This is a genomic window from Streptomyces sp. NPDC005281 (assembly GCF_040607495.1).
Taxonomy (GTDB): Bacteria; Actinomycetota; Actinomycetes; order Streptomycetales; family Streptomycetaceae; genus Streptomyces.
The window spans coordinates 55,573-101,321 of sequence record NZ_JBEXGX010000030.1; the positions used below are offsets into that span (position 1 = coordinate 55,573).

At 69.9% G+C, this 45,749-nt stretch carries 41 protein-coding genes (1 of these 41 running past the window's edge); 25 read left to right on the forward strand and 16 right to left on the reverse strand.

The window, feature by feature from the left end:
- From ABZV42_RS32955 to ABZV42_RS32985, 7 genes are all read left to right on the forward strand, one after another.
- Window positions 1-2,561, forward strand: partial view of an AMP-binding protein gene (locus ABZV42_RS32955; protein ID WP_356055083.1) — the 3' portion only. Its footprint begins 538 nt before the window's first position; only the last 2,561 of its 3,099 coding nucleotides appear in the window; its start codon lies beyond the left edge, outside the window; the stop codon is at window positions 2,559-2,561.
- A complete protein-coding gene (locus ABZV42_RS32960; protein WP_356055085.1) occupies window positions 2,554-6,495 on the forward strand; it encodes an amino acid adenylation domain-containing protein in 3,942 nt (1,313 codons plus the stop codon). The genes ABZV42_RS32955 and ABZV42_RS32960 overlap by 8 nt, the downstream gene beginning before the upstream one ends.
- Complete coding sequence (locus ABZV42_RS32965) at window positions 6,492-6,740, forward strand: acyl carrier protein (RefSeq protein ID WP_355986164.1); 249 nt, start codon at window positions 6,492-6,494, stop codon at window positions 6,738-6,740. The genes ABZV42_RS32960 and ABZV42_RS32965 overlap by 4 nt, the downstream gene beginning before the upstream one ends.
- A 7-nt stretch (window positions 6,741-6,747) precedes the next feature.
- Window positions 6,748-7,881, forward strand: coding sequence for an acyl-CoA dehydrogenase family protein (locus tag ABZV42_RS32970; RefSeq protein WP_356055087.1), 1,134 nt, complete (start codon window positions 6,748-6,750; stop codon window positions 7,879-7,881).
- Between the two features lie 63 nt (window positions 7,882-7,944).
- The gene (locus ABZV42_RS32975) at window positions 7,945-8,709 is read left to right on the forward strand and encodes a TauD/TfdA family dioxygenase (RefSeq protein WP_356055089.1); all 765 of its coding nucleotides are present in this window, start codon (window positions 7,945-7,947) and stop codon (window positions 8,707-8,709) included.
- A gap of 310 nt (window positions 8,710-9,019) precedes the next feature.
- On the forward strand, window positions 9,020-10,231 hold the full coding sequence (locus ABZV42_RS32980; protein WP_356055091.1) for an alcohol dehydrogenase catalytic domain-containing protein: 1,212 nt from the start codon (window positions 9,020-9,022) through the stop codon (window positions 10,229-10,231).
- Between the two features lie 93 nt (window positions 10,232-10,324).
- Window positions 10,325-10,537, forward strand: a complete 213-nt coding sequence (locus ABZV42_RS32985) for a DUF4287 domain-containing protein (RefSeq protein WP_356055093.1) — start codon at window positions 10,325-10,327, stop codon at window positions 10,535-10,537.
- 131 nt (window positions 10,538-10,668) lie between these two features.
- On the opposite strand, the gene ABZV42_RS32990 is transcribed toward ABZV42_RS32985, so the two are convergent.
- Together ABZV42_RS32990 and ABZV42_RS32995 are read right to left on the reverse strand one after the other, a co-directional pair.
- The gene (locus ABZV42_RS32990) at window positions 10,669-11,100 is read right to left on the reverse strand and encodes a tautomerase family protein (RefSeq protein WP_355986151.1); all 432 of its coding nucleotides are present in this window, start codon (window positions 11,098-11,100) and stop codon (window positions 10,669-10,671) included.
- Window positions 11,101-11,173: 73 nt separating this feature from the next.
- Window positions 11,174-11,803, reverse strand: a complete 630-nt coding sequence (locus ABZV42_RS32995; RefSeq protein ID WP_356055095.1) for a carboxymuconolactone decarboxylase family protein — start codon at window positions 11,801-11,803, stop codon at window positions 11,174-11,176.
- Window positions 11,804-11,896: 93 nt separating this feature from the next.
- Between ABZV42_RS32995 and ABZV42_RS33000 the strand changes: the two genes are divergently transcribed.
- Together ABZV42_RS33000 and ABZV42_RS33005 are read left to right on the forward strand one after the other, a co-directional pair.
- Entirely contained in the window at window positions 11,897-12,814 is a 918-nt protein-coding gene (locus ABZV42_RS33000) for a LysR family transcriptional regulator (protein WP_355986146.1), read from the forward strand.
- 236 nt (window positions 12,815-13,050) lie between these two features.
- The gene (locus ABZV42_RS33005; protein ID WP_355986144.1) at window positions 13,051-13,827 is read left to right on the forward strand and encodes a polysaccharide deacetylase family protein; all 777 of its coding nucleotides are present in this window, start codon (window positions 13,051-13,053) and stop codon (window positions 13,825-13,827) included.
- 326 nt (window positions 13,828-14,153) lie between these two features.
- Here ABZV42_RS33005 and ABZV42_RS33010 read toward each other — a convergent pair whose 3' ends face one another.
- The 3 genes from ABZV42_RS33010 to ABZV42_RS33020 all read right to left on the reverse strand — a co-directional run bounded on the left by ABZV42_RS33010 (window position 14,154) and on the right by ABZV42_RS33020 (window position 17,742).
- A complete protein-coding gene (locus ABZV42_RS33010; RefSeq protein ID WP_356055097.1) occupies window positions 14,154-14,858 on the reverse strand; it encodes a hypothetical protein in 705 nt (234 codons plus the stop codon).
- Between the two features lie 505 nt (window positions 14,859-15,363).
- Window positions 15,364-16,023, reverse strand: coding sequence for a fasciclin domain-containing protein (locus ABZV42_RS33015; RefSeq protein WP_356055099.1), 660 nt, complete (start codon window positions 16,021-16,023; stop codon window positions 15,364-15,366).
- Window positions 16,024-16,110: 87 nt separating this feature from the next.
- A complete protein-coding gene (locus tag ABZV42_RS33020) occupies window positions 16,111-17,742 on the reverse strand; it encodes a sulfite oxidase (RefSeq protein WP_355986137.1) in 1,632 nt (543 codons plus the stop codon).
- Window positions 17,743-18,125: 383 nt separating this feature from the next.
- On the opposite strand from ABZV42_RS33020, the gene ABZV42_RS33025 reads away from it, so the two are divergent.
- Window positions 18,126-18,776 carry a GAP family protein gene (locus ABZV42_RS33025; RefSeq protein WP_355986134.1) on the forward strand — a complete coding sequence of 217 codons (651 nt, stop codon included), beginning with the start codon at window positions 18,126-18,128 and terminating at the stop codon, window positions 18,774-18,776.
- Between the two features lie 182 nt (window positions 18,777-18,958).
- Here the strand turns inward: ABZV42_RS33025 and ABZV42_RS33030 are convergent, their stop codons facing one another.
- Complete coding sequence (locus tag ABZV42_RS33030) at window positions 18,959-20,371, reverse strand: FAD-dependent oxidoreductase (protein ID WP_356055101.1); 1,413 nt, start codon at window positions 20,369-20,371, stop codon at window positions 18,959-18,961.
- A 335-nt stretch (window positions 20,372-20,706) separates the two neighbouring features.
- On the opposite strand from ABZV42_RS33030, the gene ABZV42_RS33035 reads away from it, so the two are divergent.
- On the forward strand, window positions 20,707-21,081 hold the full coding sequence (locus ABZV42_RS33035; protein WP_355986131.1) for a metalloregulator ArsR/SmtB family transcription factor: 375 nt from the start codon (window positions 20,707-20,709) through the stop codon (window positions 21,079-21,081).
- A gap of 23 nt (window positions 21,082-21,104) precedes the next feature.
- Window positions 21,105-21,617: an N-acetyltransferase family protein gene (locus tag ABZV42_RS33040; RefSeq protein ID WP_356055103.1), complete on the forward strand. Its 513-nt coding sequence runs from the start codon at window positions 21,105-21,107 to the stop codon at window positions 21,615-21,617.
- A gap of 73 nt (window positions 21,618-21,690) precedes the next feature.
- Here ABZV42_RS33040 and ABZV42_RS33045 read toward each other — a convergent pair whose 3' ends face one another.
- Both ABZV42_RS33045 and ABZV42_RS33050 read right to left on the reverse strand, forming a co-directional pair.
- Window positions 21,691-22,479, reverse strand: coding sequence for an aquaporin (locus tag ABZV42_RS33045; protein ID WP_355986125.1), 789 nt, complete (start codon window positions 22,477-22,479; stop codon window positions 21,691-21,693).
- A 37-nt stretch (window positions 22,480-22,516) separates the two neighbouring features.
- Window positions 22,517-22,825 carry a metalloregulator ArsR/SmtB family transcription factor gene (locus ABZV42_RS33050; protein WP_355986123.1) on the reverse strand — a complete coding sequence of 103 codons (309 nt, stop codon included), beginning with the start codon at window positions 22,823-22,825 and terminating at the stop codon, window positions 22,517-22,519.
- A gap of 107 nt (window positions 22,826-22,932) precedes the next feature.
- Here ABZV42_RS33050 and ABZV42_RS33055 point away from each other — a divergent pair, with 107 nt between their 5' ends.
- Window positions 22,933-23,349, forward strand: a complete 417-nt coding sequence (locus tag ABZV42_RS33055; RefSeq protein ID WP_356055105.1) for an arsenate reductase ArsC — start codon at window positions 22,933-22,935, stop codon at window positions 23,347-23,349.
- A 125-nt stretch (window positions 23,350-23,474) separates the two neighbouring features.
- Here the strand turns inward: ABZV42_RS33055 and ABZV42_RS33060 are convergent, their stop codons facing one another.
- The gene (locus tag ABZV42_RS33060; RefSeq protein WP_356055108.1) at window positions 23,475-23,816 is read right to left on the reverse strand and encodes a DUF1801 domain-containing protein; all 342 of its coding nucleotides are present in this window, start codon (window positions 23,814-23,816) and stop codon (window positions 23,475-23,477) included.
- A gap of 118 nt (window positions 23,817-23,934) precedes the next feature.
- Here ABZV42_RS33060 and ABZV42_RS33065 point away from each other — a divergent pair, with 118 nt between their 5' ends.
- The 4 genes from ABZV42_RS33065 (at window position 23,935) to ABZV42_RS33080 (ending at window position 28,784) form a co-directional block, all read left to right on the forward strand.
- The gene (locus ABZV42_RS33065) at window positions 23,935-24,537 is read left to right on the forward strand and encodes a TetR/AcrR family transcriptional regulator (protein ID WP_355986114.1); all 603 of its coding nucleotides are present in this window, start codon (window positions 23,935-23,937) and stop codon (window positions 24,535-24,537) included.
- A gap of 139 nt (window positions 24,538-24,676) precedes the next feature.
- A complete protein-coding gene (locus tag ABZV42_RS33070; protein ID WP_355986112.1) occupies window positions 24,677-25,600 on the forward strand; it encodes a TauD/TfdA family dioxygenase in 924 nt (307 codons plus the stop codon).
- A 38-nt stretch (window positions 25,601-25,638) separates the two neighbouring features.
- Window positions 25,639-26,997 (forward strand): MFS transporter, encoded by a 1,359-nt coding sequence (locus tag ABZV42_RS33075; protein ID WP_356055110.1) that lies wholly within the window; start codon window positions 25,639-25,641, stop codon window positions 26,995-26,997.
- 80 nt (window positions 26,998-27,077) lie between these two features.
- Window positions 27,078-28,784 (forward strand): aldehyde dehydrogenase family protein, encoded by a 1,707-nt coding sequence (locus ABZV42_RS33080; protein ID WP_356055112.1) that lies wholly within the window; start codon window positions 27,078-27,080, stop codon window positions 28,782-28,784.
- 60 nt (window positions 28,785-28,844) lie between these two features.
- Here the strand turns inward: ABZV42_RS33080 and ABZV42_RS33085 are convergent, their stop codons facing one another.
- Complete coding sequence (locus ABZV42_RS33085) at window positions 28,845-29,177, reverse strand: ANTAR domain-containing protein (protein ID WP_355986104.1); 333 nt, start codon at window positions 29,175-29,177, stop codon at window positions 28,845-28,847.
- A gap of 746 nt (window positions 29,178-29,923) precedes the next feature.
- Between ABZV42_RS33085 and ABZV42_RS33090 the strand changes: the two genes are divergently transcribed.
- From ABZV42_RS33090 to ABZV42_RS33100, 3 genes are all read left to right on the forward strand, one after another.
- The gene (locus tag ABZV42_RS33090; protein ID WP_356055114.1) at window positions 29,924-30,157 is read left to right on the forward strand and encodes an FAD-dependent oxidoreductase; all 234 of its coding nucleotides are present in this window, start codon (window positions 29,924-29,926) and stop codon (window positions 30,155-30,157) included.
- Window positions 30,158-30,317: 160 nt separating this feature from the next.
- Entirely contained in the window at window positions 30,318-30,845 is a 528-nt protein-coding gene (locus ABZV42_RS33095; RefSeq protein WP_355986100.1) for a peptidylprolyl isomerase, read from the forward strand.
- A gap of 117 nt (window positions 30,846-30,962) precedes the next feature.
- On the forward strand, window positions 30,963-31,808 hold the full coding sequence (locus tag ABZV42_RS33100; protein WP_356055116.1) for an oxidoreductase: 846 nt from the start codon (window positions 30,963-30,965) through the stop codon (window positions 31,806-31,808).
- A gap of 61 nt (window positions 31,809-31,869) precedes the next feature.
- Here the strand turns inward: ABZV42_RS33100 and ABZV42_RS33105 are convergent, their stop codons facing one another.
- Window positions 31,870-32,529 carry an MSMEG_1061 family FMN-dependent PPOX-type flavoprotein gene (locus ABZV42_RS33105; protein WP_356055118.1) on the reverse strand — a complete coding sequence of 220 codons (660 nt, stop codon included), beginning with the start codon at window positions 32,527-32,529 and terminating at the stop codon, window positions 31,870-31,872.
- Window positions 32,530-32,667: 138 nt separating this feature from the next.
- The gene (locus ABZV42_RS33110) at window positions 32,668-33,186 is read right to left on the reverse strand and encodes a helix-turn-helix domain-containing protein (protein ID WP_356055120.1); all 519 of its coding nucleotides are present in this window, start codon (window positions 33,184-33,186) and stop codon (window positions 32,668-32,670) included.
- Window positions 33,187-33,281: 95 nt separating this feature from the next.
- On the opposite strand from ABZV42_RS33110, the gene ABZV42_RS33115 reads away from it, so the two are divergent.
- A complete protein-coding gene (locus ABZV42_RS33115) occupies window positions 33,282-34,532 on the forward strand; it encodes an MFS transporter (RefSeq protein ID WP_356055122.1) in 1,251 nt (416 codons plus the stop codon).
- Between the two features lie 325 nt (window positions 34,533-34,857).
- Here the strand turns inward: ABZV42_RS33115 and dacB are convergent, their stop codons facing one another.
- The gene (gene dacB / locus ABZV42_RS33120) at window positions 34,858-36,450 is read right to left on the reverse strand and encodes a D-alanyl-D-alanine carboxypeptidase/D-alanyl-D-alanine-endopeptidase (protein ID WP_356055124.1); all 1,593 of its coding nucleotides are present in this window, start codon (window positions 36,448-36,450) and stop codon (window positions 34,858-34,860) included.
- Between the two features lie 511 nt (window positions 36,451-36,961).
- On the opposite strand from dacB, the gene ABZV42_RS33125 reads away from it, so the two are divergent.
- Both ABZV42_RS33125 and ABZV42_RS33130 read left to right on the forward strand, forming a co-directional pair.
- Window positions 36,962-38,722: an MOSC and FAD-binding oxidoreductase domain-containing protein gene (locus ABZV42_RS33125; RefSeq protein WP_356055126.1), complete on the forward strand. Its 1,761-nt coding sequence runs from the start codon at window positions 36,962-36,964 to the stop codon at window positions 38,720-38,722.
- Between the two features lie 210 nt (window positions 38,723-38,932).
- Entirely contained in the window at window positions 38,933-41,590 is a 2,658-nt protein-coding gene (locus ABZV42_RS33130; RefSeq protein WP_356055128.1) for a LuxR C-terminal-related transcriptional regulator, read from the forward strand.
- Window positions 41,591-41,629: 39 nt separating this feature from the next.
- Here the strand turns inward: ABZV42_RS33130 and ABZV42_RS33135 are convergent, their stop codons facing one another.
- Window positions 41,630-42,112, reverse strand: a complete 483-nt coding sequence (locus ABZV42_RS33135; RefSeq protein WP_355986080.1) for a VOC family protein — start codon at window positions 42,110-42,112, stop codon at window positions 41,630-41,632.
- Window positions 42,113-42,579: 467 nt separating this feature from the next.
- On the opposite strand from ABZV42_RS33135, the gene ABZV42_RS33140 reads away from it, so the two are divergent.
- Together ABZV42_RS33140 and ABZV42_RS33145 are read left to right on the forward strand one after the other, a co-directional pair.
- Complete coding sequence (locus ABZV42_RS33140) at window positions 42,580-44,157, forward strand: MFS transporter (RefSeq protein WP_356055130.1); 1,578 nt, start codon at window positions 42,580-42,582, stop codon at window positions 44,155-44,157.
- A 63-nt stretch (window positions 44,158-44,220) separates the two neighbouring features.
- Window positions 44,221-44,631: a winged helix-turn-helix transcriptional regulator gene (locus ABZV42_RS33145; protein ID WP_356055132.1), complete on the forward strand. Its 411-nt coding sequence runs from the start codon at window positions 44,221-44,223 to the stop codon at window positions 44,629-44,631.
- A 168-nt stretch (window positions 44,632-44,799) separates the two neighbouring features.
- Here ABZV42_RS33145 and ABZV42_RS33150 read toward each other — a convergent pair whose 3' ends face one another.
- Both ABZV42_RS33150 and ABZV42_RS33155 read right to left on the reverse strand, forming a co-directional pair.
- Window positions 44,800-45,417, reverse strand: a complete 618-nt coding sequence (locus ABZV42_RS33150; RefSeq protein ID WP_355986072.1) for a DUF6461 domain-containing protein — start codon at window positions 45,415-45,417, stop codon at window positions 44,800-44,802.
- A gap of 189 nt (window positions 45,418-45,606) precedes the next feature.
- Window positions 45,607-45,749, reverse strand: a 143-nt coding sequence (locus ABZV42_RS33155) for a transposase (RefSeq protein ID WP_356055142.1), incomplete at its 5' end; no start/stop codon positions are given.

Below are 45,749 nucleotides of genomic sequence, written 5' to 3' on the forward strand. Positions count from 1 at the left end.
GGCTGGACCTCTTCCTGGACTGGTTCCACGACGAGTTCAAGCTCTCCCCCGCGGACCGGTGCGCCGCCCTCACCCGCGTCAACTTCGACCCCTCGCTGCGGGAGGTGCTCGGTGTGCTCGGCGCGGGGGGTGTGCTGTCGCTGCCGCCCGTCGACGCTCAGCTCGACCTGCCGGCACTGGCCGCCCACCTGGCCGACAGTGCCCCGACGACCGTGTTCCTCGTCCCGTCCATCGCGACCCGGCTGGCCGAGGAACCACGCCTGACGGCGGCAGGACTGCCGGGGCTGCGGCTGATCTTCTTCGCCGGAGAGGTCCTCGGCCGAAGGGTGGTCGAGCAGTGGACCGCCCTCGCACCCGACGCCGAGATCGTCAACCTGTACGGCCAGACCGAGGCGACGCTCGCGCAGCTGTACCGGCGTGACGTCCAGCGCCACGACCACGATGACGCGCGGTCCATCCCCGTGGGAGTGCCCCGCGTCGGCGTCGAAACAGCCCTGCGCGACCTGGACGACACCGGAGTCGGAGAGGTGCTCATCACCTCGCGGGCCCCGGCACTGGGCATCCTGGACGCCCCAGCCGGCGACCACCACCGGACGACCGCGTTTCCTGTCCCCCTGCCCACCGGCGATCTCGGCCACCGGGCGGACGACGGCGCCCTGGTGATCGTCGGCCGGAGCGGCAACGACATCAAGTTCGGCGGCCGGCGCGTCTCCTTCCAGCCCCTGATCGACGACATCGAGGCGCTGCCCGGAGTCCGCCGCTGCGTGGTCGTCGAACACGGCGGTCCGCAGCTCTTCCTCGCCACCACGCGAGGCGAGAGTCCCGACGAGGAAACCTTGCGGAGCACGATCCACGGCCTGGGACGCCAGCGGGGGCTGCCGCGGTTCGCCCTGCACCTGCGGGTGGACCTGCCGATGCTGCGCAGCGGAAAGGCCGACCGCCGGGCCCTGCTCGCGTCCCTTGACCCGCTCCCCGTCCCGCCCTCCACCGATTCCACCCCTGGCTCCACCGGGCAGGACGTCGAGCGGCATCTGCGCGCCCTGCTGGACGTCGACGACGACACCTGCGGCCTGGTCGACGCCGGCGTCTCATCGCTGGAGATGCTCGCGGCGATGGCGCGCGTCCACCGCGTCCACGGGGTGCGGCTGACCGTCGCCGAGGCCTTCGCCCTGCGCGATGTTCCGTCCCTGGCCCGCGAGATCGATCGCAGGCGCCGCCCGTCCCTCGCCGGGACAACCGAGGTAGCCGAGACCCCCCGCCCGGCCGCGTCGCCGACGCCGACGCCGACGCCGGACCGTGCTACGCCGCCGGACCGCTGTCCGCTCTCGTCCCGTCAGCTGGCGTACCTGTGGATCTGCATGTCGGACGGCAACGCCGACTGGTGCAACATCTCCCGCGAGATCCCCCTCTCGCGGCGCTTGTCCGAGACGGCGCTCACCGAGGCGCTCCGGTCACTGCTCGCACGACATGACGTGCTGGGGATGGCGCTCACCGCCGACTGGCGCGAACAGACCTGGACCGAGCCGGCCCAACTCGTCTGCCCGGTCCGGGTGGTGGACACCGACGCCGAACCGGATTCCGAGGCGTTCCGCGACACCGTACAAATCACGCGTACCGCGCTGGTGTCCGAACTGATCGACCCCGAGACGGCACCCCCGCTCCGGGCCGTGCTCGTCCAGGGGCGCACCGGAAGCTCGATCCTCCTGGTGGCACACCACCTGTTCGTGGACGGCCTGGGCCTGGACACGCTGGCGGGCGAACTGCGAGCCGTGCTGTCCGGCCGGACCCCGGGCCCCGTCGCGGACCCGGATCACACCGGCTACCGGGCGTTCTGCCGCGCGACGCAGAGAAAGCGGGAACCGGGCGCGGCGGCCGCCTACTGGCGGGACCTGCTGGACGGTGTCACCCAGGTCGAACTGCCCGAAGCGGACGGGCCGGAGGGCCCGCACGGCGAACTGGTCTCGCTGCCCCTGGGCACCGTGTGCACGCGCCAGGTCCACGCGCTCGCCCAGGAGTCGGGCGTCTCCGCGTTCACCGTCGTCCTGGCCGCCTTCGAGCGGGCCGTCGCCGCCACCTTCGGGCTGGACCGTCCACCCGTCGTCGTGATGAGTCAGAACCGCGGCGAGAGCGACGGCGGTGTCGTCGGCAACTTCACCACCAGCCTGATCGTCCGCGGACCGGGAGCACCGTTGCTGCGGGACAACGTCGCCGCCATGGCACGCCGGCTGGCCGACGGCACGACGTACGGCGACTGGGAGTTCGACCAGCGGATCGCCGACCTGGGGCTGGCCGCCACCGACCACTTTCCGCTCTCCACTGTCCTGTTCAACCAGCGGCCGATGCCGCGGAACCTGCGAGCCCGCGACCTCGGCGCGTGGAGCCCGAGGTCCCTGGGCCGCGCGCTGCGCTACCAACTCCAGGGGGAGCTTCAGATGTCCGGGCCGGAGATGGTCATGACGTACTACTACCGCAAGGGAATCTCCGGCACCGACGTGATCGGCGGTGTGCACCGCGCGCTGCTGCGGACGATCCGCACGGGCCGGGAGGCGACCCATGACTGACCAGCTCGGCACGACCACCGTGCGGGCCCCTCGCGCCCCGCACCCACCGGACCTCGTGCTCGGACCGCTCCAGCGCGCCTATCTGGTCGGCGACCAGGACGGGCTCGAACTGCGCGGCCCCGCCCGGTACTACGTCGCCTGCGAGCTGCCGGTGTCCGCGGTGGACTCCGTCCAACAGCGCCTGGACCGCCTGGTACGGGACAACCCGGTCCTTCGCACCGGCGTCGGGGACGACCTGACACCGACGCCGGCCCCCGGGGAGGCGATCGTCCCGGTCACCGTGCTGGAGGCCACCCAGTCCAGCTTCGACGCCCTCGACAGCGGTGTGCGCGAGGAGTTCCGCTCGGACTCCCTCACCTTCGAGGCGTGGCCCCAGCTGCGGGTCACCGTGGTGCGCTCGCCGCGACGGGCGCGCATCCACCTCGTCTACGCCCTCTGGCTCATGGACGCCGCCTCGCTCGCCCGGTTCCTGGAAGGGCTCGCCCACGACACCGACGGCGTCACAACCGACCCCGAGCCGGCCCCGACGGCCGGACGGCGGCGGGAGCGCGACGAACGGTACTGGCGCGAGGTGGCGCCGACCCTGCCGGAGACCGCGGAGGCACCGCTGCGGCCCGACTGGCGGCACGCGGGCCGGGCCGTGACACACCGGATGCTGCACCTCGACTCGCGCACGGCACAGGCGATCACCCGGCAGGCCAACCGGCACGGCCTGACCCTGCCGATGGTCTTCCTCACCGTGTACGGGACCCTCCTCGGCGCCCTGGGCGGCGGCCGCCCGCACACCCTCACCCTTGTCCTCTCCCCGCAGGACCCGCGCACCGGCACCCGGCAGCTCGGCAACCGCGGCATCCCGCTGCCGGTAGGGATGCCGGCCCCCGAGGGCCGCGACTTCGTCTCGCTCGCGCGGGAAGTCCAGGGCAGCGTCCTGGAACTGTCGCTGCACTCCTCGCTCAGCGGCCCCGAGATCGCCCGCCTGGCCGACCCGACAGCCGACCGGCGCCGTCTGCTGCACCCTTTCGCGTTCACCGCGACCGAGACCGACACACCCCGCGAGGCGGCGCACGGTCTGCGGCGGGACTGGGAAACCGTCCAACTGCGCGTGCCGCAGGTCCTGTTGGACCACCAGGTCATCGTGGACGGCGACGGCACCATCCGCCTGGGATTCGACGGGCGCACCGACGCGTTCGACGACGGCTTCCTGGACGACTTCGTCGAGCAGTACGCCCACGCGGTCGACCGGCTGGCGGCCGACGGCACCGACTGGACCAGCCCGGGCAGGCGTACCCTCCCCGCCGCCGACAGCGCGGACCGGAGCAACCGAGACGTGCGCACACTGACCGCCACCGACGCCTCGGACCGAACCCGCCCTGACAGACGCACGCTCACCGCCACCGACGCCTCGGACCGGAGCAGCCCAGACAGGCGCACACTCACCGCCACCGACGCCGCCGGCCCCGCGCGGCCCAAGGGTGCGACGCTCCAGCAGCGGGTCCTGGCAACCGTCGAACGGACGCCCGACGCTTTGGCGGTCCGGGACGGCGAGGGGACCCTGACCTACACGGCTCTGGCCGACGCCGCCGCCGAGGTCGCGCAGCGGCTGGTGGGCGCGGGCGCGCAGGTCGGCGACCACGTCGCGATCCATCTCCCGCGAGGCCGGGGCCAGGTCGTCGCCATCCTCGGCGCGCTGCTCGCCGGCTGCGTGTACATCCCGCTCGACGGGGGCCTGCCCCATGGACGGCTCGACCGGATCACCCGTCAGTCCGGGCTCCGCTTCGCCGTGGTCACGGACGAGCGGAACACCGTCGACGCCTGGCGTCGACGCGACGTACGGACGATCGCCGTACCGACGACGGCCCCCGGGCGAGGGCGACTGCCGGCGCGCGAGGCACCCGACGTGGCCTACGTCATCTTCACGTCCGGATCGACGGGCGAACCCAAGGGTGTGGTCATCCGCCACGACGCGGTGCTCAACACCATCGACGCGGTCAACGACCTGCTGCGACTCGGGCCGTCCGACAGCGTGCTGTCGGTGTCCTCGATCGGCTTCGACCTCTCCGTGTACGACATCTTCGGTCCGCTGCTCGTCGGCGCCGCGGTGGTGATCCCGCCCGAGGACTGCGCGCGTACTCCGTCGGCCTGGACGAGGATCGTCACGGAACACTCGGTGACGATCTGGAACTCGGCTCCGGCACTGGCCGCCCTGCTCGCCGAGGAGGGCGGCGCTCTTCCCTCGATCCGCTCCTACCTGCTCAGCGGAGACTGGATCCCGCTGCACCTGCCCACCGCCCTGGAGCGGCTGTCGGCCGGGGCGGAGGTGATCAGTCTGGGTGGTGCGACCGAGGGCTCGATCTGGTCGATCCACCACCGGATCACCCCGGCCGACCGCACCGGCCGTTCGATCCCGTATGGAAGGCCGCTGGCCGGCCAGGACATCCTGGTACTGAACGCCCAACGCGACGAGTGCCCCGACTGGCACATCGGCGAGATCCACATCGCGGGCCACGGTGTCGCCGACGGATACCTCAACGACCCGCGACGAACCGCACAGGCGTTCGCCGACGACCCGGAACACGGCTGGATCTACCGAACCGGCGACCGCGGCCGCCGCGGCCCGGACGGGGTCGTCGAGATACTCGGCCGCATCGACACCCAGGTCAAGGTGAACGGCTACCGGGTCGAACTGGGTGAGATCGAGGCACTGCTCGACGCCCTGCCCCATGTGCGCCGCAGCGCCGCATGCGTCCCGCAGGACGGCGGCGGTGTCCTCGCCTGCGTCACCCTGTCCGCCGATGCCCCGGCCGACTGGCCCGAACGCGGCATCGCCGCGCTGCGCGACCAACTGCCCGCGTACATGGTCCCCTACGCGCTGGTCGACCTCGATGAGATCCCCCTGACCGCCAACGGGAAGGTCGACCACCGCCGGCTGCGCACCGCGGCGACGCCGCCCCCGGCGCCGACAGCAGCCGCGACGCCGCCCGACCGGGGACCGCACGCCCAGGAGGTCACAGCCTGCTGGACCGAACTGCTGGGTAGGACCCCCGACGGAGCTGAGGGATTCTTCGACTCCGGCGGCAGCTCTCTCGACGCGATCCGACTGCTGTCGATGCTGCGCGGCAGATACGGCTACGACATCCCGTTCGGACGCTTCCTGTCCGACCCGACGGTGACCGGCCTGGCGCAGCTGTGCAGCGCCGGACGCGGGTCGGCGAGCGAGGCGGTGTGGAGCTTCGCCCCACGCCCGGTGGCGCGTCCGCGCGGCAGAGTGATCTTCTTTCCGCCCGTCGGCGGGGGCGTCGCCTGCTACGCCGGCCTGATCCGCGGCCTGCCGGCCGACCTCGACGTCCATGTCCTGGGCTTCGATCGGCCCTTCGACGTGGCCGGCGGCACGCCCCACACCCTGGCCGCCCAGGCGGACCTCTGCCTGAACCACCTGAAGACACGGATCGACGACCCCGACGTGCCGTGCGCCCTGGTCGGCTGGTCGTTCGGCGGCGCGCTCGCCGCGGAGGCCGCGCGGACCGCACCGTACCCCCTCACCAGGGTCGTCCTCCTCGACACTCCCGTGTCGACGGAGGCCCGCCACTGCGAGGGCCGGGAGGTGGTGATGGTGACCGAGTTCGTCGATGACATCCGGCGGGCGGGCGGAGTGGTGATCTCGGCGGAGGCTGTCCGTACCGAGCCTGCACTGCACCGCAGATTCGAGGTGTACCGCCAGAACATTCTGCTGCTGCGCGACTGGCAGCCGAGTCCCGTACCGGTTCCGGTCGTCCAGTTCCGGGCGGGCGAACAGCCGGCCGAACCGAACCCGGACGCCTGGCGGGAATGGGCCCCGAAGCTGCGCACCCTGGCGCTGACCGGCGGGCATTTCGACGTGTTCCAGGAGCGGAACCTACGGCACGTACAGGACGAGATCGAGGACGGGTTGCGGTGAACGAATCAACGGTGCTCAGCACGATCGCCGGCCAACTACGGGTTCAGGGATACGACATCGGCCCCGACGAGTACGACGCGGACCTCATCGGGGCGGGCCTCAACTCGGTGAACATGATCCGGCTGTTGTCACGCCTGGAGGACGAGTTCGACGTCGACTTCCCCGTCGCCCGGCTCTTCACCGAGCCGGTGAGCGTCGCACGCCTGGCCGCTGAGGTCATCTCGCAGTGCCCGGCCGGGAGGTGAAGCGGCCATGAGAACGACCGGAACCTCACCGCTCGTGCAACAGGCCCACAGCATCGCCGAGTTGGCGGGGCAGCGGGCCGAGAAGGCCGAGGCCGCCCGCACGCCGGACCCGGATGTCGTCGACGCGCTCGTCGCCGCCGGGGCCGCGCGTCACTTCGTACCGATATCGCTCGGCGGTTCCGGCGGAACATTCGCGGAACTGAAGCAGGCTGCGGTCGTCATCGGCGCCCGGTGCCCGGCGACCGCCTGGTGCGCGGTCGTGGCCGCACTGATGACCCGCACCGCGAACCACCTTCCGCCCGCGGGCCAGCGGAAGCTCTGGGCGGGCGGCCAGGACACGCTCATCGCGGGCGGCGTGATGCCCAGGGGTGTCGCGGCCGCGGTGGAGGGCGGCTGGTCGCTCTCGGGATCCTGGCCGGCGGTGTCCTCCTCGGAGCGGGCCGACTGGATTCTCCTGTCGGCCACTGTGCGCGCTACGGACGGGCCCGAACAGCGGATCTTCCTCGTGCCCGCCACCGACGCCCGCGTCGACCGCACCTGGGACGCCGTCGGGATGCAGGCGACCGGCAGCCACACGGTGGCGGTGGAGCAGGTCTTCGTCCCGGACACGATGGCGTTCCCCGCCAGCGCCCTCACCGAGCTGGAGACGCCACCAGCAGGCCCCGACGGCCGCGCGGTACCCCTGCCGGCCGTGAACACGTTCCTGTTCGCTCTGCCGATGCTCGGTGCCGCACGCGGCGCACTGCGGTACTGGAAGGAGCTGACCGGGGCGAGACTGCAAGGGCGCCCCGGTGCGTACGACCCGGTGCTCGCACACTACGCCGACGTCTTCGCACGCAGTTCCAGCGAGATCGACGCGGCCGAACTGCTCCTGGACCGCATCGCCCACGTCATCGACACCGCTTCGGCCGTCACCCGCGCGGACGTTGCGCGCAACCAGCGGGACTGCGCCTTCGCGGCCGAACTGCTGCTCCGCGCGGTGGACCGACTCATGGGGGCTTCCGGTACCAGCGGGCACAGCACGGGCTCCGCTCTGCAACGACTGTGGCGCGACATCCACACCGCGGGCTCGCACGCGACGCTCCAGTTCGGCCCGGCGGCCGCCCAGTACACCCGAACGGAACTGACGTACACCAACTAGGGCTTGCCGCAACACATCTGATGTGCAGTCACCAATCACTAGTCAGCAGAAGAGACAGAACCCATGGATGTCACCACTGACATGCGAGACTCGGCCGCCGACGCCCGCTGCGGCCGCAGCGCGTCCACAACGTACCTGGAGAAACTGGAGCGCCACGGCTTCGTCGTCCTGGAACCCGAAGGCCCGGATCCGATGTCCCTGGAGGACATCATGGCCCCGCTCGGCGAGGCGGCGTCCTACGGTTTTGGAACGCAACTCATCCAGAAGCAGCGGCCCGGAACCGACAACTCGCAGTTCCGCACCGGCGCCATACCGATGCACACGGACGCCCTCCTGAACGCCAACAGGGTCAGCTACATCGGCCTGGAGTGCCTCGAAGCGCCGGACGAGGGCGGCCAGACGCTGATCGCCGGCAGCCGCGCGTTCTTCGCGACGGCTCCCGCCGCCCTGGTGGACACGCTGCGCGGCATCCGGATCGAGTACTGGTCCAGGGTCTCGGGCTTCTACGTGGAACGACCCGACGGCAACCCGGTCGTGCCGCCGGTGCAGCAGGACCCGGTCACCGGCGGCGACGCACTCTGGGTCGGACTCGACTATCCCGAGGACCCCGAGCGCAACTACGGCGCGGCGGTGGTCGGTTACACCAGGACGCAGAGCCTCGAGCTCTTCGCCGCGCTCGACCGGTCGCTGAACCGGCCCGAGGTGACGTACGCGCACCGGTGGCGGCCCGGCCAGGTCCTGGTCATGGACAACCGGCGCGTCCTGCACGCACGCACCGCCTATGCCCCCGAATGCCCACGCAAACTGCGCCGCATCTCGGTCAGCTGACCTACCAGGCCTCGCCCGGCGCATTGTGTCGGACGAAGGCAAAGGTCAGCCGGCACCTGTCACCCCGGTGAGGATTTCAGTCGGGGTGAAACTCCACCCGCCGAAACACGGCCCGCTCGAGTTGACCCCGACCACAGTCGGAAGCGTGTGAAGACGATGTTGCAGCGGCTCAGGAGATCGACTGTCGACCCCGCTCGCACTGAATGCGCATGACTCATCACGATGAGTTCCCGCTTTTGCCTTGCGAGAGCTGAGCCGTGGTGGCAGGCGGCCGTCGGCCTGCACAGCGCCGGAGGGAGGCGCATCCTGAATGATGAAGGACGACGAGTTACGTGTTGCGTCGACGATGCCGCGCCTCTCGCGTTACGTGTTGCGCCGACGATGCCGCGCCTCCCTGAAGAGGCAGCAGCGCGCTCGCCCCGCTGGGCCCGGCAATTATGCGGCATGCGTACCGGGCAAGAGGCGCGCTGCGCTCGGGGGGACACCGATTCTCTCAACCAGGAATAGGGCGGCTGCAATGACAACCTACAAGGTCATCGAGGTCATCCCTGACGGTTCACTGCGGTCGGCCGAACGGGAACTGGCCGAGCCCACTGCGGGACAGGTGCGCATCCGGGTGGAGGCGTGCGGGGTCTGTCACAGCGACAGCTTCACCGTGCAGCCGCACGACCCCGCGCAGGGCTCTCCGGTTCCAGGGCACGAAATCGTGGGGGTCATCGACGCGCTGGGGCCCGGGGTGGAGGGCTGGTCGATCGGGCAACGCGTCGGGGTCGGGTTCCTTGGGGGGCACTGTGGTGTGTGCCAGTCGTGCCGGATGGGGAATTTCGTCGCATGCACCAACCAGCCGCAGACCGGCGCGGGTGTCGACGGTGGTTACGCGGAAGTCGTCTACGCGAGGGCGACCGGTCTGGTCGCGATTCCGGACGAACTGCCGTCCGCTGAGGCCGCGCCGCTCCTGTGCGCGGGGTTCACGACGTTCAACGCGCTCCTCAAGGCAGACACCAAGGCCGGCGACCTCGTGGGTATCCAGGGCATCGGAGGCCTTGGGCACCTGGGTATCCAATACGCGGCCAAGATGGGCCTTCAGGTCGTCGCAATTGCACGCGGCGCCGCAAAGGAGAAGCTGGCCAGCCAGCTCGGCGCGCAGCATTACATCGATTCGAGTGAGACCGATCCCGGCGAGGAACTCAACAAGCTCGGCGGGGCACAGGTCGTCATCGCAACGGCCGCCGCGGGCGACATCTCACCCCTCCTCAACGGTCTTGCCAGCGGTGGACGACTCGTGGTCGTGGGAGCGTCCGACCAACCGGTCAAGGTCACGCCGATACAGCTCGTATTCGGCGACGTCCGGATCATGGGGTCCCTCACCGGAAGCGCCGTCCAGAACGAGAACAACCTCCGATTCGCCACGGACCAAGGAGTCCGGGCGATGATCGAGACCCGGCCGCTGAGCGAGGCGGCCGAGGCGTACGAGCGGATGTTCAGCGGAGACGCCCGCTTCCGCATGGTGCTCACCATGTGACCGCACGGTCTATCAGATCCCTTGATCGGTGACGTTGCGTGGAGGGCGCACGGAGCAGGCTCCAGTGTCAGTGGCGGGTGACAAACTGCGGCTATGACCGAAACTGCGAAGGGCCCTGCCAGCTACTTTCCGTCGATCGAGAAGAAGTACGGCCGACCGATAGCCGAGTGGAAGGACCTCATCCGCAGGTCGCCGCTGACCAAGCACATGGAGCTGGTCGGCTGGCTCATGGCGGAGCACGGTCTGGGACACGGCCACGCCAATGCCCTCGTTGCCCACACCCTCGCGGAGACGAACGGACGATAGAAACAGCTCTCGTTGCGGCTGTTGCCGCAGTTCTTCCCCGTCGGACGGTCGGTGATCTCGCCCCCCAGCACTCACGCAGTGCGGACCGATTCGAGCTCGCGCAGGACGTGGGCGGGGCGGCCGACGCCGACTCAGCGCCTGGCCTCAGTGTGAGCGACGGTGTCGTTCATGCGCTCGTCGTAGCCGGTGGTGGGGTTCACGACGCGGCCGGCGGCCCACCAGTTCTCGTTGGCTGTTTCGATGATCGTCATCAAGATGTCCTCTTCAGGGACGTCGGCGAACAGCCGGAGGTTGTTGACGATCCCCTGGAACAGTTCGGCCTTCTGCTCGGCGGTGCGGTGGTTGAACGACATCTGGATGAACATGGCGCGCTCGCTCCGGCGCAGGCCGAACACGACCGGCTGCATATGGAAGTTGTCGGGCGAGACCTCGTGGAAGACATGGAACTGGTCGTCCTGGGGGACCTTCAGCACGTCGACCATGGCCTTGTGAATGCCCAGGGACACATTCCGGCGGTGCTCCGGGCTGGTCCCCTGGCGCAGGTAGATGTTGATCAGAGGCATGATTTTTGGCCTTCCTTTTTCGTTCCCGGTTCTTTTCGGTGTTGACCGCCAGTGACGCCTGGCCCGTCGTCACTCAGGAGGCAGACGCCTCGGTGTGTTCAGGGGACGGAGCCGGTACCTGGAAACAGGCCAGCAGGGCCGAGGTGTTGAGGTACTGACCGACGAGGTTGACCAAGGCGATGAGAGTGTTCGTGCCGAACGCCGCTACTGCCTCGGCGTAGAGGCCGTCCGGCACGCGATGGTCGCGGACCAGCGCGACGGCCAGACGGTAGGCGAGATCGGCGTCGGGGCGCAGACCGCTGGGAGCCTCACCATGGAGCAGAGATGCGATGGCCGGGCCGGGCAGGCCGGCCTTCTCGGCGGCTGCGGTGTGGGCGTACAGCGCGTACTCGGCCCGCCAGTGCGCGGCCACGGTGAGGATGACCACCTCTCGTACATCCGCCGGAATGCCCGCCCGGGTCAGCGCCTGGGCCCACTCCAGCAGAGGCCGGGCGATGTGCGGAGTGTGCAGCAGGACGTTGAACGGGCCGATGAACCGCCCGTCGGGCAGGGCGACCGTGTAGCCCGCCTCTTCCGCGCCGCGTACCCGCGTGGCCCGCAGGCCGTCGCGCAGCGCGCATTGTGCTTCATCGAGGGCGTCAGGAGGAAGCAGGGGCAACCGGCCGCCCAGTCCTGAACTTCCTTTGGTGGGGCGCTCGTTCATGCCCTCCACGCTAGGAACGCGGAGGGCATTCCGCCAGCGAATGTTCGGCACAATGGATATGCCGATTACTCATGGATACCTCGTGGAGACGTGATGGAGATGACGCTGGTCGGGCTGCGGGTGCTGCGCGAGGTTGCGGAGCGGGGGACGTTCACGGCCGCGGCAGACGCGCTCGGGTACACGCAGTCGGCCGTCTCCCGGCAGATGGCCGCGTTGGAACAGGCGACCGGCGTCCGGCTCTTCGACCGCCATGCCGGCGGTGTCCGGCTGACCGGATCAGGCCGTGCGCTACTGCGGAACGCCGTCGTCGCCCTGGACGCCCTGGAGGCTGCCGACCGGGAGTTGCGCGGAGCGGAGGAGGTCGAGAGGGGCCGCGTCCGGCTCGGCTTCTTCCCCACCGCCGGAGCGGTGATCGTGCCCCAGGCCCTGGCGACGCTGCGCCATGAGCACCCGCGCCTACAGGTGACGACGCGTGAGGGGACCACTCCCTCGCTGGTACGCGCGCTGCGCGCCGGCACCCTGGATCTCGCGCTCCTCTCCTCCAGGCCACCGCACCGCTCCCCCGACACGGACGATCCGCCCCTGAGTGTCGAGCCGCTGCTGGAAGTGCACTTGGCCGTGGCGGTGCCGGAAGGCAGCCCATTCGCCGAACGGGGCAGCGTCAGCGTCGAGGAGATCGCGCGCGAGCCGTGGATCGCCAGTCCCGGCACCGCGAACGAGCCCCTGCTCGGCGTCTGGCCCGGTCTGCCCGGGCGGCCCACGGTTCGTCACGTCGCCCGCGACTGGCTGACCAAGCTCCACCTGGTCGCGGCCGGCGCCGGCATCACCACGGCCACGCCGACGCTGCTGCCCGTCGTCCCGCCAGGCGTACGCTTCGTGCCCGTCGAAGGGGTCGCGGAAGAGGTACGACGCGTCAGTCTGGTGCGCGTGCCGGGTCCCCTCACGGCACCCGCGCAGGCACTGGCACACGCCCTGCGCCGGCAAGCCGCCGACCGAGCGGCCGTCGGCTGACAGGGCCGACCGCTGCTGCTGAGGCCGCCGCCAGGCGGGCCACCTCGGCTTCCGCCGTTGCCCGGCGCGAGGCACGCCGGCACCAGCGTCGGCGGCCGAGCACGTCGGAGAGGCGCTGGGGCGGATCGCAGCCCACGTGGCGCCGCAGCTCACTTGAAACGCGCTGCACGCACGTGTCCCGCCTCACTATCGAGGCCGCCGGGCAACCCTTCCGGCGCTGAAATCTTCTCCTTGAGATGAAGATCCTGAAGAGGCGGCCTCGCCTGCTCATACTCCTGACCCTGGCCGTGGTGGCGGCCGTGACGGTGACCGTCGGCATGGTCATCCAGGCGAACAAGATGGAGACGCACTCCCCGCGCGAGGTACGTGACCGGACCGCGTCTGGGGCACGCTTACCGTCGGGGCAGGCGGACTGCCGCAAGGACAAGTGCATCGCGCTCACCTTCGACGGTAACCCGGGCGAACCCACCGACCGGCTGATGGACCTCCTGAAGGAGTACAAGGCGCCGTCGACGTTCTTCCTCGAGGGCCGGCGCATCCACGAGTTCCCGGATGTGGTGCGGCGGATCGCCAAGGACGGCCACGAGATCGGGGACCACACCTGGACGCACGCGGTGCTGACCGATGTCTCTGATGCGCAGATCCGCGACGAGCTGCGCCGCACGGCACGGGCCATCTCTGGCATCACTGGCAGCGAGCCGACGCTGATGCGCCCGCCCCAGGGCCGCACCGACGACCGCGTCTCCAGGGTGTCGAAAGAACTGGGGATGGCGCAGGTGCTGTGGACGGTGACCGCGAAGGACTACGAGACGGACGACACCGCGCTGATCACCGAGCGCGTGCTCGACGGCGCCGGCCGCGACGGGATCATCCTGCTCCACCCGCTGCACAAGGGCACCGTGCCGGCCATGCCTTCCATCCTGAAGGCGCTCAGCAAGCAGGGCTACACCTTCGTGACCGTCTCCCAACTGCTCGCTCCGGCCAAGGCCGAGCCCGGCAAGATCTACAAGTGACTGACGACGCGCGAGCGTCCGCCTCTTGGGCCCCTCGCCACCACGGAAGAGGCTGCCACCGGTTCCGCCGTACTCCGGTGACTCGTTCGGCATCCCATTCCAGCGAACTCCCTTGATCTCGTGGACAGTAGGCGGCTCAGGCATCCAGGGCCCACAGTTCCGGCGAATCGCTCCATGGCAGACGATCACCTGCCAGCGATCACGCCACCGACCAGCACGAGCACCACCGCGATCGGCCACACCAGCCCTGTGACCAGCGACTTCAGGATGAAACGATCTCAATGTACGCGGACGATGTCGGACCGGTCGGAAGTTGGACGCCGTGCTCAGGCGGAGGGCTGGGCGGTATTGCCGATGGCCTCTGGCGGCATGCCACCCCACTGGGGCGAGGGGGATGGAGCGGGTGTGGTGATGGGTTCCCCCTTGGCCCAGTCGCGGTACTTCACGGAGAAGGGATCGGAGGCGAACCGGGACGGGTTGTCCGATGTGCCGTGGCGGAGAGGGATGGTCATCTCCAGCGACACAGGCTGGTAATTGGCGCTGGTGATGAGGGTGAAGGTGAGTCCTTCGCCTGGGCTCGCCTTGGCGTAGGGGCGGTAGAAGAAGGCTCCGGTCGGGTCGGATGCCAGGGTCGCGAGGGAGACTCGGCCAGTGATCACCCGCCCGGTATGATCAGTGTCGCGGTAGTGATCGGCGTGCACGATCAACGCTGCGAGGTGTTCCGGCGATGCCAGCCACCGAGTCTGCAGGGCGTTGCTGACGTCGAGGTTGTCCGTCGCGGCGCCGGCATTGCCGATGTCGGTGGTCGGCCCGTAGGTGGCATTGCGGATGTCGAGAGAGCTGTCGGGGGTCACCCAGGCGTGGTTTCCGATCACCACGACGTCCGGGGGAAACCAGGGGTCTTCGCCGGGCTCGTAAAGGACATGGGTCGCGGCGGCCTTGGTACCGCCGGAGGACATGTCGATGCGGCCTTGACCATGGAATTCGGCGGGATCGCTCAGATTGCGTGCGTCGATGTCGAAGGCGGTCACGGACCGCTTGACCATGGCGTCGGTGACGGCGCGTGCGTCCTGCTGCTGAGGGGTCAGGGTTGGCGAGGCGGTTGTTCCACCAGCGCCCGGAGCCGGTGGCGTTGGCGAGGAAGAACTGCCCTGCGCATCAGGAGCGCCCGGCGCGCATCCGGCCGCTGTGATGGCTACGGCCGCAAGGCCGATCCACAACCCTCGTGTACGCACGCGGTTCCCCCGTTGTCCCATGCTCCAACCGCCTGCCTGCGGACGGGCAATGGCGTCGATGTGCGGTCGGGGTGTGAATCTATAGCCCACATCCCCTGTCGGGGTAGGTATAGCTAAATATGCGTCGCGACATGGGCGAAATTGAACTTATCTCTCCGGATTCATCGCTCGGCCACCCCGAACTCTCCTGATCCAGACGGGTGTCACTGTCCTCCGGCCCGCGGAGCCGAGGGACGCACACCGCCGGAATCGCCTGGGTCAAGGCGACCGGGCAAGGCGTGCGTCCCTGGTCCGCTGTATGTCAGCTCTTGGGCATGAGGACGGTGTCGATGATGTAGACGTTGGCGTTGGCGGTCTTGACGTTGCCGCAGACAACCTTGGCGGAGTCGTTGACCGTGTAGGACTCGCCCGAGCCGGAGGTCATCAGCTTCGACTTCTCCAGCGTGTCGAAGGAGCCGTTCTCCAGGTCCTTCGGGGTGAGCTTCTGGCCGACGACGTGGTAGGTGAGGATCTTCGTCAGCTGCGCCTTGTCGTTGAGGACCTTGTCCAGGGTGGCCTTCGGGATCTTCGCGAAGGCGTCGTTGGTCGGCGCGAACACGGTGATGTTCTGCGCGTTGTTGAGGGTGTCGACCAGGCCCGCCTTCTTCACCGCCGCCACGAGGGTGGAGAGGGCCGGGTTGTTGGAGGCGGCGGTGGCAACCGGGTCCTTGGCCATGCCGTCGAAGGAGCCGGAGCCGTTCTTCGGCACGGAGGAACAGGCCGGACCGAACGGCCGGTCCATGCTGCTCGCGCTGCTGCCCGCCCCCATGTCGTCACTGCTGCTCGCCGCCGGAGCCGCTGCCTTGCTCGACGAGTCGGAGTTGGCCGAGTCGCTGCTGCCGTTGGAGCAGGCGGCCAGGGCCAGGGGCAGTACGGCGGCGACGGTGAGAAGGCCGGCGGTGCGACGCGTACGGGTGTTCATCATGTTCTCCTGTTGGAAGGTGCAGCGGGTGCGCTGCGTTCGGGGTGTTACGGGAAAGCGGTCCGGAAAGGGCACGGGGCCCGGTGGTCAGTCGACGGTCACGGCGACGGAGTGCCGCCCGCTGGCGCCGTCGGGGATGGTGCGGGTGCGCCGGTCGGTCTGGACGGTGCCGGTCCGGTCGGTGGCACGCACGGTGAGGGTGTGGCTGCCTCTGGTGGCCTGCCAGGGAATCGACCACTGGCGCCATGTGTCGCGGGTGTCCTCGGCTGCCAACTGGGCTTTCTGCCAAGGACCGTCGTCGACACTGACCTCGACGCTGTCGATGCCCCGGTGCTGGGCCCAGGCGACCCCGGCGATCATCACCGAACCGGCCTTGGGCCGCGCGAACGGCTTGGGAGTGTCGATACGCGACTCGGTCTTGATCGGGGCCTTGCGGGCCCAGCCGCGCTTGACCCAGTAGGGGTCGTAGGAGTCGAAGGTGGTCAGCTCGATGTCCTCGATCCACTTGCAGGCCGAGACGAAGCCGTACAGGCCGGGGACCACCATCCGCACCGGAAAGCCGTGTTCGAAGGGAAGCGGCTCGCCGTTCATGCCGAGAGCGAGCATGGCGTCGCGGCCGTCCATGAGGTCCTCGACCGGGCTGCCGATCGTCATGCCGTCCACCGAGCGGGACACCAACTGGTCCGCCGGGCCTCCCCGGGAGGGAGGCTTCACCCCGCACTCGGCCAGAAGGTCGGCCAGCCGCACGCCGATCCAGCGGGCGTTGCCCACATAGGGACCGCCGACCTCGTTGGAGACGCAGGTCAGGGTGATGTCCCGCTCGATCAGCTCCCTGCGCAGCAGGTCGTCGAAGGAGTAGGCGGCCGGGCGGCGTACACCCTTGCCGTGGATCCGTAGCCGCCAGGTGGTGGCGTCCACCTTGGGCACCACCAGCGCGGTGTCCACCCGGTAGAAATCCTTGTTCGGGGTGACGAAGGGGCTGATGTCGGCGACACGCAGTGCGGCCCTCTTGGGAACCGGCCGCGCCGGTGACGCGGGCCTCGGCAGCACGACGTTCTTGCGTGAGGCGATCGCGTCCTTGCCACGCGAGGCGTTCAGCGACCGGCCGACCGCGCCCACCACGACAGAGGCCGCGGCGGCGGATGCGGCGGCCAGGACGAATCCCCGCCGGTCCCACCCTTCGGGCGCGGGCGCATCGTCTCCCGCTTGCCCGGTCACGGCCCCGCCAGCCGGCGCCGGTGGCCGACTCACCGCGGTCAGGCGGCTCACCAGTACGTACAGAAGCAGAGCCCCGGCAATGGTTCCCACGACGGAGGGCAGTGCGTCGGTGAGGCTGGTGGAGTCGGGGCGGCTGACGGCAGCCGCCGCCCCGACGACCCCGAAGAGAAGGACCCCGGCGGCTCCGACCCGCCTAAAGCGCACCGCCAGCACACCCAGCGCCAGAGCGAGCACGGACAGCACGGCGAGGATGCCGAGTTGCAGTACGAGCTTGTCGTTGGTGCCGAAGTGGCGGATCGCCCAGTCCTTGACCGGAGCGGGCGTCGCGTCGATGGACGCGCCGCCCACCGCGATGACCGGACTGGACTGCGGACGCACCGCCGCGGCGACCAGTTCGGCCACCGCCAGCGCTGCGAAACCGGCCAGCGCCCCACTCAGTGCGCCCAGCGCCAGACGCGACCAATTCGGCCGCGCTCTCTGGTCCTTCTCCTCGTCCCTCACGCTGGGAATCCGGTTCCGGGCACCGCGCGGATTGGTCCCGGACCTGATCGAGTGAAAAGAGATCTCCCACCAATCCGCCACGCGTTCGGCTACGGATCAAAACTGCGCTTTGCATGCCTCAGGCCGACACGGCCCCCTTCACCGCACGATTCCTCATCCTGCAACCGGCTTCGACTCCCTGCATCCGCCGAGAAAAGAGAACGAGTACCGCCTTTTCTCCGGGACAGAAAGCTTTGGCACACAAACAAACGGGCGCGCATCACTTCGAAAGGAAGGAGACCGAAATCAAGGTGGCGCGGTCACAGGTCATATCCGCGAACAGCGTTGTGTGATGGTCTGTCCGTAGCGGGGATCGTGAAGCGTTCCATTGAGGAGGGTGGCCTGTGGGCATCGTGATCGGTGAGGTGACAGCGTTCGCGCTGGGCATCGCGCTGTCGCCGTTCCCCGTCGTTCCGGCGGTCCTCCTGCTCTTCACCCAGCGGCCCAGGACAACCGCGGGCGCCTTCCTCGCCGGATGGGCGAGCGGAATCGTCATCGTCACGGCCGCGCTTTCCGCGCTGGCCGCCGCCATCGAGGTGAGCGAGGAGACACCGGCCTGGGCGTCCTGGACGAAGGCCGGGCTCGGCGTGATCCTTCTCCTGGCCGCCGTACGGCAGTGGCGCTCCGGAACCAAGGGCGCCCCGGCATGGATGCAGGCCCTGACCGACTCCACACCGGCCAAGGCCCTGCGGCTGGGACTGCTGCTGTCGGCTGCCAACCCGAAGGTCCTTCTGCTGTCCGCAGCAGCCGGGTTGACCATCGGTGCCGCCGAACTCGGTCCCGGGGGCTCTGCCACCGCACTGCTGGTTTTCACGGCGATCGCGTCATCCACCGTTGCACTCCCGCTGCTCCTGCACCTCGTCGCGGGAGATCGCATCCTGGCCCCGTTGGAGCGGGCGCGGACCTGGCTGGAGACCCACAACGCGAGAGTCACGGCCGTCGTGCTGGCCGCGATCGGCGTCCTCCTGGTCATCGAGGGCTCCGCCGGTCTCTGACCGTCGGGCGATGGGGCCCGACGGTCCTGCGTGTACGCACGTGGGCGGACCGAAACCGGTCGCCTCATCGTTACGGGGTCCACCTCACCGTCATGCGGCGTGCCACCTGTCGGCCGGCCGCAGGCCAACGCGGACAGCGGACAGGCGTGTCGAGGCTGGTCACGATGGCGTGTCGAGGCTGGTCACGCTCCGCAGCAGCCGCCCGCGGACACGTCCGCGACGGCCGTAGTGGTGACGACGGGGACAGCGGCCGGGGTCGTGAGCTGGACCGGTCGGGGCGCCGGGGTGCAGCAGCCCCCGCCGGTCTGATCCGCCCCGGGAGTGTCGAAGAGTCCGGCGCCGCCGCACACCCCGGTCTCGGGGAGGGTGAGTTCGACGTTGTCGGCGGCCTGAAAATCGCCGGCGACGGCTGCGGCGACGGAACGGACCTGCTCGTAGCCGGTCATCGCAAGGAAGGTGGGGGCGCGGCCGTACGACTTCATGCCGACCAGGTAGATGCCCTGTTCGGGGTGGGCCAGTTCGCGGTGGCCGTGGGGGTGCACGGTTCCGCAGGAGTGCTGGTTGGGGTCGATCAGCGGAGCGAGGGCAAGGGGCGCCTGGAGGCGTTCATCGAGGCCGAGGCGGATCTCGGACAGGAATGACAGGTCGGGGCGGAAGCCGGTCAGCACGATCACCTCGTCCACCGGGTCGAGGCGGCGGCCGTCTTCGGCCAGCAGGACCAGGCGACCATCGCTGTCACGCTCGACCGACTCGATGCGGAAGCCGGTGACCGCGTCCGCGTGGCCCTCGTCGAGCGCGGTCCTGGCCGCGAGGCCGAGCGCGCCGCGGGCCGGGAGCCGGTCGGCTTGACCGCCGCCGAACGTGGAGTCGGAGAGAGGGCGGCGCAGGAGCCACAACGCCTTGGTTCCCGCCCCGTCGTCAGCCCTGGCCAGGTCGGCGAGAAAAGCGAGTGCGGTGAAGGCCGAGGCTCCGGTGCCGACGACGGCCGTACGCCTGCCGATGAAGCGGGCGCGGACGGCGGCGTTCTCGAGGTCGGGGACGCGGTAGGTGATCCTCTCGGCCGCTGTGCGCTCGCCGAGGGCGGGCAGTCCGTCGGCGCCCGCCGGACCGGGCGTGGTCCAGGTGCCGGAGGCGTCGATGACCGCTCGGGCGAACAGGCGCTCTTCGCGGCCGTCGGTGTGCTGCACGTGGACGACGAAGGGCTGTCGCTCGCGGTCGGCGTCGACGATCCGGTCACGTCCCGCGCGGGAGACGCCGGTGACGAGGGCATCGGTGCGGACGCGGTCGCCGAGGGTGTCGGCGAGGGGCTGGAGGTAGAGGTCGACCCAGTCCGCGCCGCTGGGGTAGGTGGAGGGGTCGGGCCGGATCCAGCCGGTGGGGGCCAGGAGCTTCTCGGCGGCCGGGTCGACGACCTCGCTCCAGGTGGAGAACAGCCTCACGTGCGCCCACTCGCGTACGGCGGCCCCGGCGACCGGGCCGGCTTCCAGGACCAGCGGCTCGATGCCTCGTTCCAGCAGGTGTGCGGCGGCGGCCAGGCCGACAGGACCTGCCCCGATCACGACGACGGGCAGGCCGGTGGTGTCGCGGGCGTTCACGATCGACTCCTATTGTTTCGACGTTCGTCGATGGCTTGCGCCGTAACAATGACACCTGTATCGACGGTCGTCAACATAGATGGGTCTCGAAGCAGCAATGGGCAGTGGACGCTCGCCCGACGCCCTGCACAGACATCGCCGCAGGCGCGGCCACGGGCATTACCGCAGGCATCGCCGCGGACAGCGGCGGTCGGAGTGCTCCAGCTACGCGCACGCCGCTGCCGCGACGTCGGAGCCGCGTCCGGTGACGGCAGACGGCAGGGCGGCAGGGCGGCAGGGCGGCAGGGCGGCAGGGAGCTTTACTCGCCTGCTTCGACATGTGTCAACATAGATGTATGTCGAATGCGAAGGTGCTGCCTCTCCTCGAAGCGGACGGCCGGAACGTCGTGCCGTGCTGTGCGCCGCTGACCGAGCGCCCGATGGGCGCCGAGGAGGCCGAGACCGCCGCGCGGATGTTCAAGGCGCTGGGCGACCCGGTACGGCTGCGGTTGTTCTCCGCCGTGGCCTCCCACGAGGGCGGCGAAGCGTGCGTGTGCGACATCTCCGACGTCGGCGTCTCCCAGCCGACCGTCTCCCACCACCTGAAGAAGCTCAAGGAGGCCGGCCTGCTCACCTCCGAGCGGCGCGGGACCTGGGTCTACTACCGCGTCGAGCCGTCCGGCCTGGCGGCGATGGCCAAGCTGTTGACCATGACGCCGTCCGCGGTCTGATGACACCGCCGGGAGGGGCAGTCATGGGGAGCGGGTCCTCGAACGCGGCGGTGGTCGTGCCGCTGACCCCGGAGCACGCCGAGCAGGTCCTGGCCATCTACCAGGCAGGAATCGACGAAGGCAACGCCACCTTCGAGACGCTCGCCCCGACCTGGGAGGCCTTCGATGCGGCGAAGCTGCCCGGACACCGCTTCGCCGCTCAGGACGCCGACGGCACGGTGCTGGGCTGGGTGGCCGTGAGCGGCGTCTCCGACCGGTGCGCGTACGCGGGTGTGGTCGAGCACTCCGTCTACGTACAGCCGGCGGCCCGCGGCCGAGGGGTTGCCACCACGCTGCTGAAGGCACTCATCGAGTCCACCGAGGCGGCCGGGATCTGGACCATCCAATCCGGCATCTTCCCCGAGAACCCCGCCAGTATCGCGCTGCACGAGCGGGCCGGGTTCCGCGTGATCGGCACACGTGAGGGCATCGGCCGCCACCACGGTCGCTGGCGGGACGTGGTCCTTGTCGAACGCCGCAGTCGTACGGTGGTCTGACGCGCACGATGCTTCGGCCCGGCGGCAAGCCCGACCCGTCCACCGCCGGTCACCATCACCTACAACGTGCGCGTCACTCGCTCGCAGGGTCTTCGGCTGTCGGACCCGGAGCCGGAGTGAAGACGAGTGTCACCAGCGCGAGCCCGACCACGGCGCCGATCAGCTGCATGCCGATGAACCCTGCCACCGAGCCGGGCGCGATGCCCGCGAACGTATCGGTGAAGGTCCGGCCGATCGTCACCGCCGGGTTCGCGAAGGACGTGGAGGACGTGAACCAGTACGCGGCGCCGATGTAGGCAGCGACGGCCACGGGGGCCGAGCGCGACTGGCCGGTGCGGGCCAGACCGAAGATCAGCAGGATCAGGCCGGCCGTCGCGACGACTTCGCCCAGCAGCAGGTGCCCGGCCGAGCGGTCGTGGGTGGACCATTCCACCAGCGGCTTGCCGAACATCGCGTCCGCCAGGACCGCTCCGGCGATCGCACCCGCGATCTGCGCCGGGACATACGCGGCGGCCTCGCGGATCGTCACGCCCGGGCCACCGCGGCGGCCCGTCCACCACTCGGCCAGTGTGACCACCGGGTTGAAGTGCGCACCGGAGACAGGGCCGAGCAGGAGGATCAGCACGCCGAGACCAAGAACGGTGGCCAGGGAATTGGCCAGCAGCTGCACACCGACGTCCTTGCTGAGCTCCGTGGCCTGGATGCCGGAGCCGACCACGATCGCGACGAGGGAGGCGGTACCGACCAGTTCGGCGGCCGCCCGGGCCGGCAATGGCCTGCGCGGCGGGAGGGCACCCGGGGCGGGCTGCGGCTCAGCGGCAGGTGTCACCGGCTGCGCGGCGGACTCGTGCGTGACGGTCAACTGGACTCCTTGGTGCGGTCGCCGGGACGGCGACGGGTCAGGGGCACGACCGCTTCCTGCCGGCGGCACCTCGGGCGGACTCGGCCAGGTCGGCGAACTGGCTCGCGAGCGAGGCGAGGACGTCCGCGCGCAGCTTGTAGTAGGTGAACCGGCCGCACGGCTCGGTCTCCACGACCCCGGCTTCCCGCAGCACCTTCAGATGGTTGGAAAGGTTGGTCTGCCGAGCACCCGTCTCCTCCACCAAGTGGGTGGTGCACAGCGTCTCTTCGGCGAGCAGGGTCACGATCCGGAGCCTGAGCGGGTCGGCCAGAACGCGGATCAGATCAGTGTCGGCTGACGTCAGCATGCACTGATACTGTCATATCAGTGGTGACTGACACCACTGGGCGCTGATGCGTGATGCGTGCGTCCTCCTACGCCGCCATGCGGGCGCGAGACCAAGAGAGACCTCCGATGGCCGACAAGCCCTCCGTGCTGTTCGTCTGTGTCCACAACGCCGGCCGTTCCCAGATGGCCGCCGCGTGGCTGAACCACCTCGCCGGGGACCGCGTCGAGGTCCGTTCCGCCGGTTCCGACCCGGGCGACCGGGTCAACCCCGCCGCCGTCGCGGCCATGGCCGAGGTCGGCATCGACATCTCCGCCCGGACCCCGAAGATCCTCACCGTGGACGCGGTCCAAGCATCCGACGTCTGCGTCACGATGGGCTGCGGCGACACCTGCCCCGTCTTCCCCGGCAAGCGCTACCTCGACTGGCAGCTCGAAGACCCGGCCGGCCAGGGCGTCGACGCCGTACGGCCCATCCGCGACGAGATCAAGCTGCTGGTGGAGGGCCTCATCAACGAGATCGCCCCAACACCTCGGACGCGGTAGCCACTTGGTCTTCGCCCTGGCTCTGTGGTTCATCACCTCGTACCGCTTGTCGCCGCGGTACGTCCAGTCCGCGTCGCCCCGCCCCGCGCCGCGCCGCGCCTGAATGAACGTCCTTTGCGGGGCGGTCAGTTCTCCAGCGAGGCGCGAATGAGCTCGCTCAACTCGTCGTCAGTGATGTCCGCCGCATCCCGGGAGCGCAGCTGGATGGTTCCCTTCCCTTTGATGAGGTTCGGGTGGCGGGAGGCGAAGGCGGCACCCCGGTCCCGGTCCCACCCGTAGATCGAGATCCCGTGCTGCCAGACCCCCACATGCAGTTTGCGGTCGCCGACCCGGTAGGTCGGCATCCCATAGGACAGCACCAGGCCGGCCTCGGGGTACGCCCCCAGAATCAGCCGATGCAGCCGGTCGAACAAGGGGCGGTGTTCGGATGCGATGCCGTCGAGGTAGGTCTGCACTCCAGCGTTCATACGACCCATTCTGGTCGCGCATCATCCTCGGCATCCGCAACCGGCCGACGCTCAACCGGGTTCCCGTACGTCCCGGATCTGTGCCGGGCGCGCGCAGCCGGGCTCGTATCCTCGGTCCATGGTCGGCATGCGGACAGAGAAGACCGAGCGCGGTCCGGGGCGCCCGCGGGACGAGCGGGTGGCGAGCGCCGTCCTGAACGCCGTCGTGGAGCTGGTGACGGCGGACGGGATCGGCGCCGTCACCATGGACGCCGTCGCGGCGCGTGCCAAGGTGAGCAAACCGGCCATCTACCGGCGCTGGCCCACGAAGCAGGCCATGATCATCGCGGCGGCCGAGACGCGTATCGGCGAGCTCTCGGTCCCGGACCTGGGCGATGTGCGGGCGGAGTTGCGCGAGGTGCTCACCGCTCGGCTGGCGGCTTACCGGCGTCCAGGGACGGACCGGCTGATGACCGAGCTGATCGGCGCGGCCGCGGAGGCCGGGGGTACGCGCGGGGTGTACGCCGAGTTCGCCGAGCGGATCATGGGAGAGACGCGGACCATCCTCGAACGTGGGATCGCCCGCGGCGAGGTCCGGACGGACGTCGACATCCGGTCCGCGGCCACTCTGGTCGCCGCTCCGCTGGTCTACCGTCTGCTGGCGGAGCGCGAGTTGCCCGACACGCGCCTGGTCGACGACCTGGTCGATCTCCTGGTCCGCGCGCTCGGCACTCAGGCCTGACCCCAGGGGCCTGGACCCGGCACGCCTGACCGCGCCTCCCGCACCCGGGCAAAGATTGTTGCCACCAGCCTCTTGCCCCCGCCCACGCGAATATCGATACTTCCGGTAACGATTTTCCGGTGCGACCGTGGAGGACCACATGGACACCGTTCCGAACGCCAGCCGCTGCATTGTCGAGAAGCCGCTGTTCCACGCGGGCCGACGAGTGCTGGAGCGCACCGCGCCGGGTGCGCCGACGACGCGGTACCGTCTCCTGGACCTCGCGCCCATGACCCCGCACATCGGTGCCGAGATCAGCGGCGTGGACCTGTCGCAGCCGATCGGCGAGGAACTCGCCGAGGAGCTCAAGCAGGCTCTGCTGGAGTGGAAGGTGATCTTCTTCCGTGACCAGCACGGCCTCGACACGAAGTCCCACATCGCACTCTCCGCGGTCTGGGGCGAGCCGGAGCCGAACCCGTTCTTCCCGAAGGGTGACACCGTCGGCGTCTCCCGACTGGCCAAGGACGCGATGGCCGCCGGCAGCGAGAACATCTGGCACAGCGACCACTCCTTCATGGCCGCGCCCGCGACGGGCTCCGTCCTGCGCGCGATCGAGGTCCCGCCCGCGGGCGGCGACACGATGTGGGCCGACATGGGCGCCGCGTACGACAACCTGAGCGACGCGATGAAGCACCGTATCGAAGGTCTCACCGCGGTGCACGACTTCGAGCCCAGCTGGGGCGCGTTCATGACGCCTGAACAGACCGCCGCGATGCGCGAGCGCCTCCCGCGGGTCGAGCACCCGGTGGTCGTGCGGCACCCGCGTACGGGACGCAAGACCCTCTACGTCAACGAGCCCTTCACTTCCCGCATCGTGGGCCTGCCCGAGGACGAGAGCCGGGAACTGCTCCACGAACTCGGCCTACAGGCCCGGATCCCCGAGCTCCAGGTCCGTTTCCGCTGGCAGGCGGACTCGGTCGCGATCTGGGACAACATCGCCACCCAGCACTACGCGATCAACGACTACTTCCCGCAGCGGCGCGTGATGGAGCGCGTCGCGATCGCCGGCGTCCCGCTCGCCTGAGCCCCGCTTCCAGCCTTCCGAACCCCTGCGGAGCCCCCGTGACCGACACCGACGTCGTACCCCTCAGATCTGCCGGGCCGCCGGCGCCCGACCTCCGGCACACGCGCCGCGCGTGGACCGTCACCACGCTGCTTGTGGTCTTCATGATGGTCAACTTCGCCGACAAGTGCGTCCTCGGACTCGCCGCCGATCCGATCCGCCACGACCTCGGCCTGTCCGCGACCGAGTTCGGACTGGCGAACAGCGCCTTCTTCCTGCTGTTCTCCCTCTGCGGTGGCGCGGTGGGCCTGCTGTCCGACCGGGTACGGCCGCGCCGGCTGCTGCTGACCATGGCCCTGGTGTGGTCGGTGGCCCAGCTGCCGATGGCCCTGGGCGGCGGGCTGGCCGTCCTGGTGATCTCACGGATCGTGCTGGGCGCGGCGGAGGGCCCGGCTTTCCCCGTCGCCCAGCACAGCGCGCTGTCGTGGTTCCCCGACGAACGCCGGAACCTGCCCGGCGCCCTGGTCACCGTCGGCACCACGCTGGGGGTCGTGGTCGCGGCCCCCGGGCTGACCTGGGTGATCCATCATCACGGCTGGCGCTCGGCCTTCGGCGTGGTCGCAGCGGCGGGCGCGTTGTGGGCGGCGGCATGGGTCCTCTTCGGCCGTGAGGGACGGTACGCGAGCGCCGCGCCGGGCACGGCCGAACCCACCGGGGCTCTCGCCCGGCGCCTTTCGCGGGAGGCGACTTCGGCGAGGCGGGCGGCCGACGGCGGGGCCCCGGCAGACGTCCCCTACCGCCGCATCCTCGGCACCCGTACCTGGATCAGTGTCACGGTCGCCTACTTCAGCACCTACTGGTGCGTCGCCCTGACACTCGTGTGGCTGCCCTCCTACCTGCACGACGGCCTGGGTTACGCGACGACCACCACGGCGAGCCTGATCGCCCTGCTCTGGACGGTCAACGGCGTGGCCATGCTCGGGCAGGCGGGGCTGAGCGGCTGGTTGCTGCGGCGCGGCGTGAGCAGCCGGTGGGCCCGGGCCCGTGTCGGCGGCATCACCCTGGTCGTCTCGGCCGTGGCCTGCCTGCTCCTGCCCTCGGCTCCGCGCGGACCGGTCACTGTGTCGCTGCTTGTGCTCGGCTTCGGTATCTGCGGGGTGATGGCCGGCGTCGCGGTCACCACCGTCGCCGAAATCGTCCCCGAAGGGCGCCGCGGCGGAGCGCTGGGCCTGATGAACGCGGTGGTGACCACGGCGGGGCTGATCGCTCCGGCCCTGACCGGCTTCATGGTCGACGCCCAGGGCGCGGCCGGCTACCAGCACGCGGTGCTCCTGGCGGGTGCGCTGCTCCTCGTCGGAGGTCTGGCCGCCATCATCCTCGTCGACCCCGCGCGTGACGCGCGCCACCTGAACGCGTAACGTCTTCGCGCCACCCCACCACCGCCCGACCACCGCCGCCACACCCCGCCCTGCCCCGCCCCGCCCCGTCAAGGAGTGACGTGAACAGCACCACGCTCGACACCCCCGCCCTGGACAGTGCAGTGAGCGAACTGCGCCTGCGCGCCGCGTCCTGGACCGCCACTTCGCTCAACGAACGCATAGCGCTGCTGGAACGGCTCATGCCGCGGATCCTCGACAGTGCCGAAGAGTTGGCCGCCGCGGGCGCCCAGGCGAAGGGGTACGCGTTCGACTCCTCCTGGGCCGCCGAGGACTGGGCCGGCGGACCCTGGGCCCTGGCCCAGAACACCGGCGCCCTCCTGCACGTGTTGCGCCGCATCGCCGCGGGCAAGGACCCCGTCGCGGCCACCGCCGTACGCAGCGAGGACGGGCGAACCGTCGTCGACGTCTTCCCCGTCACCGGCTGGGACCGCCTCCTGCTCAGTGGCTACCACGCCGAGGTGAGGATGCGTGAGGGCAGCACACCCGCGCAGGTCCTGGCCGACGCCGCGGGCGAGTACCGGGGTTCCGCGGGCCGCCCCGGTGTCGCGCTGGTGCTCGGCGCGGGCAATGTCGCCGCGATCACCGCCCTCGACATCCTCCACAAGCTCTATGCCGAGGGCCAGGTCGTCGTCGCCAAGATGAACCCGGTCAACGCGTACCTGCGGCCCCACTTCGAGAAGATTTTCGCCGAGTTCGTCGAGGGCGGCTGGGTCCGGTTCGTCGACGGCGGCGCCGCGGAAGGCGCCTATCTCACGACCCACGACGGCGTGGACTCCATCCACGTGACCGGCAGCGACCGGACCCACGACGCCATCCTGTGGGGCACCGACGAGCGGGCCGAGCAGCGGCGCCGGGACGACACCCCGCTCATCGACAAGCCGTTCACCAGCGAGCTGGGCGGGGTCAGCCCCTGCATCGTGGTGCCGGGCCGGTGGAGCGGGGCCGACTACCGGTTCCAGGCCGAGCACATCGTCACCAGCAAGATGAACAACTCCGGCCACAACTGCATCGGCAGCCAGGTCCTCGTGCTCCCACGTGACTGGGCCGGCACCGAGCGGCTCCTGGACGAGATCCGCACGGTACTGCGCCGATTGGAGCCGCGCACCGACTACTACCCCGGCGCCGCACAGCGGCTGGCCGCCGTTCGCGCCGCCCATCCGTCAGCCGAAGTCCTCGGCGACGAGAGCCGGATCCTGGTTCCGGACATCGCCGGCCACGACGACGTTCTGCTCACCAGCGAGGTCTTCGCCAGCGCGTTGGGGGTGGTGCGCCTTCCCGGCAGCACCCCCGAGGAATTCCTGCGCCACGCCGTGGACTTCGCCAACGACACCCTGCCCGGCACGCTCGGCGCCACGCTGATCGTCCACCCAGGGACCGAGAAGGCCTCAACTGCCGCCGTGCAGGACGCCGTCACCGCGCTGCGCTACGGCACCCTGGGCGTCAACTGCTGGTCCGGAGTGGGATTCCTGCTCGGCTACACCCCCTGGGGCGCCCATCCCGGGCACACCCGCCAGGACATCGGCAGCGGAACGGGCTTCGTCCACAACGCCTTCATGCTCGACGGCGTCGAGAAGACCGTGCTGCGTGCGCCCTTCGCGCCCGCGCCCCGCGGCCTGTTCACCGGCTCCCCCTCGCTCTCCCCGCGCCCGCCGTACTTCGTCACGAGCCGAACCGGCCGGACCACCCTCGAACGGCTCACCCGCTTCACCGCCGCACCCGGCATCGCCCAACTGCCCGCCCTCTTCGCCTCCGCGCTCCGCAGCTGACCGGCCTCGGATGCGTGCCCAGGCCTCCACTGTCAGTCGATCACCCATTCCCGGGGCGGATCACGGACGGTGGGGGCCGGTGCTGTGCCCTCTGACGGCTTCCTCCAAGGCGATGCGGACGCCGAGGTTGAGCTCGCCGGTGGACGCCCAGTCGGTGAGGAGACCGGCGAGACGGCGCGGTCCGATGCCGGCCCTGCGAGCGACCTCGGTGAGGATGTCGCGGGCCTGGTCCGCGTTCAGGCGTCCCAGGGCCATCACGATCCCCGTCGCCTGATCGATCACCGCTTCTTGTGTCGTGGCCTCCTGCTGCCGCCCGGCTGCCTGCTCCTGGAGCGCCGCCGGGCCGTCGGCGGCGTCCACGGCATTTTCGCCCGGCCGGGTCCCGGCGCTCACTCCGGCCTCACCGGCTTCAAGGTCCGCATCCACTTCCAGGCCAGGAACGGATTCCTGGGACCAGGCTTCGGGGCCACTGTCCGGACCTGGCGGTCGTGACACTTCGCCCGTGGGAAGGGCGCGCGGGCGCCGGGAGCATCAGGGTGGGCGGGTTGCGCGCGGTCGGCCTCGCGGGCGTCGGCGGCATCCTCCTGCCGGTGGTGTTGGGACATCTTGGTGAGCACTCCCGCTGTGGTCTCTGGACAGGGCCGAAAGGTGATTCCGGACCCGCCGACGGCTGTCAGGGGCCGCCCCGTCCGGAGATCCGCCGGCCCGCCGAAGGAGGCCCACAGACGGGGAAGCGATCCCCGTGGAGCATGCGCCTTCGGTCCGAAGCACGCCATCAACGTGCCCGCCGGTTACGACCGTAAACGCCACCGGAACAAGGCGCGCGCCGCCGAAGCGACAGGTCCGGGCTTGCTGCACGATGGCCTGTCGACCCTCGGCACGGATGGTGCTTCAGCGGGCTGAGATTTCCGGGCTGCCGCTGGGCGAGGAAGGGCCGATCAGCCGTGGTCCCCAGTCCGGCTGTTCGGGTGAGGCCGGTCGATCCCGCGTGTTCGGGGCACGGGAGACGAGCCGCCCGGGGAAAGCTGCGGGAGACAGGGCCCGACAGGACACGGCACCGCAGGCAGGGCAGGGCACAAGTGGTGCCGTGATGCCGAGCCCGTCGGCTCGAGTTCGTTCGCGGTTACGGAGGTGCTGCTGTGATCGAAGAAGCCGATGTGGTCGTGGTGGGTGCGGGCATGTTCGGATCGGCCGCCGCGAAGTACGCAAGCCGTGCCGGCGCCGATGTCCTGGTGATCGGACCCGTGCACCACCCCACTCGCGGTCGACGAGCCCGGTCTGCCGCCGCAGTCGACGTCCTGGCCGATGACCCCGAGGCCCTGTTTCAACATTCGCGCACGCTGACAAACTCGACAACATCGCCACACCAGTGACCACGGCGACACCCGACTCCTGCTGCGACGCCACCGCCTGCCGCACCCGCCCGTAGCGGCCTCAAGCACTCGTGCGGGTGAGATGCCGGGCGGTCGTGTTGGGACCGCCCGCAGGGTCGGAAGACTGACCGCACCAGACAGGGCGCACCGAGGGATCACGATGACGGAACAGCTGTACGCGACGTTGAAGACCAGCCAGGGCGACATCCGGGTCCGGCTCTTTCCGGATCACGCACCCAAGACCGTCAGCAACTTCGTGGAGCTGGCGACCGGTGACCGGCAGTGGATCGATCCGAACACGGGCCGGCCGAGCACGGACCCGCTCTACGACGGCACGGTCTTCCACCGGGTCATCGACGGATTCATGATCCAGGGCGGTGATCCCCTGGGCAACGGTTCCGGCGGCCCCGGGTACAGGTTCGCCGACGAGTTCCACCCCGACCTGGCGTTCAACAAGCCGTACCTGCTGGCGATGGCCAACGCCGGACCGGGCACCAACGGATCCCAGTTCTTCATCACCCTCGGGCCCACCGCGTGGCTCACGGGCAAGCACACCATCTTCGGCGAGGTCGCCGACGACGCCGGCCAGAAGACCGTCGACGCCATCGGCACGACGGACACCAACCCCCGCAACGACCGCCCGGTGACGGACGTGGTCATCGAGAAGGTCGTCGTCGAGGCCCGCTGAGCGGCCGGCACCGCCGGTCACGGGCCGGGGCAGCCCAGGCGAACGGGCTTCCCCCCGGCTGCCGATGGCCGCCTCACCCGTACCCGCCCCGGACATCGGACGATTGAGGACGAAGAGATGACCGAGAACGGCAAGGTCTGGCTGGTGACCGGTGCGACCAGCGGTTTCGGGCGGGCCATCACCGAGGCCGCGATCGACGCCGGGGACACGGTGATCGGCACGGCCCGAAGGCCCGAGGGGCTGGCCGAACTGGTCGCCACACATCCGCGCCGGCTGGAGGCGATCGCCCTGGACGTCGCCGACGGTGGACGGATCGACGCGGTGGCCGCCAACGTTCTGGCCCGTTACGGCCGGGTGGACGTGCTGGTGAACAACGCCGGGCGCACACAAGTCGGGGCGTTCGAGGAGACCACGGACGACGAGCTGCGCGACCTCTTCGAGCTGCACGTGTTCGGCCCGGCGCGGCTGACCCGTGCCGTGCTGCCGCACATGAGGGAGCGTGGCAGCGGATCGATCGTGAACATCAGCAGTTTCGGGGGGCAGCTGTCCTTCGCCGGGTTCTCCGCGTACAGCGCGACCAAGGCGGCGCTGGAGCAGTTGTCTGAGGGCCTGGCCGACGAGGTCGCGCCGTTCGGCATCAAGGTGCTGATCGTGGAGCCCGGCTCGTTCCGCACGAATCTGTTCGGCAAGGGTGCGGCCTACTTCTCCGAAGAGCACCCGGCGTACGCGGAGAAGGTCGGCGCCACCCGGAAGCTGGTGCGGGACGGCGACGGTACGCAGCCCGGCGACCCGGCGAAGGCCGCGGCGGCGATCCGGCTGGCCCTGGAAGCCGAGAACACCCCGCTGAGGCTCGCCCTCGGCGGCGATGCGGTGGACTTCCTGGTCGGCCACCTGGACTCGGTCCGGGCCGAACTCGCCACGTGGGAGGAGGTTTCCCGGGCTACGGAGTTCGACAAACGGTGACCAGCCGCGGGCCAAACAGTCAACTGGGAGGGCACGGAGAGAGCCGCCGCGGGCCGGCCCACTACTCGTACCGATACTTCAACGAGTCCGCCTCCGCCTGCTCGACGTCGGAGATCGTCAACTCCGGCATCCGCAGCTGTGCCAGCGTCACCTCGGCCGAGGACGGCTGGGCGTCGGCCGACAGCCACTGCTCGGGCTTCCAGGCCGCGCTGCGCAGCAGCGCCTTCGGGCAGTGTGGGTAGACCTCCTCGATCCCCAGCACCAGCGCACTGGCCGGCGGTTTGCCCACGGCTGTCAGCTGCGACAGCAGCTCCGGGCGGGTGGAGACGCAGGCCCGGCCGTTCACCCTGAGCGTCGTGGTGCGCCCAGGGATGACGAACAGCAGCCCTGCCCGCCCGGTGGCGATGACGTTCTGCAGGGTGTCCAGACGCTTGTTGCCGGTCGCGTCCGGTATCGCCAGGGTCCGTGAGTCCAGTACGGCGACGAACCCGGCGGGACCGCCGCGCGGGGAAACGTCACAGTTGCCCTCGGCGTCCGCACTGGCGATCAGGACCAGCGACGAGCAGCCGATCAACCGCGCGGTCTGCTCGGTGAGTTCGGTCATCTGCTTGCGCACGGCCGCGGCGCCGGGGAGTTCGTAGGCACGGCGCAGCGCCTCCTGGTCACGCACGGCGTCGAGGTCGAGCAGGTCGAATGCACTGCCGGCAAGGGGTGTTGTCATGCCTCAGACCCTAGCCAGTGCCGCAGCGGACACCGTTCGCGGGCGCGGTGCGCCGGGCTCGCCGGAGTTGCTCGAAAGGGGCGTCGGGGCCGGTCGAAGATCTCTCGTCATCTCGGCATGCCGTAGTGGTCCGGCGGATCACTTCTGTGGACGCGTCACGTCCCGCAACGGGAAAGCCATCATGCTGACGCCCAAGGGGATGGTGTCCGGCGTGTGCGGTGGCCGGGCCGCTTCATGGAGCTCGGTGGCGAGGTCGGCAAGTCGACTTCGGATGTTCTCCCAGGTCTGGGGATCCACCCACAGTTCGGCGTCGACGGTGACGCCCTCGCTGCCCTCCGCACGGCGCCCGGCACGTTCCCGAAGGGTGTTCGCCATGGTCTCGGCCAGCATCGGGGTCCCGTCGTGCTGGTCGGACAGTGGCGTGCCCTGGACGGTGAGGTAGCGGCGCTCCCTGCCGCCGCGGCGGGTGCGCTCCTCCGCCAGCTCGACCAGGCCCACCGCGGCCAGGCGCCGCAGGTGCTGGCTGGCCAGCGCGTGGGAGACGTCCAGTTCGCGGGCGAGTTCGGCAGCCGACATCGGTCCCGGCCACATGAGGCTGAGCATCCGTAGCCGCAAGGGATGGGCGAGCGCGCGCAGCACGGGATCGGTATCGGTCACGCAGCCAGTAAAGCGCACGTCGCACCTCGATCCGACTACACCCAATCAAATGATTGGGAGTAGGTTGTTCGATCACACGCGATGAAGGGGCGGGCATGGGCTGGAACACTCTGAAGGTCTTCCGGGACCGCAACGCCGGTCTCTACCTGGGCGGAGTGTTCGTCTCCGGTTTCGGCAACTCGGCCATGTCGCTGGCCGCCGGGATCTGGGTCAAGACACTCACCGGGTCCAGCGGCCTTGCCGCGCTCGTCAGCCTCTGCATCTGGCTGCCGACCTTCGCGGGACCCGTGATCGGCACCGTGGCGGACCGGGTCCGTCGCCGTCCGCTCCTGGTCGTCACCAACCTGGTGCTGGCCGCCGTCATGACCGCGTCCCTGGCTGTGCGCTCGCAGGGACAGGTCTGGCTGCTGTTCGCCGTGCTGACCCTGGTCGGAGTGGGCATGGTCCTCACGGACGCGGCCGAGACCGCCCTGGTGGCGGCCGCTGTGCCGAACGAGCTGCGCGGCGACTTCAACGGCCTGGTGCTCACCGCCATCGAAAGCATGAAGCTGATCGCTCCGCTGGCCGGCGCGGGTCTGTTCACCGCGTTCGGCGGCCCGGCGGTGGCACTGCTGGACGCGGTCACCTTCGTCCTGGCAGCGATCGTCTTCAGGCTGATCCGGGTAGAGGAAGCCCTGCCCGCGGCCCGCGTCAGGCGTGCATGGACCGCCGAGACCGCCGAGGGCGCCCGCTATCTGCGACGGCACCCGGTACTGCGCCCGCTCGTCCTCACCAGCGGAACGGCCATGATGGTCGCCGGAGTCAGCAGTACGGCCACGTACGCGATGCTCGACGCCGGGCTCCACCGCTCCCCTGCTTTCGCCGGCGTCCTCACCTCGATCCAGGGCTTCGGCTCGGTCGTCAGCGGGGTGGCGGCCGGTGCGTTGATGCGCCGGTGGCCCGAGCGCGGCCTCTCGACGGCCGGACTCGCCCTCGTCGCCATCGGCGTGCTGGCACGGGCGACTCCCTGGCTGCCCGTCGTGCTCGGCGGCAGTCTGACGCTCGGTCTGGGGCTGCCGTTCCCGCTCATCGCCGCGCTGACGGCCGTGCAGAAGCACACCCCGTCCGAGTTGCTCGGCCGGGTCGCGGCGACGGCCAACACGCTGATGTACGCACCCACCGGACTCGCCCTGCTCCTGGGCACGGGCATGGTGGCCGGCCTCGACTACCGGGTACAGCTCCTCGCCGCCGGCGTATCGGGTCTGGCCGCCGCGGCCGCGCTCACCGTCCCCGGCCGCACCACGCGGACTCCGGCACCGGCCGACGTCCGGCCCATGCCTGCAACGACGGAAGCCGACGCAACGTAGAACGGGCAATGCCCGTAGGCGGGCTACGGTTCACACGACCCGGCAGAAATCGTGCACCGAAGCGGCTCCCTGCCAACGTCGTTCCGCCGACCTCATTGCCGCTATGTCGGAGACGTCCCCCGACGCGGCCGGACATGACCCAGCGCCATCAGCACCAGACCACTCAGTCCGAGGCTCGTGCGAGGGTCGCGGGTTGGCATCCCGCCGGGGCACAGGCAGAAGGGCCGGCTCGGGAGGGTTCCTCCCGAGCCGGCCCTTCGCCGTCTTCGGTGGCAGGCCATTCGGGTGCCGTTGCGCCCGAGGGGTCCGCCGTTTTCGGCGCGCGTTACCTGTGGGTGTGGGCCGAGGCCTGCTCCTGGAGGAGGGCGGTGATCTGGTTGACGTCGTTGAAGATGCTGAGGAAGCTCTGGAGGTCGGGGGTGGCGGCACCGTTGACGCCGACGAAGAAGGTCAGCAGGCGGCCGTCGTTGGTCTTCAGGTAACCGGCCTCGTTCTGGGCTGTGGCCGCGAGCTGCTGGTTCAGGTCGTCTTCACCGATGATGGTGCCGGGCTTGGCGAAGACCTTGCCCTTGGCCGGGCAGTCCGTGGTGCAGGAGATCCCGTTCGAGCCGTCGACGCCGAGGATCGGCAGCAGCTTCCGGAACGCCGTCGCGTCGGGGGTGTGCAGCCAGTAGGTGAGGAGTTCGACGAGGCCGTTCGGGGTGACCCGCTCGGGCGGCGTGCCGCCGCGCCCGTCGGAGAGCTGGAACTGCTTCGGGTCGATGTGCGCGACGTCGGTGAGGAATTCGTGCTCGATCGGGAACGCGTCGAAGCAGTTCTTGCTGCCCCGAGCGACGGCCATGTTGCACAGGGCCAGGTTGGCGCCGAGGTTGTGGCTGACCTTGAGGATCAGCTTGGCGTACTGGCTGTACGGCGGGGAGACGTACGCGGCGACGCGGGGGTCGTTGCGGTAGGAGGCGGGCAACTGGTTCTGCGGGTTGACGCCGGTGGGCGGCGCGGTGACGGTGACGCCGACGCGGCCGAGCGCCTCGATGAGGGCGGTGCGGCCGAAGGCGTTCGGGTCCTGGATGCCGGAAACCCGCAGCAGCGGCTGCGCACCGGCGGCGATGGTGCCGGAGAGGTGGATCTGGGTCCCGTCGGGCGAGGCGGTCACGTTGACGGAGGTGGTCCCGCCGCTGGAGACCGTCCGGACGCTGGAGGTGACGTGATACGGCGCGACCTGTGGGCGCCACGACAGCTTTGCCGCCTGCCCGGGCCTGGTCGGGGTCGTGAGCAGGTCGATCAGGTTGTCGTTGAGGATCAGCGGGGTGGGCTGCGGGCTCAGATCCGGGAGGTTGAACAGGCGCGGGTCGATGATGACGTTGCCGTCCACCCGGGTGATACCCGAGTCGCGGATCTGCCGGGCGATCTGGTTGATGCCCGCGAGCGGGTTCTCAGGAGTGAGGGTCGCGCCGGGGAGCGCGGCCTCGGTGTGGTCGATGTCGGTGTAGTCCACCGAGCCGTCGGGCTTGGTGCGCCCGCCCATGGTCAGATCGCCCTGGGCGACCAGCGCCAGGTTCCCGTGCAGCGTCGACCCGGTGCGGGTGCCGGTCGCCATCACGGGAGTGGTGAAGCGGTGGTTCGGGCCGAGGGTGTGCCAGGCGGTCGAGATGGTGACGAGCTTGACCGTCGAGCCGGGGACGAAGAACTGGTTCGCGAACTGGGAGTGGATCACCCGGCCGCTCTCCGGGTCCGTCTCCAGCACACCCCACTGCGCGTGGTCGTACTCGGGCTTGTGCATGATCGCCTCGATGGCGGGCCCAAGGTCGTCGTCGTGTGCCGCCGCCGGAGGGCCGGCGGCTGCCGCCCCCGCCAGAACCACGAGTGTCGCACCGGCGGCGGCCCAGGTCCTGGGCCGGCCGGACATCATCGGTCTCATGCATTCCGCCATTTCTGGAGTCGAAGAAGCCGAGTCGAAGGAGCCGAGCCGAAGAAGCCCGCATCGCGCGGGGCCGACTCGCATGGGCCCCTGCTCGCAGAGCGCTCCTGGCGGCATCGTAAGAACACGAACCGCGCACGTTCCGCAGGTCGGCGCCGAGCCGAGGGCGCGCGGGCCAACTTCATCCGGTCGGTCGATAGAGCGCGGGTTCGACACCACGAATGGCTGTCCTGGTCCGTTGGAGCCTTTGCCGGCGCCTCGTGCACCGCGGGTGCGGCCCGGTCCGTGGGAGGTCGGGCCGAACACGGCTTCGGAGCGGAAGGCGGCGGTCGTTCGGGGGGCGCGGGCGAGGGGGCGATGGGTTTCATGATCGCGGGCGGGGCCGACGAGTCGAGTGATCCTCGGGAGTGGAATCGCGGGGCCGACACCACACGAACTAGGATCGACCCAGCGCCCGGATCACAGCGGGACGGGGGCTGACCCGGGCCTGCCACCCCGCAGGAGGTTCGCAATGGCGACGCTGCTGTCCGTGAACGTGGGCATGCCCAAGGACGTCGCCTGGCAGGGGCGGACCGTCCACACCGGAGCGTGGAAAGCCCCTGTCTCCGGCCCCCGGCTCGTAAGGCGGCTGAACGTCGAGGGGGACGGTCAGGGAGATCTCGCCGGGCACGGCGGAGAGATCCGGGCCGCCCTCGTCTACCAGCTCCAGTCGTATCAGTACTGGCAGAAACACCTCGGTCGCGACGACCTGACCTTCGGAATGTTCGGGGAGAACTTCACCGTCGACGGCCTGCCCGACGACGACGTCTGCATCGGTGACCGCTATCGCATCGGCGGGGCCGAATTCGAAGTCACCCAGCCGCGTGTCACCTGCTATCGCGTCGGCTTGCGCCTCGGCGAACCCGCCATGGCGTCCCTGCTGGTCGCCCACCATCGTCCCGGCTTCTACCTGCGTGTCATCACCGAAGGACACGTACAGGCCGGCGACGAAATCACCCTCACCCGCAAAGGCCCGGAAGAACTCAGCGTCGCCGACACCGACGCCTTGCTCTACCTGCCCGACCGCGACCCCGCGATGCTGCGCAAGGCCCTCAACATCCCCGCCCTCAGCCCGGGTTGGCAGCAGTCCTTCCGCGAACTCACTGCGGCACAGGGGCCCGAGCGGACACCGGAACGGGCAGGCGAACAGCCCGCCGGCCGCCAGCCCGGGGCAGACTCCGGATGGCCGGGCTTCAAGCCCCTGCGAGTCACCCGCATCGTCCCCGAGACGCCCGCCATCACCTCGATCTACCTGGCCACCACCGACGGCACACCCCTGCCGGCCGCACGCCCGGGCCAGTACCTCTCCATCCGCCTGACCGTGGGCACCGACGCCCCCACCGTGCGCAGCTACTCGCTGTCCTCCGCACCGGAAACCGACACCTACCGGATCAGCGTCAAGCGGGAGCCCCACGGAACGGTCAGCAGGCGTCTCCATGCCACACTCCGGCCCGGGGACCTCATGGACATCGCCGCCCCGCGAGGAACGTTCGTACTGGAAGACGGCACCCGCCCGGTCGTGCTCGCCTCCGCCGGAATCGGCGCCACTCCCGTGCTGGCCATGCTTCACCGGCTTGCCGCCGTACGAGACACACGCCCCGTCTGGTGGATCCACGCAGCCCGCGGCCGCAGCCACCACGCCTTCGCCGACGAGACAGCGGCTCTGCTCGCTCAACTGCCCGACGGGCACGAGCAGATCTACTACACGGCCACGACTCCACAGCCCACGGACCCGCACACCGCCCAAGGGCGTCCCACCGCGTCGTCGGTCGCCGCTCTGGGCATCCCCGTCGACGCCGACGCCTACCTGTGCGGACCTACGGCGTTCATGGACGACCTCGGGGACATCCTTCGCGACTGCGGCCTGCGCCCGGAGCGCATCCACACGGAACAGTTCAGCGCCCTCTCCGCCATCAATCCCGGAGTAACCTCCACCGCCACGGTCCGCCCCCACCAACCGGCCGGCCCAGTGGGCACCGGCCCTCTCGTCACCTTCGCCCGCAGCGGGATCACCACCTCGTGGTCCTCCGCCCGCGCCTCACTCCTCGACCTCGCCGAGGCCTGCGACATCCCCACGCGCTGGTCCTGCCGTACCGGCGTCTGCCACACCTGCGTGACCGGCCTGGTGTCGGGCGACATCACGTACACCACCCCACCCCTCGAACTCCCCGACGCAGGCGCCGTCCTCGTCTGTTGCAGCGAGCCGACGACGGAACTGGTCCTGGATCTCTGACCGGCCGACCGACCGCGGCGGGGCCGTGAACGCGGAGTCGCCTGTCCCGGGCCGCCATGACGGCCGGACGGCTCGGCACGTGCCGAAATCGTTGGGCACGCTCGGTCACGACATCGACGCATCGATGATCAGACCTGGGATCACACGATGATCAGACCTGGGACCGCACGGGTAACATGAGAGCCTTGTCGGCCTTTTAGGCGGTATGACATGCAGAGCTGGGAAGGCAGATGGCCCCTCGTGGGGCGGCAGTCGCATCTGGACTCTTTCCGCAAGGAGCTCTCGGACGGCCGCATTCGCGGCTGGCTGGTCTGCGGACCCGCCGGGGTGGGAAAGACCCGGCTGACCGAAGAGTTCCTGGGCCTGGCCGCCGCCGCCGAGCGGCGCACGGTCAAAGCGGTGGCCAGCCGAGCCGCCGCCCAGGTGCCCCTCGGCGCGATCGCCCACATCCTTCCCGCCAGCGTCGACATGACCGACCCCGTCCAGGGCTTCCGCGCCGTGGCCGAGGCGCTGTCGGGACTGCCCCAGCCGACCGTCGTCCTCGTGGACGACCTGCATCTGCTCGACAACTCGTCCGCCGCCCTGCTCGGCCAGCTCCTCGATTCCGGGACGATAGTCCTGATCGGCACCGCCCGTACCGGTGAGCGGACCAGTGATGTCGTCGATGCCCTGCTCCAGCGTGGTGACGACATCCGCCGCACCGACCTCGACCACATGAGTCGCGACCAGGTCGAGGAACTCCTCCAGCGCGTCCTCGAGGGCCCCGTCAGCCGGCGCGCCCTGCACACGCTGCTCAGCACGAGCGACGGAAACCCGCTGTTCTTGAGAGAGCTCGTCCTGGGAGCCGTCGCCCAGGAGAATCTCACCCTCACCGACGGAGTCTGGGACATCTCGGAGGAACCGCTTCCCGTCACCCCGCACCTCAAGGACCTGATCGCCGGCAGAATCGCCTCCTCGCGACCGTCGGCGCGCCCCCTGCTCGAGTCGCTCGCCTTCTGCCGGGCACTCTCCCTCTCCGATGCCACAGCCCTCGCCGATCGCGCCGACCTGGAGTACCTCGAGCGATCGGGCATAGCCGAGATCTCCGTCCAGGGGGCCAGGGTGATCGTCACCCTGGCGCACCCTCTGTACGGAGAGGTCATCGCCGCCGACACCTCAGCCCTCCGGCGCTACGACCTCGCCCTGCTCCAAGCCGATCGCGTCGAGTCTCACGGCCTCAGGCGCCGCGACGACGCCCTTCACGTCGCCTCATGGCGCCTGGCCGCCACCGGCACCGCCGCACCCGGCCTTCTGCGGCAGGCCGCCGCCATCGCCATGAACTCCAACGACAACGAGCAGGCCATCGAGCTGCTCACCGCGATCAAACCCGATCAGCACACCATCGAGAGCCGCGTGCTGCTCGGCCGGGCCCTCATGCACACCGGACAGCTCGAGCGAGCCGAAGCCGTCCTCGCCGAAGCGGACACCCTCGCCGGCAACGACTTCGAGAAGTTCATCACGGCGACGACCCGCTGCACCAACCTCTTCTGGGCCGACCCCGACCCCGCCCCCGCTGTCGCCGTGTGCGCCGCGGCCCGCGCCGCGCTGTCCGACCAGACCGCCGCTCAGCAGCTCCGCCTCATGGAGGGAGCCATGCTCACGGTTGGAGGCTCACCGGTTGAGGGACTTCGGATCCTCGCCGACCTGCCCGACGAGCCGCCCCAGGACGCCCTCGACGTCTGGCTGGCCACCATCAGCGCGAAGACCTCGGGCCTGACGTTCGTCGGCGAGGTCGAACGAGCCCGGGCCCTGGCCGAACGCGCCAAGTCCATCCACGAATCGGTCGGCGAGGGCAAACTTCTCCCCCACCCTGTCATGCAGGTCGCACCGCTCGCGCTGGCGCTCATGGAGATGGGAGAGATCGACCAGGCCCGCGAACTCTGCCTCCGGGCCGCGGACGGCTTGCGGGCCTCGCACTCGCCCGTGGCCCGCCAGTTCCTGGCCTTCGAGAGCGCCCGTGCGGAGTGGCTGGCCGGCCGCCCCGTGAGCGCCCGCCGCTGGTACGCCGAAGGCGTCGTCACCACACGCACGTACCGACTGGACAGGGTCGCCCGACTGCACCTGTCGGGCCTGATGGCCTGCGCGGCGCTCGTGGGGGACATCGACACGGCCACCTCCCTCATCCCCGACTACGAAGCCAGCGGGTCGATCGGCGCCCTGCCCGGCGAGGAATCGGTCGGCGTGGCCTGGCTCCACGCCGCTCGCGGCGAACTCAGCCGCGCACGCGACGTGTTGCGTACGGCTGCGGACTGGGCGAGGCAATCGGGCCATCTCGTCTCCGAAGCCATCGCGCTGACGGACATCGCGCGCCTGGGCGACCCGAAGGCGGTACAGGAACGCCTGGCCGAGATATCCGCCCAGTGCGACGGCGCACTGACCTCCGCGCGCGCACGGTTCGTGACCGCCCTCGCAACCGAGGATCCGCAGCGGCTCATGGCCTGCTCGGAAGAGCTGGAGCACATGGGCGCACGACTCCTCGCCGCCGAAGCGGCAGCCGCCGCGGCCAACGCCTGGAGGCGAAGGGGAGACACACGAAAGGTCACGTCCGCCACCGGCCACGCGAGTCGCCTCGCCGACCGATGCGAGGGTGCTCGAACCCCCATCCTGTCCACCACCGGCGAAGCTGTCGAACCTCTCACCAAGCGCGAGCAGGAAATCGCTCTGCTGGCCGCCACCGGGAAGACCAGCAAAGCCATTTCCCAGCACCTGACTCTCTCCGTCCGCACCGTCGACAACCATCTTCAGCGCATCTATCTCAAGCTCGGGGTCCGCAGCCGTGCGGATCTCGCCCTGGCTCTGAAATACGAGGAGACGTCCGCACAGTCGTAGTACGACGATGCCTCGCGCCGCCGGGTCGAGTCCGCCCGCTCACACCGGCGCGTGGAGGCGGCGCAGGAGTTCGTCCTCCGAGAGGTTTTCGAGGTGGGTCAGAAAGACCCACACGTGACCGGCGGGGTCCTTGAGGATGGCGGTGCGGTCTCCGTGGAACATGTCCGTCGGCGGCTGGACGATCTCGGCGCCCTCACTCCGCGCGCGCTCGGCCAGCGCGTCGACGTCCGGCACGAAGACATGCAGCGTGACGGACGTTCCGCCGAGCGAGGCCGGGGCGGTGAAGAAGGCAGTGTCCGCCTCGGCCGTACTCGCGTCGCCCAACATCAGGACCGACTGCCCGATGGCGATCTCCGCGTGCAGGATCCCGCCGCCCGGCGCGTCGACCCGGAACTCCTCTCGCGCGCCGAACGCCCTGCGGTAGAAGTCGATCGCCGCGGAAGCGTCGTCGACCATGATGTGCGGGATCACCGCGTAGCGGTAGCGGTCGGGAACCTCGTGGCTGACGGTGCTCTCTGACATGGCGGATCTCCTCGAACGGGGGCCGACGGCCAGTTCCGGCGGCTCATGAAGCACCGTAGAAGCTCAAGCATTGTTGAGGTCAAGGCAGACGGTCCCCGAAGGCAGCGGGGAAGCTCCCGCACGCTGCCGGGCAGCCCCAGAACCGCGCCGGACGGCCCCGCACGCTGCCAGGCGCCCCCAGACCGGCGCCGGACGGACCGATGCCTGACGGGCGCTCGGGTTTCAGCCGTCACTCCCGACGGGGCTTCAGCCGTCACTCCGGGCGGACAGCCGGTCGCCGACCGCGCACGCCGGTGGGACCGGACCGCCCCTCTGCCGCTCCCCGTCGCAAGGCGTCCGCAAGGCGTCCACGACGTTGAGTGCTCATTACTCATTCCCCGCGAGGCTGACGTCGTCAGGCTGGTGAGTAACACGGATCCGGCACTGTCCAGCCGCTCCGTTTCGGCCCTTTCGTCCAAGGAACCCTCGTGAACGGTCTCAACGTCTCAGACCATCCCGATGGACCGGCGCGCGCCGTGCGCCATGGTGCGGTGCTCGCCGTCACCAGCGTGGCGCTCGCGACCGTCGTATCGGCGATGGCCTCGCTCAACGTGGCACTGCCCGACATCGCCCGCGACACGCACGCCGACCAGACCCAGCTGTCGTGGATCATCGACGCCTACAGTCTGGTCTTCGCCTCGCTGCTGCTCCTCGCGGCGACCCTCGGTGACCGCTTCGGTCGTCGCAAGGCACTGCTCGGTGGCCTCGCGGTCTTCGCCGGAGTCTCCCTGGCCGCCACGTTCACCACGGAGCCCGTGGTGCTGATCGCCCTTCGCGGAGCGCTGGGAGTGGCGGCGGCCTTCATCATGCCGGCGACGCTGTCCACGATCACCAGTACGTTCCCGCGTGCGCAGCAGGCGCGTGCCGTCAGTGTCTGGGCGGCGGTCGCCGGTGCCAGCGCGGTTCTGGGCCTGCTGGCCTCGGGCGCCGCTCTCGAGCTGTGGTCATGGCGCTCGGTGTTCTGGCTGAACGTCGTACTGGCGGGTGCGGCCCTGGTCGGCACCTACCGCTTCGTGCCGGAGTCGGCGCAGCCCGAGAGCAAGCGCATCGACGTGGTCGGGGCCGCTCTGACAGTCCTGGGCCTGGGCATCCTGGTCTACTCCGTCATCCAGGCGCCGGAGCAAGGCTGGGCAAGCGTGCGCACCCTGGTGGGCATCGCGGCCGGTCTAGTGACGCTGGCCCTGTTCGTGGCGTGGGAGCTGCGGTATCCGCACCCTCTGCTGGACCCGAGGCTGTTCCGGCGTATGCCCTTCGCCGCCGGATCGCTGTCGATCACGTTCCAGTTCTTCGCGTTCTTCGGGTTCATCTTCGTCGTCATGCAGTATCTCCAGCTCGTACGCGGTGACAGTGCTCTGGTGGCCGCGGTGAGCGTGCTGCCGATGTCGGCGGCGATGATTCCGATCGCTCGCCTGAGCCCGCGTCTGGTCGCACGAAGGGGTGCCCGCGGTCCCTGGTGCGTGGGGCTCGTCCTGGTCGCCACGGGTCTGTTCATCATGGCGGGGCTGAGCGCCGACAGCTCGTACTGGCTGCTCGTGGCCGGGCTCGTGCCGCTCGGCGCGGGGATGGGACTGGCCATGGCCCCTGCCACCGCCGCGATCACGGACGCGCTGCCGCCGCGGCTGCAGAACGTCGGCTCCGCGGTCAACGACCTGTCCCGGGAACTGGGCGGCGCGCTGGGCATCGCGGTTCTCGGCAGTGTCCTGAGCGCCGGCTACCGCAGTCACCTCGACCTCGACGGTGTCCCCGCCCCGGTCGCCGACGCCGCTCGTTCGTCCCTCGCGGCAGCCAACCACGCCGGGAACGCGACCGGAAACCTGTCGCTGATCGATCAGGCGCGGGATGCCTTCGCCTCCGGCATGCACCTTGCCCTGGTGAGCGGCGGCGCCGCCGCCGTCGTGGCCGCCGTAGTCGTCGCCCTCCTGCTGCGACGCACCTCCAGGACCCGTGTCCCGGTCGACGAACAGCGGGTCGACGCAGTCAGCGCGGTCGCGCGTTCCGCGCGGTAGCCGCCTCCTTACGGCCCGGGCCTCGTCGGCCCGGGCCGTCCGTTCGTCCGAAGGAGTCCTCTGATGGCCCTCCCGCAGCCGGCCCGACGCGTGACGCATCACGCCTCTCCCCAACACGCCGAGGTCCTACGAGCGCTGGGTGAAGCCCTCGCTCTGCTGGGCGCACCCGGCAGCGGGCTGATCGTCGCGGTGCTGGGGCGCGGGCCGGCCGACGTCGACCACCTGCGGGAGTACGTTCCGGGCCTCACCGAGGATGAACTCGCCTGCCGTCTGGGGGAATTGATCGCGGCCGGACTGGTGACGCCCGAATCCCCCTCCGCCATGTCGGCGCAAGGCCGCTACGCGCTCGACCACAGCGGCAGAGCTCTCCTCATCCCTCTGGCAGCGCTGACGGTCTGGGCCCAGAACCATTCATGCACCCAAGGCTCGGCTCGTCCATCGCGATCAGGCCACCCCGAGAGGCCAGGCTCCTGACACACCCCGGTGGATCCAAGTCCCAAGCGGGATCGACATGGTCTCCGCCTCAAGGCCACTCCCCCGCCGACCGGAACGGCGAGGCTAGCCCTGATCATGCGCGGGGTTGGGTATCTCTGCTTAGGTGCGGGTGCCCTGGGCATCCGTGAGGTCGATGGTGACACTCGTTCAGTCCTGGGCGGGTACCTCGACAATGCCCGTGGAGTACGTGCCATTTTCGAGCATGGTCGCAGTCACGTGGACTCCAGTGAGCGCATCGGCGAGGGCGACGTACTCCTCGAGGTCGCATGCTCCGCTTTCGAGGTCGAAGCCCACCTGGACCATGAGGTCGACAAGGTCGTCGGGAGTGGTGCCCTCGCGCTGTTGCGCACCTTCGAACCGGGTGCGCAGTTCGCCGTCCTCCCACCAGGAGAACAGGGTCATGGCGTTGGGACTGCGGAAATGAGAGACGGCCCGAGTGCCGCGGGTGGCGTCCTTCATGCCGTCGGTCTGGATCTCGACGCCGCCGTTGATCTCCAAGGCGAGGACCCAGTCGGCGTCCTTGCCTTGGAGGCGCGTGACGCCGACGAACATGAAGTCGCCCCAGTCCGTCTGATCTTCCTGGAACTCCCGGTCTCGGGCCGCAAACGCTTCGAAACCGTCATAGTCCCCGGCCGGGTCGGCACCGACGCGGTCGAGGAATTCTTGTGGGGTGAGCCCGCGGACCAGCGTCAGGGTGTACCCCTCAAGAAGGTAGCCACCGTGGAAGTCTCGAAGCCAAGAGCGATGGGACGACGCAGCGTTCATGAACGGCCATGCTGCCAGGCGCCTTCGGCCGAGCACTACCCACGTCCGTGGGTGATCGGCAGCTGTTGGGGACGGCTGGGGCGGGATCACACGTCAGACCGGACCCCGTCTGAAAGGCCGAGGCTCGCGCATGGTCCGTCAGGCATCAAGTCACTTGAGATTAGGGCTCTTCCCGGCTAAGAAGTCATCTCATTTGGTGAGTCTGCGATAGCAGATGAGGGTGCAGGCGATGCTGGTGAAGGCGAGGAAATGAATGGCTTGTCGTTCGTAGCGGCGGTGGAGCCTGCGGCATCCGGCTAGCCAGGACATGGTCCGCTCAATGGTCCAGCGGT

Bases quoted from the DNA above. Each gene is read 5' to 3' on its own strand.
- ABZV42_RS32960 (WP_356055085.1), top strand. From the start codon at position 2,554: ATGACTGACCAGCTCGGCACGACCACCGTGCGGGCCCCTCGCGCCCCG.
- ABZV42_RS32970 (WP_356055087.1), top strand. From the start codon at position 6,748: ATGAGAACGACCGGAACCTCACCGCTCGTGCAACAGGCCCACAGCATC.
- ABZV42_RS32975 (WP_356055089.1), top strand. From the start codon at position 7,945: ATGGATGTCACCACTGACATGCGAGACTCGGCCGCCGACGCCCGCTGC.
- ABZV42_RS32980 (WP_356055091.1), top strand. From the start codon at position 9,020: ATGATGAAGGACGACGAGTTACGTGTTGCGTCGACGATGCCGCGCCTC.
- ABZV42_RS32985 (WP_356055093.1), top strand. From the start codon at position 10,325: ATGACCGAAACTGCGAAGGGCCCTGCCAGCTACTTTCCGTCGATCGAG.
- ABZV42_RS32990 (WP_355986151.1), bottom strand. From the start codon at position 11,100: ATGCCTCTGATCAACATCTACCTGCGCCAGGGGACCAGCCCGGAGCAC.
- ABZV42_RS32995 (WP_356055095.1), bottom strand. From the start codon at position 11,803: ATGAACGAGCGCCCCACCAAAGGAAGTTCAGGACTGGGCGGCCGGTTG.
- ABZV42_RS33000 (WP_355986146.1), top strand. From the start codon at position 11,897: ATGGAGATGACGCTGGTCGGGCTGCGGGTGCTGCGCGAGGTTGCGGAG.
- ABZV42_RS33005 (WP_355986144.1), top strand. From the start codon at position 13,051: ATGAAGATCCTGAAGAGGCGGCCTCGCCTGCTCATACTCCTGACCCTG.
- ABZV42_RS33015 (WP_356055099.1), bottom strand. From the start codon at position 16,023: ATGAACACCCGTACGCGTCGCACCGCCGGCCTTCTCACCGTCGCCGCC.
- ABZV42_RS33035 (WP_355986131.1), top strand. From the start codon at position 20,707: ATGTCGAATGCGAAGGTGCTGCCTCTCCTCGAAGCGGACGGCCGGAAC.
- ABZV42_RS33040 (WP_356055103.1), top strand. From the start codon at position 21,105: ATGGGGAGCGGGTCCTCGAACGCGGCGGTGGTCGTGCCGCTGACCCCG.
- ABZV42_RS33050 (WP_355986123.1), bottom strand. From the start codon at position 22,825: ATGCTGACGTCAGCCGACACTGATCTGATCCGCGTTCTGGCCGACCCG.
- ABZV42_RS33055 (WP_356055105.1), top strand. From the start codon at position 22,933: ATGGCCGACAAGCCCTCCGTGCTGTTCGTCTGTGTCCACAACGCCGGC.
- ABZV42_RS33060 (WP_356055108.1), bottom strand. From the start codon at position 23,816: ATGAACGCTGGAGTGCAGACCTACCTCGACGGCATCGCATCCGAACAC.
- ABZV42_RS33065 (WP_355986114.1), top strand. From the start codon at position 23,935: ATGGTCGGCATGCGGACAGAGAAGACCGAGCGCGGTCCGGGGCGCCCG.
- ABZV42_RS33070 (WP_355986112.1), top strand. From the start codon at position 24,677: ATGGACACCGTTCCGAACGCCAGCCGCTGCATTGTCGAGAAGCCGCTG.
- ABZV42_RS33095 (WP_355986100.1), top strand. From the start codon at position 30,318: ATGACGGAACAGCTGTACGCGACGTTGAAGACCAGCCAGGGCGACATC.
- ABZV42_RS33100 (WP_356055116.1), top strand. From the start codon at position 30,963: ATGACCGAGAACGGCAAGGTCTGGCTGGTGACCGGTGCGACCAGCGGT.
- ABZV42_RS33105 (WP_356055118.1), bottom strand. From the start codon at position 32,529: ATGACAACACCCCTTGCCGGCAGTGCATTCGACCTGCTCGACCTCGAC.
- ABZV42_RS33115 (WP_356055122.1), top strand. From the start codon at position 33,282: ATGGGCTGGAACACTCTGAAGGTCTTCCGGGACCGCAACGCCGGTCTC.
- dacB (WP_356055124.1), bottom strand. From the start codon at position 36,450: ATGAGACCGATGATGTCCGGCCGGCCCAGGACCTGGGCCGCCGCCGGT.
- ABZV42_RS33125 (WP_356055126.1), top strand. From the start codon at position 36,962: ATGGCGACGCTGCTGTCCGTGAACGTGGGCATGCCCAAGGACGTCGCC.
- ABZV42_RS33130 (WP_356055128.1), top strand. From the start codon at position 38,933: ATGCAGAGCTGGGAAGGCAGATGGCCCCTCGTGGGGCGGCAGTCGCAT.
- ABZV42_RS33135 (WP_355986080.1), bottom strand. From the start codon at position 42,112: ATGTCAGAGAGCACCGTCAGCCACGAGGTTCCCGACCGCTACCGCTAC.
- ABZV42_RS33145 (WP_356055132.1), top strand. From the start codon at position 44,221: ATGGCCCTCCCGCAGCCGGCCCGACGCGTGACGCATCACGCCTCTCCC.
- ABZV42_RS33150 (WP_355986072.1), bottom strand. From the start codon at position 45,417: ATGAACGCTGCGTCGTCCCATCGCTCTTGGCTTCGAGACTTCCACGGT.